The 57,671-nt window shown below is 26.7% G+C and carries 60 protein-coding genes and 1 riboswitch (2 of these 61 running past the window's edge); of the genes, 45 read left to right on the top strand and 15 right to left on the bottom strand.

Translation table 11 applies throughout. The features are described from left to right. Together T352_RS0102575 and T352_RS07035 are read right to left on the bottom strand one after the other, a co-directional pair. Window positions 1-1,472, bottom strand: partial view of a sensor domain-containing diguanylate cyclase gene (locus T352_RS0102575; protein ID WP_026391641.1) — the 5' portion only. 34 nt of this gene lie to the left of the window's left edge; 1,472 of the gene's 1,506 nt are visible here — the first part of the coding sequence; its start codon is at window positions 1,470-1,472; its stop codon lies off the left edge, out of view. A 314-nt stretch (window positions 1,473-1,786) separates the two neighbouring features. Then, window positions 1,787-2,011, bottom strand: coding sequence for an NADPH-dependent FMN reductase (locus tag T352_RS07035; RefSeq protein ID WP_084301366.1), 225 nt, complete (start codon window positions 2,009-2,011; stop codon window positions 1,787-1,789). A 127-nt stretch (window positions 2,012-2,138) separates the two neighbouring features. Here T352_RS07035 and T352_RS06835 point away from each other — a divergent pair, with 127 nt between their 5' ends. The 16 genes from T352_RS06835 to T352_RS0102490 all read left to right on the top strand — a co-directional run bounded on the left by T352_RS06835 (window position 2,139) and on the right by T352_RS0102490 (window position 16,818). After that, on the top strand, window positions 2,139-3,215 hold the full coding sequence (locus T352_RS06835) for a GNAT family N-acetyltransferase (protein ID WP_051615762.1): 1,077 nt from the start codon (window positions 2,139-2,141) through the stop codon (window positions 3,213-3,215). Window positions 3,216-3,316: 101 nt separating this feature from the next. Then, on the top strand, window positions 3,317-3,937 hold the full coding sequence (locus T352_RS0102560) for a winged helix-turn-helix domain-containing protein (protein ID WP_026391640.1): 621 nt from the start codon (window positions 3,317-3,319) through the stop codon (window positions 3,935-3,937). A 33-nt stretch (window positions 3,938-3,970) separates the two neighbouring features. Further along, window positions 3,971-5,110: a glycosyltransferase family 4 protein gene (locus tag T352_RS0102555; protein WP_026391639.1), complete on the top strand. Its 1,140-nt coding sequence runs from the start codon at window positions 3,971-3,973 to the stop codon at window positions 5,108-5,110. After that, window positions 5,103-6,218, top strand: coding sequence for a DegT/DnrJ/EryC1/StrS family aminotransferase (locus tag T352_RS0102550; protein ID WP_026391638.1), 1,116 nt, complete (start codon window positions 5,103-5,105; stop codon window positions 6,216-6,218). The genes T352_RS0102555 and T352_RS0102550 overlap by 8 nt, the downstream gene beginning before the upstream one ends. After that, window positions 6,215-6,883, top strand: coding sequence for a sugar transferase (locus T352_RS06235; RefSeq protein WP_051615769.1), 669 nt, complete (start codon window positions 6,215-6,217; stop codon window positions 6,881-6,883). Before T352_RS0102550 ends, T352_RS06235 begins: the two co-directional genes overlap by 4 nt. After that, a complete protein-coding gene (locus tag T352_RS0102540; RefSeq protein ID WP_026391637.1) occupies window positions 6,870-7,835 on the top strand; it encodes an ATP-grasp domain-containing protein in 966 nt (321 codons plus the stop codon). Before T352_RS06235 ends, T352_RS0102540 begins: the two co-directional genes overlap by 14 nt. Then, window positions 7,822-8,496 carry an HAD family hydrolase gene (locus tag T352_RS06230; protein WP_162151125.1) on the top strand — a complete coding sequence of 225 codons (675 nt, stop codon included), beginning with the start codon at window positions 7,822-7,824 and terminating at the stop codon, window positions 8,494-8,496. Before T352_RS0102540 ends, T352_RS06230 begins: the two co-directional genes overlap by 14 nt. 34 nt (window positions 8,497-8,530) lie before the next feature. Beyond that, complete coding sequence (locus T352_RS0102530) at window positions 8,531-9,625, top strand: glycosyltransferase family 4 protein (protein WP_026391636.1); 1,095 nt, start codon at window positions 8,531-8,533, stop codon at window positions 9,623-9,625. Between the two features lie 55 nt (window positions 9,626-9,680). Next, window positions 9,681-10,568 carry a glycosyltransferase family 2 protein gene (locus T352_RS06225; RefSeq protein ID WP_162151124.1) on the top strand — a complete coding sequence of 296 codons (888 nt, stop codon included), beginning with the start codon at window positions 9,681-9,683 and terminating at the stop codon, window positions 10,566-10,568. Further along, window positions 10,568-11,743, top strand: coding sequence for a hypothetical protein (locus tag T352_RS0102520; RefSeq protein ID WP_162151123.1), 1,176 nt, complete (start codon window positions 10,568-10,570; stop codon window positions 11,741-11,743). The genes T352_RS06225 and T352_RS0102520 overlap by 1 nt, the downstream gene beginning before the upstream one ends. Next, window positions 11,740-12,624: a glucose-1-phosphate thymidylyltransferase RfbA gene (rfbA, locus tag T352_RS0102515; RefSeq protein WP_026391634.1), complete on the top strand. Its 885-nt coding sequence runs from the start codon at window positions 11,740-11,742 to the stop codon at window positions 12,622-12,624. The genes T352_RS0102520 and rfbA overlap by 4 nt, the downstream gene beginning before the upstream one ends. 11 nt (window positions 12,625-12,635) lie before the next feature. Continuing rightward, a complete protein-coding gene (rfbC, locus tag T352_RS0102510) occupies window positions 12,636-13,202 on the top strand; it encodes a dTDP-4-dehydrorhamnose 3,5-epimerase (RefSeq protein ID WP_162151122.1) in 567 nt (188 codons plus the stop codon). Further along, window positions 13,199-14,218, top strand: a complete 1,020-nt coding sequence (rfbB, locus tag T352_RS0102505; RefSeq protein WP_026391632.1) for a dTDP-glucose 4,6-dehydratase — start codon at window positions 13,199-13,201, stop codon at window positions 14,216-14,218. The genes rfbC and rfbB overlap by 4 nt, the downstream gene beginning before the upstream one ends. Before the next feature lie 7 nt (window positions 14,219-14,225). Beyond that, window positions 14,226-15,050, top strand: coding sequence for a dTDP-4-dehydrorhamnose reductase (rfbD, locus tag T352_RS0102500; RefSeq protein ID WP_026391631.1), 825 nt, complete (start codon window positions 14,226-14,228; stop codon window positions 15,048-15,050). Continuing rightward, the gene (locus T352_RS0102495) at window positions 15,044-16,489 is read left to right on the top strand and encodes a lipopolysaccharide biosynthesis protein (RefSeq protein WP_026391630.1); all 1,446 of its coding nucleotides are present in this window, start codon (window positions 15,044-15,046) and stop codon (window positions 16,487-16,489) included. The genes rfbD and T352_RS0102495 overlap by 7 nt, the downstream gene beginning before the upstream one ends. 26 nt (window positions 16,490-16,515) lie before the next feature. Next, window positions 16,516-16,818 (top strand): DUF898 family protein, encoded by a 303-nt coding sequence (locus tag T352_RS0102490; protein ID WP_162151121.1) that lies wholly within the window; start codon window positions 16,516-16,518, stop codon window positions 16,816-16,818. A gap of 64 nt (window positions 16,819-16,882) precedes the next feature. Here the strand turns inward: T352_RS0102490 and T352_RS0102485 are convergent, their stop codons facing one another. Then, window positions 16,883-17,731, bottom strand: coding sequence for a hypothetical protein (locus tag T352_RS0102485; protein ID WP_026391628.1), 849 nt, complete (start codon window positions 17,729-17,731; stop codon window positions 16,883-16,885). Window positions 17,732-17,846: 115 nt separating this feature from the next. Then, window positions 17,847-18,662 (bottom strand): undecaprenyl-diphosphate phosphatase, encoded by an 816-nt coding sequence (locus T352_RS0102480; RefSeq protein WP_026391627.1) that lies wholly within the window; start codon window positions 18,660-18,662, stop codon window positions 17,847-17,849. A 120-nt stretch (window positions 18,663-18,782) separates the two neighbouring features. On the opposite strand from T352_RS0102480, the gene T352_RS0102475 reads away from it, so the two are divergent. From T352_RS0102475 to T352_RS06205, 10 genes are all read left to right on the top strand, one after another. Further along, window positions 18,783-19,316 (top strand): P-loop NTPase family protein, encoded by a 534-nt coding sequence (locus T352_RS0102475; RefSeq protein WP_026391626.1) that lies wholly within the window; start codon window positions 18,783-18,785, stop codon window positions 19,314-19,316. A 4-nt stretch (window positions 19,317-19,320) separates the two neighbouring features. Then, window positions 19,321-19,989 carry an alpha/beta fold hydrolase gene (locus tag T352_RS0102470; protein WP_035344810.1) on the top strand — a complete coding sequence of 223 codons (669 nt, stop codon included), beginning with the start codon at window positions 19,321-19,323 and terminating at the stop codon, window positions 19,987-19,989. A gap of 40 nt (window positions 19,990-20,029) precedes the next feature. Next, window positions 20,030-20,587 carry a beta-class carbonic anhydrase gene (locus T352_RS0102465; protein WP_162151120.1) on the top strand — a complete coding sequence of 186 codons (558 nt, stop codon included), beginning with the start codon at window positions 20,030-20,032 and terminating at the stop codon, window positions 20,585-20,587. Window positions 20,588-20,594: 7 nt separating this feature from the next. After that, complete coding sequence (locus T352_RS0102460; protein WP_162151119.1) at window positions 20,595-21,050, top strand: VanZ family protein; 456 nt, start codon at window positions 20,595-20,597, stop codon at window positions 21,048-21,050. Then, entirely contained in the window at window positions 21,040-21,954 is a 915-nt protein-coding gene (locus T352_RS0102455) for an epoxyqueuosine reductase (RefSeq protein ID WP_026391622.1), read from the top strand. The genes T352_RS0102460 and T352_RS0102455 overlap by 11 nt, the downstream gene beginning before the upstream one ends. 81 nt (window positions 21,955-22,035) lie before the next feature. Next, window positions 22,036-22,443, top strand: a complete 408-nt coding sequence (locus T352_RS06220; RefSeq protein WP_051615759.1) for a GNAT family N-acetyltransferase — start codon at window positions 22,036-22,038, stop codon at window positions 22,441-22,443. A gap of 167 nt (window positions 22,444-22,610) precedes the next feature. Beyond that, entirely contained in the window at window positions 22,611-23,012 is a 402-nt protein-coding gene (locus tag T352_RS06215) for a DUF2177 family protein (protein ID WP_162151118.1), read from the top strand. Beyond that, on the top strand, window positions 23,009-24,787 hold the full coding sequence (locus T352_RS0102440) for a DegV family protein (RefSeq protein WP_026391621.1): 1,779 nt from the start codon (window positions 23,009-23,011) through the stop codon (window positions 24,785-24,787). Before T352_RS06215 ends, T352_RS0102440 begins: the two co-directional genes overlap by 4 nt. 1 nt (window position 24,788) lies before the next feature. Next, complete coding sequence (locus tag T352_RS06210) at window positions 24,789-25,598, top strand: DUF1295 domain-containing protein (protein WP_162151117.1); 810 nt, start codon at window positions 24,789-24,791, stop codon at window positions 25,596-25,598. Next, a complete protein-coding gene (locus T352_RS06205) occupies window positions 25,579-26,715 on the top strand; it encodes a deoxyribodipyrimidine photo-lyase (RefSeq protein WP_051615757.1) in 1,137 nt (378 codons plus the stop codon). Before T352_RS06210 ends, T352_RS06205 begins: the two co-directional genes overlap by 20 nt. Before the next feature lie 384 nt (window positions 26,716-27,099). Here the strand turns inward: T352_RS06205 and T352_RS0102425 are convergent, their stop codons facing one another. The 5 genes from T352_RS0102425 to T352_RS0102405 form a co-directional block, all read right to left on the bottom strand. Further along, complete coding sequence (locus tag T352_RS0102425) at window positions 27,100-28,458, bottom strand: dicarboxylate/amino acid:cation symporter (RefSeq protein ID WP_051615756.1); 1,359 nt, start codon at window positions 28,456-28,458, stop codon at window positions 27,100-27,102. Between the two features lie 100 nt (window positions 28,459-28,558). Continuing rightward, on the bottom strand, window positions 28,559-29,974 hold the full coding sequence (locus T352_RS0102420) for a glycogen synthase (RefSeq protein ID WP_026391619.1): 1,416 nt from the start codon (window positions 29,972-29,974) through the stop codon (window positions 28,559-28,561). Between the two features lie 77 nt (window positions 29,975-30,051). Beyond that, window positions 30,052-30,813: an ABC transporter ATP-binding protein gene (locus T352_RS0102415; RefSeq protein WP_026391618.1), complete on the bottom strand. Its 762-nt coding sequence runs from the start codon at window positions 30,811-30,813 to the stop codon at window positions 30,052-30,054. Further along, window positions 30,806-31,753 carry an ABC transporter permease gene (locus tag T352_RS0102410; RefSeq protein WP_162151116.1) on the bottom strand — a complete coding sequence of 316 codons (948 nt, stop codon included), beginning with the start codon at window positions 31,751-31,753 and terminating at the stop codon, window positions 30,806-30,808. Before T352_RS0102410 ends, T352_RS0102415 begins: the two co-directional genes overlap by 8 nt. 2 nt (window positions 31,754-31,755) lie before the next feature. Beyond that, entirely contained in the window at window positions 31,756-32,745 is a 990-nt protein-coding gene (locus tag T352_RS0102405; protein ID WP_026391616.1) for an ABC transporter substrate-binding protein, read from the bottom strand. Window positions 32,746-33,167: 422 nt separating this feature from the next. On the opposite strand from T352_RS0102405, the gene T352_RS0102400 reads away from it, so the two are divergent. The 4 genes from T352_RS0102400 to T352_RS0102385 are packed head-to-tail and all read left to right on the top strand — an operon-like array spanning window position 33,168 to window position 37,174. Then, window positions 33,168-33,755: a hypothetical protein gene (locus T352_RS0102400; RefSeq protein ID WP_026391615.1), complete on the top strand. Its 588-nt coding sequence runs from the start codon at window positions 33,168-33,170 to the stop codon at window positions 33,753-33,755. Between the two features lie 41 nt (window positions 33,756-33,796). Continuing rightward, window positions 33,797-35,470 (top strand): arginine--tRNA ligase, encoded by a 1,674-nt coding sequence (argS, locus tag T352_RS0102395; protein ID WP_162151115.1) that lies wholly within the window; start codon window positions 33,797-33,799, stop codon window positions 35,468-35,470. Window positions 35,471-35,476: 6 nt separating this feature from the next. Beyond that, window positions 35,477-36,502: a PTS transporter subunit IIC gene (locus tag T352_RS0102390; protein WP_026391613.1), complete on the top strand. Its 1,026-nt coding sequence runs from the start codon at window positions 35,477-35,479 to the stop codon at window positions 36,500-36,502. A gap of 18 nt (window positions 36,503-36,520) precedes the next feature. After that, complete coding sequence (locus T352_RS0102385) at window positions 36,521-37,174, top strand: hypothetical protein (protein WP_026391612.1); 654 nt, start codon at window positions 36,521-36,523, stop codon at window positions 37,172-37,174. Window positions 37,175-37,227: 53 nt separating this feature from the next. On the opposite strand, the gene cls is transcribed toward T352_RS0102385, so the two are convergent. Both cls and T352_RS0102375 read right to left on the bottom strand, forming a co-directional pair. Then, window positions 37,228-38,727, bottom strand: a complete 1,500-nt coding sequence (cls, locus tag T352_RS0102380) for a cardiolipin synthase (RefSeq protein WP_026391611.1) — start codon at window positions 38,725-38,727, stop codon at window positions 37,228-37,230. Beyond that, window positions 38,728-39,435 carry a YaaA family protein gene (locus T352_RS0102375; RefSeq protein ID WP_026391610.1) on the bottom strand — a complete coding sequence of 236 codons (708 nt, stop codon included), beginning with the start codon at window positions 39,433-39,435 and terminating at the stop codon, window positions 38,728-38,730. It abuts the gene before it with no gap. Window positions 39,436-39,510: 75 nt separating this feature from the next. Between T352_RS0102375 and T352_RS0102370 the strand changes: the two genes are divergently transcribed. The 6 genes from T352_RS0102370 (at window position 39,511) to T352_RS0102345 (ending at window position 45,726) form a co-directional block, all read left to right on the top strand. Then, entirely contained in the window at window positions 39,511-40,965 is a 1,455-nt protein-coding gene (locus T352_RS0102370) for a nicotinate phosphoribosyltransferase (protein WP_026391609.1), read from the top strand. Then, window positions 40,958-41,482, top strand: coding sequence for a tRNA (cytidine(34)-2'-O)-methyltransferase (locus T352_RS0102365; RefSeq protein ID WP_026391608.1), 525 nt, complete (start codon window positions 40,958-40,960; stop codon window positions 41,480-41,482). The genes T352_RS0102370 and T352_RS0102365 overlap by 8 nt, the downstream gene beginning before the upstream one ends. Before the next feature lies 1 nt (window position 41,483). After that, window positions 41,484-42,137: a PAQR family membrane homeostasis protein TrhA gene (gene trhA, locus T352_RS0102360; protein WP_026391607.1), complete on the top strand. Its 654-nt coding sequence runs from the start codon at window positions 41,484-41,486 to the stop codon at window positions 42,135-42,137. Between the two features lie 35 nt (window positions 42,138-42,172). Next, window positions 42,173-43,351: an acetate/propionate family kinase gene (locus T352_RS0102355; RefSeq protein ID WP_026391606.1), complete on the top strand. Its 1,179-nt coding sequence runs from the start codon at window positions 42,173-42,175 to the stop codon at window positions 43,349-43,351. Window positions 43,352-43,460: 109 nt separating this feature from the next. Next, on the top strand, window positions 43,461-45,125 hold the full coding sequence (locus T352_RS0102350) for a M28 family peptidase (RefSeq protein WP_026391605.1): 1,665 nt from the start codon (window positions 43,461-43,463) through the stop codon (window positions 45,123-45,125). Next, window positions 45,112-45,726, top strand: a complete 615-nt coding sequence (locus tag T352_RS0102345; protein WP_026391604.1) for a DUF975 family protein — start codon at window positions 45,112-45,114, stop codon at window positions 45,724-45,726. Before T352_RS0102350 ends, T352_RS0102345 begins: the two co-directional genes overlap by 14 nt. 56 nt (window positions 45,727-45,782) lie before the next feature. Here T352_RS0102345 and T352_RS0102340 read toward each other — a convergent pair whose 3' ends face one another. From T352_RS0102340 to T352_RS0102325, 4 genes are all read right to left on the bottom strand, one after another. Next, window positions 45,783-47,036, bottom strand: coding sequence for a cation:proton antiporter (locus T352_RS0102340; protein WP_026391603.1), 1,254 nt, complete (start codon window positions 47,034-47,036; stop codon window positions 45,783-45,785). A gap of 46 nt (window positions 47,037-47,082) precedes the next feature. Continuing rightward, window positions 47,083-47,209, bottom strand: a riboswitch (cyclic di-AMP (ydaO/yuaA leader). A gap of 87 nt (window positions 47,210-47,296) precedes the next feature. After that, the gene (locus tag T352_RS0102335; protein WP_026391602.1) at window positions 47,297-48,097 is read right to left on the bottom strand and encodes a MetQ/NlpA family ABC transporter substrate-binding protein; all 801 of its coding nucleotides are present in this window, start codon (window positions 48,095-48,097) and stop codon (window positions 47,297-47,299) included. A gap of 4 nt (window positions 48,098-48,101) precedes the next feature. Beyond that, window positions 48,102-48,764 (bottom strand): ABC transporter permease subunit, encoded by a 663-nt coding sequence (locus T352_RS0102330; protein WP_026391601.1) that lies wholly within the window; start codon window positions 48,762-48,764, stop codon window positions 48,102-48,104. After that, window positions 48,757-49,464, bottom strand: a complete 708-nt coding sequence (locus T352_RS0102325; protein ID WP_162151114.1) for an ATP-binding cassette domain-containing protein — start codon at window positions 49,462-49,464, stop codon at window positions 48,757-48,759. Before T352_RS0102325 ends, T352_RS0102330 begins: the two co-directional genes overlap by 8 nt. A gap of 91 nt (window positions 49,465-49,555) precedes the next feature. Here T352_RS0102325 and T352_RS0102320 point away from each other — a divergent pair, with 91 nt between their 5' ends. The 9 genes from T352_RS0102320 to T352_RS0102280 form a co-directional block, all read left to right on the top strand. Then, window positions 49,556-50,155, top strand: coding sequence for a DNA-3-methyladenine glycosylase family protein (locus T352_RS0102320; protein ID WP_026391599.1), 600 nt, complete (start codon window positions 49,556-49,558; stop codon window positions 50,153-50,155). A 71-nt stretch (window positions 50,156-50,226) separates the two neighbouring features. Further along, window positions 50,227-50,508, top strand: coding sequence for a hypothetical protein (locus tag T352_RS0102315; RefSeq protein WP_035344803.1), 282 nt, complete (start codon window positions 50,227-50,229; stop codon window positions 50,506-50,508). A 1-nt stretch (window position 50,509) separates the two neighbouring features. Continuing rightward, entirely contained in the window at window positions 50,510-52,381 is a 1,872-nt protein-coding gene (locus T352_RS0102310) for a heavy metal translocating P-type ATPase (protein WP_168711788.1), read from the top strand. Next, window positions 52,362-52,586 carry a heavy-metal-associated domain-containing protein gene (locus T352_RS0102305; RefSeq protein WP_026391596.1) on the top strand — a complete coding sequence of 75 codons (225 nt, stop codon included), beginning with the start codon at window positions 52,362-52,364 and terminating at the stop codon, window positions 52,584-52,586. The genes T352_RS0102310 and T352_RS0102305 overlap by 20 nt, the downstream gene beginning before the upstream one ends. A 73-nt stretch (window positions 52,587-52,659) precedes the next feature. Further along, window positions 52,660-53,067: a GtrA family protein gene (locus tag T352_RS0102300; RefSeq protein ID WP_035344797.1), complete on the top strand. Its 408-nt coding sequence runs from the start codon at window positions 52,660-52,662 to the stop codon at window positions 53,065-53,067. Then, window positions 53,054-53,518, top strand: coding sequence for a GNAT family N-acetyltransferase (locus T352_RS0102295; RefSeq protein ID WP_026391594.1), 465 nt, complete (start codon window positions 53,054-53,056; stop codon window positions 53,516-53,518). The genes T352_RS0102300 and T352_RS0102295 overlap by 14 nt, the downstream gene beginning before the upstream one ends. A gap of 78 nt (window positions 53,519-53,596) precedes the next feature. Then, window positions 53,597-54,760, top strand: a complete 1,164-nt coding sequence (locus T352_RS0102290) for an aminoacetone oxidase family FAD-binding enzyme (protein WP_026391593.1) — start codon at window positions 53,597-53,599, stop codon at window positions 54,758-54,760. Next, the gene (locus T352_RS0102285) at window positions 54,750-56,582 is read left to right on the top strand and encodes an ABC transporter ATP-binding protein (RefSeq protein ID WP_026391592.1); all 1,833 of its coding nucleotides are present in this window, start codon (window positions 54,750-54,752) and stop codon (window positions 56,580-56,582) included. Before T352_RS0102290 ends, T352_RS0102285 begins: the two co-directional genes overlap by 11 nt. Beyond that, window positions 56,572-57,671 carry the 5' portion of an ABC transporter ATP-binding protein gene (locus T352_RS0102280; RefSeq protein WP_035344794.1) on the top strand. Its footprint extends 721 nt past the window's final position, so the window shows 1,100 of its 1,821 coding nt (coding positions 1-1,100); the start codon lies at window positions 56,572-56,574; the stop codon falls past the right edge of the window. The genes T352_RS0102285 and T352_RS0102280 overlap by 11 nt, the downstream gene beginning before the upstream one ends.

Here is a 57,671-nt window from a genome sequence, read left to right as displayed (position 1 = left end):
TTTTTAGCCTCATAAAGTAAGAGGTCTGACTTCTCATAAATAGTATTAAATGAATCAGAATTATCAATCATATTAGCACCAACACTTACACTAATGTATATTTCATTATTTGAAGTTTTAACAGGTGTTAGTGCTAATTTTTCAAATAACTGTTTGAATAAATCATTTATCTCGTTAACTGTCTTATCATAGATGTATAAAGCAAACTCATCACCACCAAAACGGCAAATGTAAGAATTATCAATAAATATTTCATTGACTGTTTTACTAAATAAAATTAAGGCATCATCCCCGGTCATATGACCATATAAATCATTAATGTTTTTAAAGTTATCAATATCAATTGATATAAAGTATTTATTAACTGAAAGATTAGTCAATAAATTTTCTTCAACTAAATTAATAAAAGTTCCCCTTCTAAACAGACCAGTTAAATCATCATGTTTTGAAAGATATTCTAATCGCTTTAAATAAACTTTCTCCTTTGAAATATCAGTTTTAATTGCCATATAGTAAATTACTTTATCATTTACATCTTTAATACTAACAATTTTTGCATGTTCAATAAAAATTTCACCACTTTTTTTCTTATTAATAAACTCACCACTCCAAGTTTGATTAGTTGCTAAAGAGGCGTATAAATTTTGATAGGTACTTCTAGGTGTTAAGTTACTTGAAAACATTTTTGGGCTTTGGCCAATAACCTCTTTTTCAGTATAGCCAGTCATTTTTGCTGCTTTAGGATTTAAATAAATAATTTTTTTGTTAGTATCAGTAATAACAACAGCATCTGGATGTTCGCTGAAAGTAGTATTTAAAAGTTTGGTTGAATTAATATGATCTAAAATTCCTAGTAAGTGTTTATTTGTTGTTATTTTATTATTAATTTCAACAATAACAAAGAGTGTTAAAGTTTTAAGGGTAAATGAAAATAGTAAAAGCCATAAATGAACAAGTGGTTCATAAAATAACTGATAAACTAAAATGATATTAATAAATAGTCTAAATATTTCATTAATTGTAAGTAAATACAATAATGAACTAATTTTTTTTGACGAATAATTTCTTTTTCCGAAAAGAATTATAAAAGAACTAAGAGGAATAAGTACTGCAACAACAATTAAAAATATTTTGCCAAAGATATCACCAAGGAAAATAATAAATAAAGGGAATATGGCAAGAACTATCAAAACAATTTTTGCACCTTTTTCTCGACTATTTTTTAATAGTTTGGAATAGAGATAAAAAAATAGCGAATAATTAAAAAAAGAAAAATAGATTAAAAACTTTGAAATGATTACGGGAGCTTTAAGTGAAAATGATATTACAAAACCAACAATTAATAACAAGTCAGTAGCATTTAGTAAAAGCAAATAAATAAATTCTTTTCTTGAAATATTACTTTTAAATATTGAAGAAATAATTATTTGAAGAAAAAATAGAAATGTTAAGAAAAAAACTATAAATCCCATCAGAAATCACCTGCCGTTTCATCTGTCTATTAGTTAATATATTATAACATTAAAACATTTAATTTAGATAATTAATCATAAAACAAGGCACTAAAACGTCTTAAAATAACGTTTTAGACAAAAACCCCCTCTTAAAATTAATTAAAAGGTAATTATTCATTTATTTACTTAATTGTTTTTAAAGCATGTGTTATTTTTACTAGTTGTTCAGTTAAATCAGCAATTTCTTTTTTATGCCAAACTCCTGGTCTAAACTTCATATCTTTAGTCTTAGCATCTTTAAAATCAACATTAAATAAAATATTAATTTCTTTTTAAATTACTAAGACATTTTGATAATTTAGGGTTGCTCTAAAGTTAGTAATAGCACGCGCTAGACCTAGGAAACCATAACCGACAAAGGCAAGTTTTTTATTGTTTAATTTGGAAACTAAATAATGAAATGCATTAGCAAGTGCTCCTAGAATCACACGTTTATATTCAGTTGTAACTAAAATAAAACCATCAAGATTTTTAATTGTATCTTTCCATGCAGTAATAGTTTTTTAAGTGAAAAGAATAATAATGAGATTAATTAAAGACAAATAAAAAATAAAAATAAATACGGATTGTTTAATCTATTAAATTCGATTATAATTTTTATATCAATAAATAAGGACTGATTAAATGATAAACAAAACATTAATAAAGTATTTAGAAGAAAATATAATCCCACTTTATGAAAATCTAGATCTAGCCCATAGATCTAATCATGTTTTTGATGTAATAAATTACTCACTAGAAATAGCTAAAGATTATGATGTTAATTATGAAATGGTCTATACGGTTGCAGTGTTTCATGATGTTGGATTAATTAAAGATAGAAAAACTCACCACATAGTTGGTGCAGAGATGTTAATGAATGATTCATTTATTAATTCATACTTTAATGAGGATGAAGTTAAAATTATGGCTCATGCAGTAATGGATCACCGAGCAAGTAGTAAAAATGAACCGAGAAGTATTTATGGAAAGATTATAGCCGAGGCGGATCGTTCAAATAGTATGGATGATATTATTGAAAGAAGTTTTCTTTTTGGTTTTTCTAGAGGAATTATTAGTTTTGAAGAATCATTTATAAGAATCTATGAACATATCATAGAAAAATACGGCGAAAATGGTTATATGAAAGTATACTTAAAGACAAGAAGAACAAGTGAAATGCTAGATAATTTAAGAAAATTAGTTAGTGATAAAGCAAGCTTTAAACAATACTCATATAAACTTTATAAAAAACTGATAAATCAAAACTTAAAAATAGTAAAATATCATGATAAATATATTGATGAAATGTATCAATTATTTAGGGAGACTATTTTAAATGTAAATAGTTTTGACTATAATGAAGAACAAATAAATGCTTGGATAAATAATGTTGAATTAAATAAATGGAAAGATCGTTTTAATAAAAACTATACAGTTATTGCATTAATAGATAACAAAGTTTTAGGTTTTGCAGATATTGATGAAACTAACTATTTTGATCATTTATATGTGAAATACGACTTTATTAATTTAAATATTGGAAAAAGATTAGCTGATGAAATTGAAAGAAAGGCAACCGGTAATATAACAACTAATGCCTCAATAACTGCCAAAGACTTTTTTACGAAACGAAAATATATAGTAATTAAAGAACAAGAAGTAAAAATTTCTAATGTAGCATTAGTAAATTATAAGATGATAAAATATCAGGATAAATAATTCTGATATTTTTTTATCGATTTATGATATTTAATTAATTAAATAAAAAAAACATGTTATAATATAATTGTTCACCAAACGAACGTAAATGGAGGATAAAAATGAAAAATTATGGATTTTTTAAACCAACCCCCTTGTATAAGGAATATCTTATTTTAGAATTAGTTTCAAAGAACAGTGAAATAAAACAAAGGGAGATAAGCAAGATTGTTGGAGCTTCCCTTGCAATGATCAATCAATATCTGAGTGACTATGAAGAAAAAGGATATTTGATTAGATCATATAAATCTGTTAAGACAGTTTCATATTTCTTAACGGATAAAGGAAAAGAACGAATGAGAGTATTAAATATTGGTTACCTTGGAGCAGCACAATATTTATATAAACAAGCTGTAAAGGAGAGCCGAATTTTTATTGAAAAAATTAATAAACTTGGATTTAAGAAAATAATTTTTTACGGTGCTGGCGAGGTTTCAGAAATACTACTTGAGTCAATAGAGGACTATCAAAATAAAAGTTTTGATGTCATATGTGTTATTGATGATGATATTAATAAACAAGGTAAAAAAATACTCAAATATAACATTTATGATAATAAATTATTGAATGAGATAGATCATGATGCAATTATTATTGCTAGCTATACTAATTATAATAATATATTCAATAAATTAATAAACATGGGATATGAGAAAGAAAAAATTCTATATTTTTTTGAATAATTATATGATAATTTTAAAATAAAGGTGATAATAATGAAAATAGTTTTTTTAGCAAGATTTTTGCCCGCTGAGGGGTCAACAACACATATGTATACATTAGCAAGTGAATTAATTAAAATAGGACATGATGTTACAATTATTTCGGCTGGACCATCCAAAAAAAAATCGGATATAGATCTATTTAATGAATCAAAATCAAAAGGTATTAATCATTATATTGTGAAATTCCCATTAAAAAAATATAATACATTTATAGGAAAAATATTTATGCTATTTAAATATATACTTGTTTATCCTAAAGTTTCAAGGTTTATTAGAAAAAATCAGACAGATATTGTTCACTGTCATTATCCTGTTACAACATATATACCAGCAATTATGAGGTTTTTTAATAAAAAATATAAGTTTATAACTACTCATCATATTATAGGTATTCCCAAACATCCTTTAAACAGAATGGCAAATAAAGTAATAGCAATTAGTGATGAATTAGAAAAAGAATTGGAATATACTTATGGCTACAAAGGTGAAGATATAATTAAAATATATAATGGTGTTTCTACAGACTTTTATATTAGTAATTATGATAAAAAGATATATAAAAAAGAGATAAATATTGATCCTGATATTTTTACAATTGGATTTGTAGGAAGTTTTTCTTATAGAAAAGGAATAGATATATTATTAAGTTCATTGGAAGACATTGATGAAAAGTACCAAGTTGTTTTACTAGGTGAAGGTTCTTATTTGAAAGAAATAATTAGTAATTATAATATTAAAGGTCTTTTACATATAAGAGACTTTAATTCCCCAATAAACTACTATAAAGCATTTGATTGTTTAATTTTGCCTTCAAGACAAGAGGGATTTCCATTGGTTCCCATTGAAGCGATGTTATCCCAAACGGTTGTAATTAGAAGTGGAATTGAAGGAGCATCACAGCAAATAATAAATAATGAAACGGGATTTTTGTTTGAAAATGAAAATATAAAAGAATTGACCAATTACATAGAGTTATTGATGAACAACAAACAGTTAAAAAATGAATTAGCAATAAACGGACAAAAGTTTGCGCATGAGAGATTTACATCTAAAATCATGATGGAAAAAACTCTTAAGGCATACGAAGATGTTGAAATAAAATATACTATAAGAGGTAAAAATAATGAATAAAAAAATATTATTAGCATCACCACATATGAGTGATGAAGGTTATGAAGAAAAATTTGTCAAAGAAGCATTTGATACTAATTGGGTTGCTCCTCTTGGTGCAAATGTTAATTTATTTGAAAAAGAAATTTCTGAATACGTAGGTATTGAAAATGCAGCAGCACTTAATTCAGGGACATCAGCGATACACATGGCATTAATTGCAGCAGGTGTAGGGAAAAACGATATTGTTATTTGTCAAACACTTACTTTTTCTGCGACAGCAAATCCAATCATATATCAAGGTGCAATTCCTGTATTTGTTGACAGTGAATGGGAAACTTGGAACATGGATCCAATTGAACTTGAAAAGGCAATTGACAAATATCCAAATGCAAAAGCAGTAATAATTGTTCATTTATATGGAATATCTGCACAAATGGATAAAATAAAAGAAATTTGTCAAAAAAATAAAATCATATTAATCGAAGATGCAGCAGAAAGTTTAGGAACAATTTACAAGGGTGAGCATACAGGAACCTTTGGAGATTTTGGAATATACTCATTTAATGGAAATAAAATTATAACTACCTCTGGTGGTGGAATGCTTGTTTCAAAAAATAGTGAAAAAGTAGAAAAGGTAAGATTTTGGTCTACACAGGCAAGAGATAAAGCAAGACATTATCAACATTCTGAATTAGGGTATAACTATAGAATGAGCAATATAGTTGCCGGAATAGGACGAGGTCAATTAAAGGTTTTAGAGCATAGGGTTAGTAAAAAAAGATACATATATGAATATTATAGAAATTCGCTAAAAGACTTGAAAGATATAACATTTATTCCTTCAAACCTATGGGAAAGATCAAATCATTGGTTAACTGTAATTCAGCTTAGTGGAAAAATAAGACCGATTGATTTGATGGTGAAATTAGAAGAAAATAATATTGAATCTAGACCAGTTTGGAAACCAATGCATCTGCAACCAATTTTTGAAAATTATGATTTTATTGGTACAACGGTATCACAAAAATTATTTGAAAATGGTGTTTGTTTGCCAAGTGATACAAAAATGACTGATGAAGATTTGGAAAGAGTAATTAGGGTAATTAGAAGTCTATGGAGAAAATAAAAAGAAAAAAAACATTATATGAAATGTTTTTAAAAAGACCTATAGATCTTATTTTTTCTATTATTGCGTTAATTATTTTAAGTCCAGTATTTATCGTTGTTGGGATATTGGTTAGAATTAAACTGGGTGGCCCAATTTTATTTAAACAAGATAGACCAGGGAAAAATGAAAAAATTTTTAAGATGTATAAATTTAGAACCATGACCGATGAAAAAGACAAAAATGGGTGCTTACTTCCTGATGAAATAAGATTAACTAAATTTGGAAAAACATTAAGATCAACCAGTTTAGACGAATTACCAGGATTATTAAATATTATAAAAGGTGATATGAGTATTGTAGGTCCTAGACCATTACTAGTTCAATACCTTCCCCTATATAATGCCAATCAAAAAAAAAGACATTTGGTTAGACCCGGATTAACTGGTCTTGCACAAGTTAGTGGTAGAAATGCTATAAGTTGGGATGAAAAATTTATTTTGGATAACCAATATATATCAAAAATTACTATGATTGGAGATCTGAAAATCTTTTTTAAAACTATTTTTAAGGTTTTAAAAAGATCGGATATTAACTCAAACAATCATGAGACTATGGAATATTTCACTGGAAACAATGATAATCAAAATCAAACAAAAATGGAGGGAACTAATGAAAACATTTAATATTTTGATACTAAGTTCAGGACGTAGAGTTGAACTTGTTAAATTGTTTAAGGAAGCTATTAATGAACTAGGATTAAAAGGTAAGATAATTTGTGCAGATGCTTCCAGTTATGCGCCATCATTATTCTTTTCTGATGAAAAAGAAGTTATACCAAGAATTGAAAGTCCAACTTTTATAGAAACAATAATTAATATATCATTAAAGCATGATATATCATTAATTATTCCTACAATTGATACCGAATTATTACCTTTATCAACAAACAAGAAATTTATTGAGAAGTCAACTGGAGCTAAGGTTCTGATTTCGAATGAAAATTTGATAAAAATATGTAGAGATAAAAATAAAACCCAAGACTTTTTAGAGGAAAATGGATTTAAAATGCCTAAACGATTTAAAACTGAAGAAGAAATAAGAGAAAACGATTTCCCATTATTTATTAAGCCAATTTCAGGTAGTTCAAGTATAAATGCATTTAAAGTTACAGATTTTAATCAACTAAAATCATATTTAGATATTATTAAAACACCTATAATACAACAAAATATAGTGGGGGATGAGTATACTGTAGATGTATTTTGTGACTTCAACTCAAGAATTGTTTCAGTCGTTCCAAGATTAAGAATTGAAACTAGAGGTGGGGAGATATCTAAGGGGAAGATAGTTAGAGACAATAAAATAATTGATGAAGTTTCTAAATTAGTTAAAATAATGAAACCGATAGGTCATATTACAATACAATTATTTAAAACTAAAAGCGATATTTATTTTATAGAGATTAATCCAAGATTTGGTGGTGGTGCTCCAATGAGTATTATGAGTGGAGCAAACTCATGTAAAAATCTACTGAGAATTCTTAATGGGGATCAACTTGACTATAATAATGATTTTATAGAGAACCAAATTTATCTTAGATTTGACTCGAGTATTGTAATTAATGATGAAAATTAGTGATTTTGATCTAATCATTTTTGATATAGATGACACAATTATATCAGAGTCGCAATTTAATTTAAGTGGTTTTAAATTTATCTCAAAGATTATTTCTCAGGATAAAAAAATCCATGAGGAAGATTTGTTTGGTAAGTTTCAATATTATTATGAATTGGGATTCCCCAAAATATTTAATAAAACGTTAGACTTCTTTAATTTGAAATATGATGACATATATATTGAAAACTTAGTTCAAAAATTTAGAGAGCACTCTCCCCAAATTAAATTATATGATGATTTCTTAATTGTAGTAAAATATTTAAGAAAAAATAATAAAAAAATAGGTATTATTACTGATGGATTTAAGAAAACACAAAGAAATAAAATTAATTATTTAAAATTGGATGAAATAGTAGATTATATTATAGTGACTGATGAACTTGGGAAAGAGTTTTGGAAACCACATCCATTATCATTTGAAAAAATGAAAAATTATTTTGAGATTGATTATAGAAAAATGGTGTATATCGGTGATAATCCTTTAAAAGATTTTGCAATAAAAAGAAATTATCCTATTTTTACGGTTCAGATAAATAGAAATGGATTATATTCAAAATTAAAGTATTTAGATGATATAGAGCCAGACTTAATCGTCAGTTCATTAGATGAATTGATATGATAATATTTATTAATAAAGAAATGAGAAAGTATATATGAAAAAAGTATTAATGATATATAATTCAGATGATTTTGCATATAGATTTACTTTAGAAATAATTGAAGAAATAATAAAAAATGGAAATATTCTAGAAATTATATTACCTTTAGATAGTAGAAACAACTATTTTATCGACCTTCCTGTAAAAATTTATTATTCACCAATACAAAGAAGAGGAAAAAATATATTTAATGATTTGAAACTGTTAAATAGCTATAAAAAGATCATCAAGGAGTCCAGACCAGATGTGATTTTTAGTTTCACAATTAAGCCAAATATATATGGATCAATAGTAGCAAATAAATTTAATATTCCCATTATTTCAAGAGTTAGTGGATTAGGCACTTCATTTCAAAAAAAAGGACTATTATTTTTAATTACAAAATTCCTCTATAGAAAATCGTTTAAAAACAATAAACATGTTTTCTTTGAAAATTCTACAAACTCTATCCTCTTTAACAAAGAAATATTAAAACTTAATTCATATTCAGTACTTCCAGGTTCTGGTGTAAATATTACTAATTTTAAACCGGTTGAATACCCTGAAAATAATATGCCAATAAAATTTCTCTTCTTGGGAAGAATTATGAAAGATAAAGGATTTGAAGAATACATATATTCGGCACAAAAATTAAAAACTAAGTTCAGAGATAATATTGAGTTTCATGTTGCTGGTGATATAGAAAGTTACTATATCAATATAGTGGAAGAACTTCAAAAAAATAATATTATCAAATTTTTTGGATTTGTTACTAATCCTGAAAAACTAATTAATGAATCGCATTGTATTGTTTTACCTTCGTATCACGAAGGATTATCTAATGTTATGTTAGAAGCTCAGGCACTTGAACGACCAGTAATTGGTACAAATGTAGCTGGTATTAAAGAAACATTTATTGCTAATGAAACGGGAATATTATGTGAGGTAAAAGATGAAGAGGATTTGTGTGATAAAATAGAATTTTTCTATCTAATGGACTACAATGACAAGAAAATTATGGGTCAAAAAGGAAGGGTTTTTGTTTCATCTAATTTTTCTAGAAAGATTGTTGTTGATGAATATATCAAGCAAATTAATAAAATAAATTAAGTAGGAGGAATATATGGAATAAGATCCATATAAAAAAATTATGAATGAGTATAAAGTGACCATATTATTATCTACGTACAATGGTGAAAAATTTTTAAAAAAACAACTGGAGAGCTTATATGATCAAACTTATAAAAATATAAAGATTTATATACGTGACGATGGCTCAACTGATAACACTTTGAAAATTTTAGATGAAGAGCAAAAAAAAGGAAAAATATTATTTTATTCGGGTAAAAATAAAGGTGTAGCAGAGAGTTTTTGGGAATTAATAAAAAATGCTTCGGACTCAGACTATTATGCTTTTTGTGATCAAGACGATTTTTGGCTAAAAGATAAAATAGAAAAATCAGTAAAAAGATTAGTCAAAGAAGATAAAAACATGCCATTATTATATATGTCTAATGTAAAAATTGTAGATTCAAATTTAAATGTTATAAAGGATGATAAAAAAGATTATGAATACATTGAAAATCCTAAGAGAGCTCTTATTAAGTCATTATCTCCAGGATGTACATTTGTTTTTAATTATAAAAGTATTCTTTTATTAAGAAAATATAATGGGAAAGTTGATATACACGATTGGATGACTCATAAAATAATAAGCCTTCATGGCAAGGTAATAAAGGACTATGACAGTACAATGCTATATAGACAACATGAAAACAATGTAATAGGTGCTAAAAATGGTATAATAAAAACAATGAAAAGAGTTATTAAGACATTCAAAAATAGTGATAACTCACGTAAAAAAATTGGAATAAGCTTATTAGAAAATTATAGTGAAACAGTATCAAATGAAAACAGAGAATATTTGGAATTACTAGCTAATTATGATCAAAACAAAAAATCTAAAAAAAAGTTTTATAAAGAATTCAAGACTGTGTTATCACCAGTTGAAAAAATATATTTTAAATTTTTAATTAGTAAAGGAAAGATTTGATGTTTTATATTAGAGGTAGAAACTTTAAAAAACTAGATTTAATAAGAATATTAGTTTCAATCCTATTGTATATATTTTCATTTGCATGTATATTTCTTCCGGCAGGAACATTTGGACTTAAAAACATTTCCTTTTTTTTAATAATTGTTATAACTTTGTTTTATAATCCGAAAAATTTTAATATCACAAAAAATGAGTTTATATTTGCATTTTTAATGCCTACATTTTTTATTCTTTTGTCATTTATTACAAATTCAAGTGATGTTATTGGTGTAATTTCACGAGGTTTGACGGGATATCTACTATTAATATCAATTGCAATAAGAAGGTTTAAAATTAATTTTATGGCGATTGTTTTGAATACTTTAAAAATATTGTCTTTTATAATTATTTTTTTGGTCTTATTAGATTATTTTAATATTGTTGATTTAAATAATAACTTTCTAACACAGTGGTTTACTAAAACTGAAAATGCTATGATTGGAAAAGACTCAAATCAATTAGCATTCAGATATTTAATTTTCTTTAAATCTTCGCCATTACTACTATTACTATTATTATATTCCTTAAACAAAAATAGTTATACTTGGTCAATATTATCATTAATTTCAATTTTGTTGACTGGAACAAGAGCAAATTTTTTTGTATCAATTTTTGTTTGTTTCTTTTATCTAATATTTATAAAAAAAGGAAAAACATTAAAGTTTATAATTTTGTTTTTATCAATAGGTTTTATTATATTATTTTTGGATGATTTTATTTATGTAATTGAAGATATATTTCTTAGAAAAGGAGATAGTGATTCGGTTAGAACAGGACATTTAGAATCTATATTATTACTATTAAGTAATACTAAAATATTAATTTTTGGACAAGGACTTAGTTCTTATTTCTTTTCTACAGGCATAGATAAATTTACAAATATTGTAGAACTATCTTATTGGGACTTGTTGAGACAATTAGGGATCGTAGGATTTTCATTTTTTACAATATTTCTTATTTATCTATCTATATTAATATCAAAAAAGGAAGGTTATTTGTGGCTATTAATTACTTTAATTAGTTATCTAATAATTGCATACACTAATCCGTTGCTATATTCTTCAACTGGCTATATATTATTTATAGTAGTTATGACTTTTACCTATAAAAAAGAAAGGATTTTTACATTATGAAAGGAATTATTTTAGCTGGGGGAAGTGGAACCCGTTTATATCCACTAACAATGATAACAAGTAAACAATTATTACCAATTTACGATAAGCCAATGATATATTACCCATTGTCAATATTAATGTTAGCAGGTATTAAAGAAATATTGATTATTTCAACTCCACAAGATCTACCTAATTTTGAAAAATTATTAGGTGATGGGAGTGATTTAGGAATTGAATTAAACTATAAAGTTCAACCATCTCCGGATGGACTTGCACAGGCATTTTTAATTGGTGAAGAATTCCTAAATGGATCTCCATGTACAATGATTTTAGGTGATAACATATTTTATGGGAACGGTTTAGGTTCTATTTTAAGGGAAGCAGTATTAAATCAAAAAAATGGAAAATCTACCGTTTTCGGATATTATGTTGAAGATCCAGAGAGATTTGGGGTAGTTGAATTTGATGATAGCAATAAAGTTATTTCAGTAGAAGAAAAACCAAAAAATCCAAAATCAAATTATGCAATTACAGGTCTTTATGTCTATGATAATAAAGTTGTTGAGTATGCAAAACAAGTTAAACCAAGTAAAAGAGGAGAACTTGAAATAACTGACTTGAATAGAATATATTTAGAAAAAGGAAATTTGGATGTTAAACTTTTAGGACGTGGATTTGCTTGGCTGGACACTGGCACAATGGATTCATTAAATGAAGCTTCAAATTTTGTTAAAACGGTACAACATAGACAAGGACTAGTAATTTCAGCACCCGAGGAAATTTCATATATAAAAGGTTGGATTAATAAAGATAAGTTATTATTATCAGCAAAAAAGTATGGTAAATCTCCATATGGTGAGCACTTAAGAAAAGTAGCAAGTGGAATAATAAAATATTAGGAGTGGTTAAAATGAAAAAAATAGAAACTGGAATAAATGATCTATTTATTATTGAACCAAATGTATTTGGTGATAATAGAGGCTGGTTTACAGAAAGTTATAATAAAGAAAGTTTCAAAAAAATTGGTATAAACATTGACTTTATTCAAGATAATCACTCTTATAGTAAAGAAAAAGGTGTTTTAAGAGGATTGCATTTGCAAACAGAACCAAAAGCACAAACAAAACTAGTTAGATGCACAAAAGGTAAAATATTAGATGTAGCAGTTGACTTAAGAAGAAATTCACCTACATATTTAAAACATTTTGCTGTTGAGTTGTCGGAAGATAACAAATTACAATTACTTATTCCAAAAGGTTTTGCTCATGGATTTGTAACACTAACTAATGATGTTGAGGTTCAATATAAAGTAGATGAATATTATTCTAAAGAGCATGATAGAAGCATTAAGTACAATGATATATTATTTGATATAGATTGGGGAATTGATAATTTTATATTATCTGATAAAGACAAAAACGCAATATCATATGAAAAAAGTGATATATTATTTATATATGAGGAGGAAAAAAAATGAAAGTTCTTGTAACAGGTGGGGCAGGATTTATTGGAAGTAATTTTTTATACTATATGAGAAAAAAAAGACCAGATTATAAACTTGTCTGTCTAGATGCACTTACATATGCAGGGAATCTATCAACGCTAGATTCACTTTTAAAGAATAATGAAATAGATTTTGTAAAAGGGAGTATAAGTGATAGAGAGTTAGTGTATAAGTTATTTGAAGAATACAAATTTGACTATGTTGTAAATTTTGCAGCAGAATCACATGTTGATAGATCTATTACTAATCCTGAGATATTCTTACAAACTAATATAATTGGAACTCAAGTTTTAATGGATGCATGTAGAAAGTATGGAATTAAGAGGTTTCATCAAGTGTCAACAGATGAGGTTTATGGGGATCTTCCACTTGATAGACCTGATTTGTTATTTACTGAGGAAACTCCAATTAATACTTCAAGTCCATATTCAGCATCAAAGGCGTCAGCTGATTTGATGGTACAAGCATATAATAGAACTTTTAAATTACCAGTAACCATTTCTAGATGTTCAAATAATTATGGTCCATATCATTTTCCTGAAAAACTTATTCCGTTAATTATATCAAGAGCATTAAATGATCAAGATTTACCTGTCTATGGGACGGGAGAAAATGTTCGCGACTGGTTACATGTTAAAGATCATTGTGCAGCAATTGATATTATTTTACATGAAGGTAAAGATGGCGAAGTTTATAATATTGGTGGAAATAATGAAAGAACAAATTTAGAAATCGTAAAAACAATTTTAAAACAATTAGGTAAGCCTGAAACATTAATTAAATTTGTTACTGATAGAGCTGGACATGATTTAAGATATGCTATTGATCCAGCAAAGACGATTAAAGAATTTAATTGGCAACCAACAATAATGTTTGATGAAGGCATTAAACAAACAATACAATGGTATTTAGATAATAAAGAATGGTGGCAAAACATCATAAATGGTGATTATAAAAATTACTATGAAGAAATGTATAAAGAAAGATAGTGATTAAATGAAGGTATTAGTTACAGGTTCCAATGGACAGTTAGGATATGATGTTATTCGTGTACTAAAAGAAAAAAATATTGAACATTTAGGAATAGATATTAAAGAATTAGATATAACAGTTGAAGAAGATGTTAAAGTATTTGTTAAAAACTATAACCCAACACATATTATTCACTGTGCTGCATATACACAGGTAGATAAAGCAGAAGATAATAAAGATTTATGCTATAACATAAATGTACTTGGAACAAGATATTTAGTTGATTCAGCAAAAGAAATTAATTCTGAATTTATGTATATTAGTACCGATTACGTATTTGATGGAAATGGAGAGGCGCCTTTTAAACCTAATGATGTTCCAAATCCAGTTAACTATTATGGACTAACTAAGTATCAAGGCGAACAAGAGGTTATAAATAAAATAAAAGATTATTATATTCTTAGAATATCTTGGGTTTTTGGCATAAATGGTCATAATTTTATCAAAACAATGTTAAAACTATCTGAAACAAGAAATGAGTTATCTGTAGTTAGTGATCAAATGGGTTCACCAACATATACATATGATTTATCTTATATGATATGGGACTTAATAAAAAATAAGAAATATGGAATTAATCATGTGACAAACGATAAGTTTTGTAGTTGGAATGACTTTGCAAAAGAAATATTTTTACAAAGTAATAAAAATGTTACTGTAAATAAGATTTTAACTAGAGATTATCCAACAAGAGCTTTAAGGCCTCTTAATTCAAGAATGGAAGGCATTAAGATGAGGGACTGGAAAGATGCTTTAAGGCACTACCTTAATGAACTAGACAAATGGTAGATAAAAAATTTGGAAAAAATGTTTTATTAGTTATATTAAGCAATGGAGTAAAATTGCTTTCAAGTATTGCAACTATATTTTTTGTTCCACTTATCTTTTCACAACAAGATTATGGTTTTTACAAGTTATTTTTACTATATGTTTCTTATGTTGGGATTTTTCATTTTGGATTTATTGATGGAATATACTTATTTTATGGAGGTAAAAAATACGAAGATTTAGATAAAAATAAATTTTCTAAGTATACTAAATTTTTATTTTTAACACAGTTGATCATTTCATTGATAATTTTTATTTTTGGTCTATCACTGAATGGAGACAGGAAGGTAATAATGATGTTAGTATCAGCAAATTTAATAATATTGAATTTAACTTCATATTATCAATTCATTTCACAAATAACAGGAAGATTTAAAGAATTTGCGTTTAGGAATATAGTCTTTACAATTTTTAATTTACTTCTCATAGGATTCTTTTTACTACTAAAAATAGATAACTACTTAGTGTTTATCTTATTTTCGACCATTATTAATTTAGTTCTTTTATCTTGGTATATGATTACGTATAAAGATATTACTTTTGTAAATAATAATGGTAAAATAAAAGATGATTTTAAAGACATAAAATTTATGTTTAATTTGGGGATACCTCTTTTATTTTCAAATTTAATAATAATGTTTATGTCAAATTTACCAAAGCAATTTATTGAAATAGTTTATCCGATTGAAAAATTTCCCGCTGTATTTTCTAATTTTTCATTTGCCTTTACATTAATTGGATTTACAAGTGTTTTTTTAACAGCAATTAGTTTAGTATTATATCCAACCCTTAGAAAAAGTGATATGATAATGTTAAAAAAATCATATAATAAATTTGATAATGGGATTATAGTTTTGATTTTTTTAGCAATAGTATTTTTTTACCCTCTAAGCTATTTGATAAAAATAATTTTACCTGAATATTTGTATTCGTTGAAAATATTTTTTATTCTCTGTCCTGGAATTGCGTTAACATCATCAATTAGTGTGATTAAGCACAATTATTATAAGGCGATTGATAAAAATGTTGATTTTCTTATTATTGGAATAATTAATGTAGTATTATTAGTTGTTTTAATGATTATCACATATTTTTTCATAAGTAAAGATATAATTTTAATCTCTGTTATATCTGTATTTACACAATTCATTATGTTTTTGTCAACAGATATAATTCTCCAAAAAACTTTAAAAACAAGAGATTACAAGAAAGTACTATATATAGTTGTATCATCGCTGCTATTCTATTTAATGATATTTATTGAAAGTTTAGTAATTTCAATGTTTATTTATTTAATAGGTATTATAATAATCTCACTGATATTTTATATTAAGGAAATATTTGAGATTATTAAGTATTTTAAAAAGGGGAAGGTTTTAAAAGAAAATAATAATTTTTAATAAATGAAAATTAAAAGGAGAGAAAAATGGTTGAATCAAAATTCACAGGTGGCTTATTAGGCCTCATAGGTATATGGATTATAAAAATAATCATAACAGTATTTACATTAGGAATTGCCTATCCATGGGCAGTAGTAATTAAAGAAACATGGTATGCAAATCATACAATAATAGATGGTAGGCAGTTAGAGTTTCATGGAACTGGTGGCGGTCTTTTTGCTAATTACATTAAGTGGTTATTGCTTACTATAATAACTCTAGGTATCTATGCTTTCTGGTTAAATATTAAAATGAAACAATGGGTTACAAAGTACACTCATTTTAGATGATATTAATTTAAAATAAAAAAGTACCTAACACCAAGAATTTATTTGGTGTATGAACGGTACTTTTTTATTTTTTATATATATCCCAAAGCATATCAAATGATTCATCTAATGACAGTACGATATTATTACTTTCTCTTGAGACTCTTGAGTTAGTGTCTTTTAAATACTCCTCATCATAATTTCCTATTACAGTTAAGGATTGATCTATGGCATTTTTATTAATAGGTTGAAAATTGATCCAAGCTTTAATTACTTCGTCATTTAAATTATGATAGAATTTGGCAATTCTAAAATTATAACGATACTCATCTATATAATGTCTAACTTCAATTGATCCAGTAAGATCATGTTCTTTAATATAATTTTTTATCTCCTCAACCATTTGAATGGTAGTATGACATTGATTTATGTATGAACCATATTCTCCATTTTGATTATTTACCGTGTTTGCTCGTGCTAAATAATCGTGTGACTTGATTGGATCGGCAATCAATATTTTCACATGACAACCATTTTTAATCGCCTCAATAATATTTTTAGTAAATACCTTAATAAAAACTACTCCAGATATAAAACAAAATTTTAGTTCACTTGGGTATTCATATCCTTTGCCACCAAACATTATTCTTGTTTGCTTTTTATCTAATTTTCCCTCACCGATAGAATGGATACCAAGTTGACGCATTTTAGTATCATTAGTTTTCACTTTAAATATTTCATCTGAAATAAGTTTAGTAATTGTACCAAAAATTGTGGTTAGAATTAAAGCCTTATTTATCTCATATAAAATATTAAAAAAAGCATCGTTGAATTTATCCCTTTTAACAAAAATAAGTAGTGAAGTAATAATAATTACAACGACTAAAGAAGAAAGTAAAACAATAAAAGTTAATGAATGTTTTCTTTTTTTCATATTAATAATCCCCCCCTTGATTTGATTATCTTTATTATATCATAGTAAAAATAAAAATAAGATGTCTAAATAGACAATAAAAAAAGATGTTAGAAAAACAATCATTTCTATCATCTTAATTAAAAATAAACCATAAAACTGAGAAAGTTCCAACTAAGAAACAGTAAATAGAAAACCAAATTAAGTTTTTAGGTTTAACAAACTTAAATAGTATTTTAACAGTAATAAATGTCGCAATAAAGCTAAAGATGAATGCTAGTATATAACCTAAAAGATTAATACTTTCTTTAACACCTGCTAAATCTATAATCCCTTTAACTGAGACTGGTACTGATATTACTATATAACTTAAAAATGAAAACTTTAAAACGTCTTTAATATTTATTTTTTGACTAAGTCCACCAACTGTTGTTATTCCACTTCTAGAGATACCTGGAATAATTGCTGCTGCTTGAAAGATACTAATTACAAAGGCATTTTGATAGGTAATTTCATTTTTGACTTCTCTATTTCTAAGTAAAAACATAATAAGTAACAATGTTCCAGTAACTAGTAAGGCAAGTCCTACAACTAACATATTACTTTTAATATGTTTTTCTAATAGTAGTCCAAGTATACCAACTGGTATTACCGATATTACTAATTTAATACTATAATTAAAACCCTCTTTTATTTCTAAATCTTCTCTTTTTTCTTTTTTAAAGAGAAAAACCAAAAACTTAGTAATTAATTCCTTAATATCTTTTCTAAAGAAAAATAGTAAAGCAATAAATGATCCAAGATTAGTAATCATTAAGAATATTGTTAGATTGGTTAAATCTAGACCTAATACATTACTAAAAATTATTAAATGTCCACTACTTGAGACTGGAAAAACTTCAGTTATTCCTTGAATTATCCCTAAGATAATATATTTTATTATTTCCAACATAAAAAAACTCCTTTTTTACTAATTAATAGTATACTATATAATTGGGTATTATTCAAATAACAGTTGAATATTTTAAGCATTAAAAATATAATTAAAGTAAGAAAATGAGGTGTTGTCATTTTGAAAATTTGTGTAGTTGGTTATAGTGGAAGTGGCAAAAGCAGTTTCACCTATAAATTAGCAAAACATTATCAAATAGAAGAAACCTATTTAGATAAACTTAATTTCTTACCAAATTGGAAGTTGAGAGATCACAACTTAAAAGTTTTGATGTTAGAAGATATTGTCTATAACAAAGAATCATTTATTATTGATGGAAATTATAGTAATTTAGTAATAGATAGATTTGTTTATTCAGATAAAATATTTATCTTTAATTTTAATAGATTTAAATGTTTATATGGGCTAATTAGAAGAAGAATTAAATATAATAATAAAACAAGAAATAGTATGACTGAGGGAAATTTGGAAAAATTAGACTTATCATTTATTTACTGGGTTTTATTTAAAAGTAGAAGTTCTAAACGAAGAAAATTTTATAAAGAGTTAAAAAATAAGTATGGAACTAAAAAGGTTATTACTTTTAAAAATAGAAAAAAGGTAAATAACTATTTAAAAGAAATTGGTATTTTTGATTTTAAGGAAAGAGCATAAAAAAATGAAAAATAAAAGACAAGTCAGATATAAAATAATTGGTGAGGGTAAGCCATTAGTGTTTCTTCATGGTAATGGGGAAGATTCTAATATATTTATTAATCAAATTGATTATTTTAAAGATAAGTATCAATTAATCTTAATTGATACAGTTATGCACGGGATGAGTAATAACTCTTATGCAAAGTATAATTTTTTTGAACTTGCAAGTGATGTTTCAAATATATTAGCTAAATTAAATATCAAAAAGGCCAGTTTTATCGGCTTTTCAGACGGTGCTAACATTTTATACCACCTAGCTCTAAAGCATGGTAATTTAATCGATAAAGGGGTTGCTATAAGCGGTAATATTAATCCTTTTGGTTTTAAGTTAAGTGTTTTATTGGCTATAAAGATTAAAGAATACTTTTATTTTTTCTTTAACCGAAAAAAGTATTATTTGTATTATCTAATGGGAAGTAATCCTAAACTTAAATATAGTGATTTATCTAAGATAGATAATAACTTTTTAATTATTGCTGGAGAAAAAGAAGAAATTAAGAAAAGTCATACAAAAAAAATTAGTGAAAATATTAAAAATTCAAAACTTGTTTTAAAATCTGATTTTGATCACTTTGCTATTACAAAAAAACCTTTAATAATTAACGAAATAATATCTGATTATCTAAAATAACAGATATGATATAATTGTTTTAAATTTTTAAGGAGAACACATGAGAAGACTAGATGAAATAATGAACTTTAATGAAGAGTTTGTCTTAAATAAAGAGTATTTAAAATACACTAAGATTAGAAAAGATAATAAGAAGATTGTAATTGTTTCTTGTATGGATACAAGATTAACAGAATTACTTCCTAAGGCTTTAAATATTAAAGATGGTGATGCTAAGTTTATTAAAAATGCCGGAGCTTCAGTAATTCATCCCTTTGGTAATACAATTAGAAGTATTGTAATTGCAATTTATGAATTTGATATAGATGAAGTATATATTATTGCTCATCATGATTGTGGGATGAGCAATTTAGATAGTAGTAAAACATTAGAAAAAGGATATAGTAAAGGAATAGACAAAAACGAAGTAAAAAAGATAATTGATAGTGGCTTTGATTTAGAAAAATGGCTTAAAGGATTCAATTCTGTAAATGAAAGTGTAGTTAGTACAGTTAAGTCAATTAAGAATCATCCTTTAATTCCAAGGGATATTAAAGTTTACGGATTAATTATTGATCCTACTAATGGCAAATTAGAATTAGTCTATGATGACTTGTGAGGTATTCATGAAAAATAAAATCTTTAAAATAATAATTTTAATAATTGGACTTAGCTTTAATTTATTTATTTTTTCACAGTCAATGCTTTCTGATAACACATCAGGGGGTTTTAGCTTAAAAATTGTTAATATAATAAATAATATACTGAGAACAATTAATATAAATATAGACTTAGATCTCCTACATTTAATAGTAAGAAAGCTTGCTCATTTTACCGAGTTTTTTATTTTAGGATTTATTTGGTTTTTTATCTATAAAAACTATTTTAAACTAAATAAAACTTTTATTTTAACCTTAATTCATGGAGCAATTACAGCCCTACTAGATGAAGGCATTCAGCTTTTTGTAGATGGTAGAGGAGCAAGTCTATTTGACTCGACTATTGATTTTACTGGTGTATTTACAATAACTTTAATCTTATTTTTAAGCTTTAAAAGAAAGGAGCATTTAGATGATTTATGAAAAATTAAAAGAGGCATTTGACTTTGTTGGCGTAATTGATGTTAAAAGATATGAAACATATAGAAAAGATGAACTATTAGATGATTATAAGTCAATCTTTGTTGTTGGTCTTGCTTATCCCAATGTTTATTTAAAACATGAAAAAGATAGCCTAACAGCATCAATGTATACTTATGGCTATGATTATCATGATGTAATAAAAGAACTAATGAAAGAGACTTTAAAAGATATCGATGAAGAGTATTTGGCACTATCTGATAATCACTCAATTATTGAACAAAAATGTCTTGAAATGACAGGTATGGCCTATCATGCCAAAAACAATTTAATGATTCATAAAGAGTTTGGTAGTTATTTTTTTATTGGTTTAGTCTTAACTAAAAATCATTATAAAGAAGTTAGAAAAGAAAATACCGATTCATGTGGATCATGTACTATATGTATTAAAGCATGCCCAGTTAATGCTTTATTTGAGGGCTTTGATTCAAGTAAATGTATTAGTAGTTATAACCAACAAAAAAGAAGTTTGACGGATTATGAAATCTCAAAAAATACCCTACTTTTAGGCTGTGATATTTGTCAGCGAGTTTGTCCTAAAAATAAAGGTATTAATGTAACAAGAACTGAAGCCTTCTTAGCCAAACCAACAGCATATGTTTTAATTAATGATTTATTTGATTTAACCAATAAAGAGTTTTTAGCTAAATACGGCAAACACGCCTATACATGGCGTGGTAAAACGCTCCTTTTAAGAAATGCTTTAACGATTCTTTTAAAACAAAAAAATACTAGTTTTAACGAAAAAATTAAAGAAACACTAATAAGCGACAAGTATCCATTTTGGTATAAAAAAGATGCTAAAAACATCTTAGAAAAATTAGAAAAAATTGATATATCATTATAAAATTAAACCACTTTACAAAACAAAAATTAAAGCATATAATAAGGCTAGATGATATTAACATCTAGAAAGAAGAAATATTAAATGTTAGTCATGCGAGAAATGAATGACGAAGACCAGAGGACGCTAGAGTCCGGATTGCACACTTTTGATGTCTTAGAAACTAATGTGGATTTTAACAAAAAAATTAGCTATGGTTACTATGACGAGGAAAATAATTTAGTAGCTGGAATAACCGCTAAATTAGAAGCATACAAAGTAATGTATATTGAAACATTATTTGTATCAGAAAAATATAGAAAGCACGGGTTTGGTAAAGCTTTAATAAGCTATATGGAAGAACGCGCTAAATTTGAAGGAGTAAATGTAATTCGATTAGATACATTTAGTTGGCAAGGTAGAGATTTTTATCTTCAACTAGGCTATAGTATTATTGCCTCTTATGAGTTATCTGATGAAAAATACGAATACTTTATGATGAAAAAAATTTAAAAAAATAATTGAATGAAAAGACTTTTTAATATCTAAAATATGTTTTAAAAAGTCTTTTATTTTTAACTAAATTTTATGAATAAAGGTATTTTCAAATTAAGATTAATTGTTAATATAAAAAATATTTATAAATAGTAAAATAAATTTAATAGAAAGAGGTGTTTCTTATGTTGTTATTTTTAAAATTATTCATAATCGCATTAACTGTTTTTTTGGTATTTGACATTATTTGGTTAGTTTTTGTTGCAAAAAACTTTTATAAAAACCAAATTGGATTTCTAATGAAGGAAAAGATTAATTATCTTTCAGCAATAATATTTTATTTAATTTTTATTGTTTCATTAGTAATTTTTGTTATAATGCCAAACATAGACGAAAATTTAGTTAAATTAATTTTAAAAGCAAGCCTTTTTGGCTTAGTGACTTATGCAACATATGACTTAACTAATTTTTCAACTTTAAAAGGTTTCAAAATAAATGTTGTATTAGTTGATTTAAGTTATGGTGTAATAATTGCTAATATAACAGCAATTTTAACTTATTTGATATATAGGGGGATATTTAATTGACTAGAGAAATTTTAATTGACAAAGAAGAAATTCATAAAGCTTTCGTTAATGGTGCTAATTTAGTTTTAAATGCAAAAAATTATCTTGATAAAATTAATGTTTTTCCTGTTAAAGATGCTGATACTGGCAGTAATCTAGCTTCTTTGATGAAATCAATAATAAACCGATCTAAAATAGAAAATACCTTGAAAGAGACTTTAATCTCAGTAAGTGAAGCTGCACTTATTGGTTCAAAAGGAAACTCAGGTCTTATTTTCTCACAGTTTTTTTATGGACTAAGTATAAATGTTAATTTTGAATATTTAACATTTGATAAATTAATTGAGCAAATGGAAAATGGTTTTCTAACTGCTTATAGTTCACTTGAAAACCCAGTAGAAGGAACTATTATTACGTTAATGAGAAAGTGGGTTAATCTTTTAAAAATCGAACAAAGTAAAAATAATAGTGTAGAAGAAAAACTTATTACCTCATACAATATCTTAAAAATGGAACTCGAAAATACTAAAGAAGAATTAGAAATATTAAAAAAATATAATGTTGTAGATTCTGGAGCATTAGGATTTATTATTTTCCTTGATGGTTTTATAAGTAGTATTCTATATGATAACGTAATTGGAAATAACATAAATCAATTCGAAAAGTACGATGATATATCATCCCACGATGAAAATATCGAAGATCTGGAACATAGATATTGTACTGAAGTTTTAATTAATACAAGTTTAAGTAAAGATGAATTGATTAAAAGTGTGGGTTCGCTTGGTTCTTCTATAGTAGTTGGAATTACTGATAAATATATAAAACTTCATATTCATACTAATAATCCTGATACTTTAATTAATATATTAAGTGAAAAATCGTCAATTGTTGAAACCAAAGTTGATGATATGAAAAATCAACATGAACTTAAATATCAAAGAAAAAATGACATCTGTTTGATTACAGATTCAATTGCAGATTTACCAAAATCATTTATAGATATAAATCAAATCCAAGTACTTCCAGTAGAAATAGAATTAGATAATGTAACTTATTTGGATAAGTTAACTATTAATAATAAATATTTATTTACAGTTATCAAAAGCAACAAAATGTTTCCTAAAACTGCTGCACCTAGCCTTTTAAGAATTAGAAGTTTATTTGATTACTTAAAAGAGTATTATAAAAAATTTATAGTAATTACTGTTTCAAGTAAGATGAGTGGGACTAATAACATTTTTAATCTAGTAAAAAAAGATTTCCCAGAGTTAGAAATTAAAGTAATTAATTCAAACTTAAATAGTGTTGCACAAGGGCTTTTAGTTAAGAGTGCGGCAAATTTAATTTCCGATAATTTAGAACTTGATTTAATAGAAAAAAAGTTAAATATATTAAAAAGCAAGATAAAAATTTTAGTTCACTTAAAATCATTGGATAATATGGTTAAAGGTGGAAGAATTAAAAAAAGTTTAGGATTTATTGCAAAAATACTTAGATTAAAGCCAATCGTTTCGATTGATAAGAATGGAGAAGGTGTTGTTTTAGGTAAATCTTTAGGAGAGAAAAAGAATCTTAAAAATATTATTAAAATGATAAAACAAGATCACGATGAACATAAAATCTTAAAATATGCAATAGTTCACGAGGGAAATTTGAAAAATGTTTTATATTTAAAAAATAAATTAGTTGATTTATTAGGTTTTGAAGAAGAATATATTGAGGGAATATCATCTGTTGTAGCACTAAACTCGGGTGATGGATCTATTGCTGTTGGATATATTATGGAGGATTAACATGAGTTATTTATATATTTATTTAAGTCTTATTGTCTATTTTACAATATGGTTTTTAATAGCTACTTTCAAAAAAAATAATGGGCTAGTAGATATTGGTTGGGGTCTAGGATTTTTAGTTGTTGCAGTAAGTTCATTTATTTTAAGTAAAGAATTTAGCATATATCAGTTGATTATTAATTTATTAGTCTTAATCTGGAGTCTTAGATTATCTTTCTACTTGTTTATTAGAAATTGGAATAAAGAAGAAGATTTCAGATATCAAAACATGAGAAAAAAATGGAAAAATAAAGTTTTAATCAATTCATATTTTAAAGTATTTATGCTTCAAGCAACTCTTTGTTTTGTTGTTGCGACACCGATATATTTTTCAAATCTATATGTTAAAAGTAATTTAGGCATTTTTGAAAATATAATTTTTATATTTGGGGTTTTATTATTTGCTATTGGTTTTACTTTTGAAGTGGTTGCTGATTCTAGTTTGAAAAAGTTCAAAAAAAATCCATTAAACAAGGGGAAAATATTAACTAAAGGAGTATTTAAGTATACAAGACACCCTAATTATTTTGGAGAAAGTTTGCTATGGATAGGTCTTGGTATTGCTGCAATTAATATAAATAATTTAATTACACTATTAAGTTTGGTTGGACCATTAGTAATTACGTTATTATTGTTATTTGTAAGTGGTGTACCACTTCTTGAAAAGAGATATAAAGATAATCTTTTATATCAAGAATATGCAAAAAGAACATCAATATTTTTTCCTCTACCAAGTAAAAAGGTGAAATATGATGAACAAACTAAGAAGTGAAATACTAAATGATAATAATAGAATAACTAAACGAAGTTATGTCTTATATCATATGCAACAATCAGCAAGAATTAATTATAATCACGCTTTAAATGAAGCAATTAAATATGCTAATAAATATGAATTACCATTAGCAGTTTATTTTTGCTTAACTGATAATTTTCCTGAAGCTAATCTAAGACATTATACTTTTATGTTAGAAGGCTTAAGTGAAGTTGTTAAAGAACTTGAATTGTTAAATATTTCTTTTATTTTGAAAATTGGTGACCCAGTTGAAGAAATTAAAGAATTACTTAAAAATGCTCAAGCGCTTTTTCTTGATAAGGGTGTTTTGCGATTTAGTAGAAAAATAAAAACTGATATGATGGAATATATAGACAAAAATGAAAGTGATTTATATGTTGAATTAATTGATACAGATTTATTAATTCCTGTTAGTATACTATCAAATAAAATTGAATATGGGGCATATACTATTAGACCTAAAGTTTTTAAAGTACTTGAAAACTTCCGAGATTTTTACACATTAGAAAAAATTGAAAATAAAAATAAACTTTTAATTAGTCTTAGTGAGATTGATATAGCTCTATTAATTAATAAATTATTAATTGATAAAACAGTAAAAGTTAGCCCGCTTTATCGCGGGGGATATAGTAATGCAGTAAAGCATTTTAATGATTTTTATCTAAATAAATTAAAAAATTATTATAAAAGTAGTGATCCATCCTTAGAATTAACTTCTAAACTATCAATGTATATTCATTTTGGTCAAATCTCTGTTTTAGAAATATATGATAGGTTAGAAAAATTACTTTCTAAATCTTTGATTGATGCTACAAATTTTAATTTATTTGTAGAGCAATTAATAGTAAGAAGAGAACTTGCTCATAATTTTGTTTATTATAACGAAAATTACGATAATTTCTATTATATTACAGAACCTTGGGTAAAAGAAACCTTACTTAATCATCAAAATGATAAAAGAATTAAACTTTATACAGTTTCTGATTATACTAATTTTAATACTCATGATAAATATTTTAATGCATTAATGAAAGAGATGATCATAACTGGCTATCTTCCTAATTATCTTAGAATGTATTTCGGAAAAAAATAATCGAATGGACCGATAATTATTATGATGCATATGAAACTATTAAATATTTAAATAATAAATATTTAATTGACGGAAGAGATGCTAATAGTTTTGCTGCCTTTGCGTGGTGCTTTGGTAAGCATGATAGACCATTTATTGAAAGACCAATTTTCGGTAAATTAAGATATATGAACGAGCAAGGATTAACAAGAAAGTTTAAAATGGATAATTATCTAACAAAGGTAAAAAAAATAGATAAGTTGTTATAAATATAATCTATTATTTCCAACAATTAAATATAATGATATAAAAAAAGTAACCAACTTAATTATTATTTATTAACATAAAATGTTAAATAAGTTAATAGAAAGTATGGTTACTTTTTTATTAAATAAAAAGTTTTGATTAAATTTGATTTAAAACGTTTGGACTTTCAAAAATTTCTTCGCTAAATTCTTTCTCACTTTTAGCAACTAAAGTTGCTGCAACTCCAGTACCAACGACATTAATCATTGTTCGTGCCATATCAACTAATGGATCAACTGCAATAACTAATGCAATTCCTTCTGGTGGAAGACCAAGGGAGGCAAGGGTTACGGTTGCTGCAATAGTTGCAATACCAGGAACGCCGGCTATACCAATTGAGGCAATAACTGTTGTTACAACAAGTAAGATTGCATGAACAAACGTAAACTCAATGTTATATGCATTTGCAGTAATCACCGCAAGCATTGCAGGAAATATTGCCCCACATGCATTTAATCCAACATTAGCGCCAACTGGACCTACAAAGTTTGCAATATTAGGACTAACCCCAACATTTTCTTCTAAAGTCTTAATTGTAACTGGCATAGTTCCATAACTACTTTGAGTAGTAAAAGCAACTGTCATTGCTGGATAGAAGTTTTTAATCCATTTTATTGGATTTACTTTATTTGCTGCAAGTAATCCCATTTGAACAAAAACAAAATGGAATAACATTGCGCCATGAATTAGTAAAATATAGAAACCTAATTGTTTAAGTGTTTCAAAATTGTTTCTAGAAGTAGCATAGGCGATAAATGCAAATACTGCGTATGGAGTTAACTTAATAACAAACTTTGTAATTCTAGTCATTAACTGATTTAAAGCATTGTTAAAGTTAATGAATGGCTCAACTCTTTCTTTATTTCTTTTTCGTTCAATAATAAAGGCAACTGATATAAAAATTGCAAAAACAACAACCGGAATAATCACATTTGTTGATAATGCTTGGAAAATATTATTTGGGAAGAATCCTAAAATAACATTTTCAATTGGTTCAATTGGTCTAACTGTTGTTCCCGGTTCTGTAACAAAACCTGTTCCAAGTTTTGGAATATATGCGAACAAGAAACCAACTATTGTCGCAATTGCTGTTGTAAATAAAAGCCAGAAAAGTGTTTTTAAACCAATTCTTTTAAGTTTATTAGTATCTTCTAGACTTGTAAAACTCTTTATAATTGCTGTAAACACAAGAGGTACTACAACCATTTGTATTAACCTTAAATATAAATTACCAATTGGTCTTATAGTTGCAATAATGGTAGTAGTATTCCCATTATAGATAGTAGTAGTTTTACCAAGTGTTAAACCGACTAAAGCACCAAGTAATAAACCAGTTAGTATTCTTAAACTAAACTTTACTTTTTTCTTTCCCATAAAAAAGATTAAAGCAATAATAAGTATTGTAGCAAGATATAAAACACCTTTTTGCCACGAATCTATTTTGTAATTATCAAACATTTATTAACCCTCCTAATATATTAATCTATCTAATTTTACTACTAATATCTAAAAAGATAAAATGATATGAATAAAAAAAGGCTAAAAAGCCTTTTTTGTCTTATTTTAAGATTTCAAAATATAAATTGTGATATTCTTTTGCCATACTTAAAATATCATTATCAATTTTCATACCGTTACTAATTATATTATTGAAGTGTTCTTTCTCATTATTATAGTAGTAAACTGCAAGATCAATCGCCTCACTAAATTCTTTAGCATCAAAGTTTTCAAAAGTAAAACCAGTTCCACTACTTGTTGCTTTATCATATGAGGTAACAGTATCTTTTAGTCCACCAGTTTCTCTAACAAGTGGAATAGTACCATAACGCATTGCAATCATTTGATTTAATCCACTTGCCTCATATAAGCTAGGCATTAATAAAAGATCACTTGATGCATAAATCTTTTGACTTAATTTATGCTTAAACCCTTCAAAATATCTAAAGTTATCTGGATATTTTAAAGCAAGTTCAGCGAAGTAAGTTTCATATTGATAATCACCTTGTCCATTAACTACAAAATAAAATTCATCATTAGTTAAGTATTTATCAATAACAGAAGTAATTAAATCAATTCCTTTTTGTTTACCAAATTTACCAATATAACTTACTAACATTTTATTTGTATCCCTAAATCCTAATTCTTCGTATAAATTCTGTTTGTTAATTTTTTTACCCTCTGTAAAAGTATCAATATTATAATTTTTAAAAATATAAGGATCAAGTTCTGGATTATATAACTCAAAGTCTAATCCATTTTGAATTCCCCTCAAGTCTAACTGTCTAGATTTTAGGGCACCATCTAAACTAAAGCCAAAAAACTTAGTAAGCATTTCTGAACGATACGAATGACTTACCGTATTTATTTTACTTGAACGCATGATTCCAGTTTTTAAGAAGTTAATATTATCAATATGAAGATAAGTAAAGTTTTTCTTAGTAAATAAATGCTCATAAGTCTTTGGATAAGCACCTTGTTTTTCTAGGTTGTGAATAGTAAGAAGTGTCTTAATATTTTCATAACCTAATTTTTCTTTATAAAATGAATCTAAGAAATATGGTAAAAGTGCATTAGTCCAATCATTTAAATGAATGATATCAGGATAGTATTTTATTAAGTCAATAAGTTCTAAAATTGCAAGATTGAAAAACATAAATCTTTTAATATCATCATCATGGTCAAAGAATTTAACTCGGTTAAAGAAACTATGTTCAATAAAATAATAATTAACGCCATCTCGCGATGTTTTATAATAATTTGCAATTTCATCCATGTTATCTAAAACAATAGTTTTAGAACCAACAAATTGCATTTCGCTACTATATTCATCTTTTACAACTTGATGATAGGGAGTAACAACATTAACAACTGTATTTAATTTATTTAAAGCTTTTGGTAGTGATGCAGAAAAGTCTGCAACTCCACCGGCCTTACTAAATGGGTAGACCTCTGGACTACAAAAAAGTATTTTCATTTATTTATCACCTATTTTTATTATATCAAAATTTACCATATTTTAACATAGTTGAGGACAAAATGATATTAGAATGATTAGATACTTTCAAATTTACTTAAAACTTCAGTCACTGTTAATTTTTCTTTTGCACTACCAGAAACATCTAAAACAATTTTTCCGTCCTTAAACATTATAACTCTATTACCATATTTGATAGCATCACTAATATTATGAGTAATCATAATAGTTGGGATATTTTGGTCTAAAACAATTTTTTTAGTTAACTCTAAAACAATATTTGCAGTTTTAGGATCTAAGGCTGCAGTATGTTCATCTAGAAGCAGAAGTTTTGGTTTTTTAAGTGTTGCCATTAAAAGTGTAATTGCTTGTCTTTGACCACCGGATAAAAATTTAATTTTTTGGCTCAAATTATTTTCAATTCCTAAGTCTAAATTTTTAACCATTTCATAAAAATACTCTTCGTCGTTTTTATTAAAAACCCATTTTAGTTTACGTTTCTCACCCTTTTTATTTGCCAGATATAAATTTTCTAAAACAGACATATCACCAGCAGTACCAATTAATGGATCTTGGAAAACTCTACCAATTAAACTTGCTCGCTTAAATTCTTTCAGATTAGTTATATCAGTATTATCTAATAAGATAGTCCCACTATCTGGTGTATATAATCCGCATATAGTATTAAAAAATGTTGACTTACCTGAGCCATTACTACCAATAATAGTAACAAAATCATCTTTATTTATAGTAACACTGACATCATTTAGGGCAACTTTTCTCAAATCTTCTGCCATATCAGAATTAAATACTTTATATAAATTATTTATCTCAAGCATTAACTTCACCACGTTTCTTTATAGAGTTTTTATACCAAGTTTTTATTACCGGATTAGCAAGAACTACGGCAATTAAAATTGCTTGTAATAATTTTAGGTTGTTTGCTGAAAATCCTAAGTAAATAGCAATTCCAATAATTAATTGAAAGACAATACTACCTAAAATAACAGCTATTAACCATCTTTTAAATGTGGTCTTTCCAAATAATATTTCTCCTAATATAATTGATGCAAGACCAACGACAATTGTTCCTCTACCGATATCCATATTACTTGATCTAAAACTTTGTACATATAAAGCACCAGTCAAGGCAATTAATCCATTTGATATTGCAAGGCCAACAATTATCATTTTATCAGTATTTATTCCCTGTGCTTTAGCCATTTGAATATTATTTCCACTTGCTCTAAGTGCCATGCCAAATTCAGTCCCAAAAAACCAGTAAAGGCATAAAAATATTATGCCGTTTATAAGAAGTGTTGTGATAAACTTAGTTAAAAACTTAACAGTTGCAATATTTTCTATTTTAAGTACATTACTAAAAAACATTTCTAAGGGATTAAAAATTGTTGGAAGATCGCCGATATACAAACTAGCACCTTTCATGATCATTAAGTTAATTGAATAAAGTGCAGTCATGCTAATAATCCCTGCTAAAATACTTGGAATCTTAAATTTAACATTTAATAAACCAGTAGTAATACCAGCTAAGGCCCCACCAATAACTGCAAAGATAATGGCAAAGATATAATTGTTTAAAAAACCAATATTATTATTTAACATAACACTTGCTGTAATACTTGTTCCAAGAACAATACTACCTTCAACCGTTAAATCTGCAAAATCTAACATTCTAAAGGAGATAAAAACTCCAATCGCTAAAACTGACCAAATAAGACCAGTTTCTAAGGCATCAGTTAATATGTATAATAATTCCATAACTATTCAAAAATAATATCAGCTCTATCTAATAATAAAGCATCTATTTCAAGTTTTAATATTTCAATTAAACTTGTTTTATTAATTGCTAATTCTAATTTTTCAATCATCTCAACATCAATTTCTTTTATATCTTTACCATTTAAGATATCAACAGCCATTAAGCCTGTTTGAATTCCTAGATTTTTATAACTAAGACCTAGAGTAATCCCAGCACCTTCTCTAACTTGGAAAGTAGTAGATGCAATAATAGGAACTTGGTAGCTTGCTTTTGCAATATTTAGTTCATTTAACTGACCAATATTACTTGAAAGTAAGTTATCGCTTGGAATATAGATTGCATCAACCTTATCATTAACTACTAAACTATTAAAAATTGGTGCTAAGTCACCGATTGTACTAATAGTTTTTGTAATTGCTGATAAACCTAATTTTTGTGCTTCCATACTTGCTATATCTGCTTGAGCTTTTGAATTTGTTTCAGATGCTGTATAAATAATACCAATTTTTTTTGCATCTGGCTTTAACTCTTTAACTAATTCAATTTGTCTGTCAATTGGTGTTAAATCAGAAGTACCTGTTATATTTGAACCATGATTTTCTAAACTATTAACTAATTTTGCATCAACTGGATCTGTTACTGCAGTAAATAACACTTTAGTATTTTTCCCTTGTTCTTTAACTTCATTAACAATTGCTAGTGCTGCAGGAGTAGCAATAGCTAAGATAAGATCATTTGAACGTACTAATTTTTTTGCTTGTAACTGCATAACATTATTATCTGCCTGTGGATTTAGAATTGTTAGTTTGATATTTACATTATCCTTAAAGCCATTTTCTTCTAAAGCTTTAATAAAACCAATTCTTGCATCATCTAAATCTTCGTGAGATACATATTGCAAGATCCCAATCTTAATTAAACCATCACTCTTACAGCTGATAAGTGTTATTGCACTTATCATAATTAATAATCCCAAAAATATTTTTTTCATATTTGTCCTCTTTTCTTTTAAAATAAAAAAATGTATTATTCATAGGAATAACACATTCATTAATTTAAATTAATTTATTTGGTGTGTTATTACTATATCAAACAGATATTATAACAACACGGTAATACTAAAAAACCAGTGTTAAATCATAATATCTCCCTGGTAATAGTAATAATAATAAACTTGTGTTTGTAAATTTTTATTAAACATAAGTTACACCTCAATCTTTTGGTTAGGGGTATTATAACATAAAAAAAATAACTAGACAACACTAAATAATCTTTAATGAAAATTGTTTCAATATTATCATTTTAATAATAATAAATCTATATTTTGAGATATAAGGTTAAATTAACTTATTTTATTGATAATGAAAATCTATTATGATATAATAATTCGTAGTAATATCTAGGAGGATTAACATGGCTAAAAAGAATAAATATAGCAAAGTAAAACCTAAAGTTAGCCCAATTACTTTAATAATAATTGGCTTAGTATTTATAGGTTTAGGATTAACAATAGTATTTTCAATAGATACACCAAGTGAAAGATTTAAAAAAATATTTAATGATGAAGAAGGTTTATATGAAATAAGCAACTTCAAAAAAGTAAATAAAAAAGTAACAAACGAAGAATCATTAGTTGTAGTATTTAACATTGGATCAAGCGGTGAACAACAAACATCACCAGCACCAGTTATTAAAGAATTAATGGAAGTTGCAAAAGGCAACGAGCTATATACAAATTATAAATTTAATGATAAAGTTTCAAAAGTTTATTATGTAGAACCAAAAGCAAAAGAAACAGAAGCATTAGCAGAATTCTTTAAAGAACATGAAGTGAAAAACATTTCAACTAATCCAGTTGTTTTATATTTTGAAAAGGGTGAGTTAAAAGCTCAGTATATAGCAAAAGAATATCCTGAAATCATTAATGAAGATAAAGAAAAAGCAACACTTATTCAAAACATTAGAAATTTCTTAGAGGCAATGGATAAAGAGAAAAAATAAAAGCACTTTGTGCTTTTTTTAAATTATTGTGAGGTATAGATATGGTAGAACAAATTAAAAATCAAATTAAAGAAATAATTGAAAATAAATATGAAATAACTAATTTAGTAGTTGAAGACGGTAAAATAGATAATGTAGATATCTCAGTACCGCTTTTTGCTATTAGTAAAAATCTAAGAAAGAACCCAAAACTTATTTTTGATGAAATAAGTCCTCTTCTTGAACTAAAAGAAATAAAAGAGATTGTTTTTTTAAATGGATTTTTAAATATAAATTTAAATAGAGAAGCAATTAGCGAGAATGTAATTAAGAAAGTATTAGCAGAAAAAACATCTTTTGGTAATAGCAATTACAATAAGGATGAAGTTGTAGTTATTGATTACTCATCACCAAATATAGCAAAAAGTTTTGGTCTAGGTCATATTAGATCAACAATGATTGGTAATGCAATTAAAAACTTATATTTAAAAACTGGTGCTAAAGTTATCGGTATTAATCATTTGGGTGACTGGGGAACCCAGTTTGGAAAAATGATTGTTGCCTATAAAAAATGGGGTAAAAAAGAAGAAGTTGAAAAAAATCCGATTGCTGAATTACAAAAACTTTATGTAAGATTTCATGATGAAGCAAAAGAAAATGAAAATTTAGAACAAGAAGGAAGAGACGCATTTAGAAAGTTAGAATTAAATGATCCTGAAATGGTAGAACTTTGGACTTGGTTTAGAGAAGAATCATTAAAAGAATTTATGGAAATATATGACACACTTAAAGTATCATTTGATTCATATGCAGGTGAAGCATTTTACAATGACAAGATGGATGATGTAGTTTTAGAACTTGAAAATAAAAACTTATTAAAAGTTGACGATGGAGCAACTATCGTCGATTTAGAAGAGTTTAATCTTCCACCAGCATTAATTAAAAGAAGTGATGGTGCAACACTCTACATGACAAGAGATCTTGCAGCATTATTTTACCGATTAAAAACATATAAATTTACTAGAGCAATTTATGTTGTTGGTAATGAACAAAAACTTCATTTTGAACAATTAAAATCAATTACTAAGCTTATGGGCTATAACTTAGATATAGAACATGTTGGATTTGGTTTATTAATGGTTGATGGTAAGAAGATGTCAACTAGAGGTGGTAAATTTAAACGTCTAGAAGATATTATTACTCAAATTGTAAGTGATGCTAATGTTGCTATTACTGAAAAAAATCCTAATTTAAAAAATAAGGAAGAAGTAAGCAAAGCAGTTGGTATAGGTGCGATTATCTTTAATGACTTAAAAAATGAAAGAAACTTAAATGTTGATTTCAATTTAGAAAACATGCTTAAATTTGAAGGTCAAACAGGACCTTATATCCAATATAGTAGTGTTAGAATTACTTCAATCTTAAAAGATCAAAAAATAGATTTAGATAAAATTGACTATAGTTATTTTAACCAAGATCATTATTACAATGCAGTTAAAACAATTGCAAATTTCCCGAAAATTGTTGAAAGAGCAACAGAATCTAGAAATCCAAGTGTAATTGCTAAGTATTTATTAGATCTTGCCTCACAATTTAATCATTTCTATGGTAAACAAAAAATTGTCGTAGAAGATATTAGACACTTAAATACAAATTTAAGTTTAATATCAAGTATTAGAGATATATTAGATGAAGGAATGCGTATCTTAGGCATAACTTCACTTAAAGAAATGTGATAAAAGATGAAAAACTTTACAATAAAAACCTTAAATGGGATGGCATATGGCCTATTTGCTACATTAATTGTTGCAGTTATTTTTCAACAAGTAGGAAATATCTTTAAAATAGAATTTTTAAGTAAAGACTTATATAATTTATTATCAGGCTTAATGGGAGTGGGTATTGCTCTTGGGATTGGTATTGTACTAAAAAAAGAAGGACTATACTTAGTAATGATTGCAGTAATTGGTGCAATTTCAACTAAATTTAATTTTAATATAAGTCCAGTTTCAATTACATCAACAACAGGACCAGGTAATCCATTAACTGCATATTTTGTAACAATATTTTCTATATTAATATTAGATAAAATATTAGTTAGAAAAACACCAGTTGATATTATCTTAATTCCAATACTTTCAATTACACTTGCAGTAATATTAACTCTAATCTTATCATTCCCACTAAATTATATTAATACATTAATAAGTAGAATGATTGATCAAGCAACAAAAGTAGCACCATTACCTATGGTAATAATAATCAGTGTCTCAATGGGTATGATACTAACTGCTCCAATTTCAAGTGCAGCAATTGCATTTGCTATTGGTTTAAATGGAATTGCTGCAGGAGCTGCTGTTGTTGGAACATCAATTCAAATGATAGGCTTTGCAATTCAATCAAGAAGAGATAACAAAATTGGTGAAGTAATCTCAATTGGTATTGGAACATCAATGCTTCAATTTAAAAATATCTTAAAAAAACCAATTATTTGGTTACCAACTATCTTAAGTTCAGCAATTGTTGCCCCAATTATCTATCTTATTAACAAACCATCTGGTGGTTTTATCAGTAATCAAGCAGGAGCAGGAATGGGAACATCAGGCTTAGTTGGACCACTTCAGACACTACAGTCTATGAATTATAGTTTAATGTCATTTATTAGTATAATAATTATTATCTTTATTGGTGGACTTTTAACCTATATATTTGATAGAATATTAGTAAGTAAAGGATTAATCGTTAAAGGCGACCTTAGTTTGGTATAAGCTTAATAGGAGGGAATTATGAAAGAGAAAGTATTAAATAATGCAGTAGGAAAATTAATTAGAACAATAGGATTTTTTGTAATCTTTATATCAGCAGCATTACTTGCACTAATTTACTTAAAGAGTTTAAATGTTGCAGCAATTAATAATCAAATTATTCCGGTATTAGACTTTATAGAGAGAGATATTCCATTCTTATTTGATTATCTTCTAACATTTTTAGTTGGTGGATTTATCTTATTATTATGGACACAATCAAATAATTATTTTACAAGAATATTTGTAACTTTACTAGCATTAGTTGGAGTTGTTACACATGATAGTATCAGTACTAATAATATTTTAATAATTGATTTAGAAATAAAATTCTTAAATGATTTACTAGTTAAATATGATTGGTTAACATTTGCAATATTTGCAGGAGCAATGTTATCTGTTTATTTCTTATTAGGATTTAAACGACCAAAAAGAATTTCAACAAATATTATTTCATCTGCCTTATTTATTTTATTAATTGCAGTAGTTGTTCAAATGTTACCAGGAATCATAGGGTTAGAAAATTGGACTACAGGAAAAGTATATGGTTATATTTTAAATGGCTTATATTCATTAGGATTTATAACTGTAACAGTTGGTGCAGCATTTGGTACATTAGGATTTTTTAGATCATAAATTATAATAAAAGGACTTTAAATTTTTAAAGTCCTTTTTTATTTGATATAAAATTATAATATTGGTGAAAATCCTCTAAAGACTGCTTGAAGAAACCTAACACTATGTGAATCTTTTCTAAGTGATTCTACTGATTCAAAACTAGAATTTAAAATTGAATTATTAATATAATCCTTAATATCTGTAACAGTTTTTGAATTAAACAAATAAATATTATTTTCAAAATGAAGATATAAACTTCTAAAATCTAAGTTAGTTGTGCCAATGATTGCTTTGTTATTGTCAAATACATATAACTTAGCATGAATAAATCCGTCATACTTATAAATTTCAATTCCATATTTAGCAAGCTCCAAGGCATATGATTCTGTAACTAGATAGACGATCTTTTTATCAGGAACTTTAGGAATTACAATTTTTACTTTAACTCCTGATTTTGCTGCCATTTTAAGTGATAATAAGAACTCACTATCTAAAATAAGATAAGGAGAAGTAATAAGTATTTCATGTTTAGCCTCACCAATTAGATAGAGTAACATACTTTTTGTTATTTGCTTATTCTCAATTGGATTATCTGCAAATGGGGCGATAACTTCCTCAGATTCAACGCTATAATCAATTTTATAGTCTAAGTAATTAATATTTTCTTTTGTAATAAAATTCCAGTTTTCTAAAAATGTTAGTGTAAGACTCCAAACAGCGCGTCCTTCAATTCTAATTGCACTATCTTGCCAGTGGCCAAATCTAGTTACTTTATTAATATATTCATCACCAATATTAACACCACCAGTAAATCCTACTTTATTATCAATGACAACAATTTTTCTGTGACTACGATAGTTATTACCAAAGTTAATATGGAAACTCATGGGATTAAATGCATAAGCAATAATTCCATATTTTTTTAATGTCTTTTTAAAGTTTAAAGGCAATCTATCAGCACTACCTAAATCATCATAGATTAGCTTAACCTTAACACCTTCTTTAGCTTTTTCAATTAACACATTCATTATTTGCTCAAACATATAGCCTTTACTAATAATAAAATATTCCATTAATATAAATTCTTTAGCTTCTTTTAAGTCTTTTAAGAGTTGTTCTAATTTTTCTTCACCTGAAGCTAAAAACATTGAAGTAGTATTTCTATAATAACGCCAACCATTCTTATTTAAATAATTAATTTCTTTAAATTGTAATTTATTTGGAACTTCCATTAATAAATCTTTGCGATCTGAAATGATTGAGTGAAACTTATTTTTATATTTAGGCTTAATATTATTTCTATAGTATAAGATATAAAAGAAAGTACCAAAAATTGGTGTCACTAAAATTGGTATTAACCATGCTATTTTGTATTCTGGATTAATATCGCTAGTAGTTATTTTAAGGACAATAAAGAATGCTACAATATTTAAAAATACGTTTAAATATATTCCAATTAAATCATCATTAACAAGATTATGAAGAATAAAACCTAAAAAGACCAATTGTATTAAAACTATAAGTCCAATTGAAAACATCTTACTAGTTAAAAACTTTAATATTTTTCGCATCTAAGCCTCCATTTTTTTAAATATAATCTCATTTTCACTTGAAAGTATATTACAATAACTAAACCCCTCTAATTTAATATCTTTTATTTTTTCAATACATTTTAAATCATTATTAAGTAAATGATTAGCCATTAAACCACGCATCTTTTTAAGCATCATTGATCCTGCTGTTATTTTACCATTTTTTTCCCAAACAAAATTAATAGTATACATATTAGAATATTTATTAGTTATTAACTTTGAATATTCTTTTGATGCTAAATTAATAATTATTTTATCCTTTAGTAGGTCTAGTTTGCTATTTATATCATTACTCCAGTAGTTATATAGTGATTCATCTAAAACTTTATCATTAATGTCTAAGCGGTATTTACTAATTGGATCTAGGGCATTTAATAAGCCATAAAGACCTGATAAAATGTAAACTTTTTTTAATTTATTTTCAGGAATTGATAAGGCATCTAAATATTTAAAAGCAGTACCACCATATAAATAGATTGCTGTTAAATTATTATTGAAATTTTGGTAGTAATCAAATGTCTCACTTGCAATTTTTTCTGATATATTCATTTTTTTAATTAAATCATCTTTTGATAATTTATTAATAATATTTAAAAGATTTACTGTTTTATCATTTAATTTATTATTTTTGTTTGATTCAACCAAATTATTAGTAAATGTCTTACTTGGTGATAGTAATATTATCATTAAATCATCCTTCCTTATTAATATTATACCAAAAGAGTAATAAAAATGATAAAATATAACAAGGAGTTGATTTTAATGAATGATAGAAAACTAAACCTTTTAATGGATTTTTATGAACTTACAATGTCATATGGCTATTTTAATGATAATAGACACCTAGACATTGCAGTATTTGATGTCTTTTTTAGACAAATACCTGATAAAGGTGGCTATGCAGTAATGGCTGGTTTAGAACAGGTAATTACATATTTAGAAAATCTTTCTTTTGATGAAAGTGAAATAAAATTACTGAGAAACAAAAATATATTTAGTGAACAATTTTTAGAGTTTTTAAAAAACTTTAAATTTAGCTCAGATATTTACGCAATGAAAGAAGGAACACCAATCTTTCCTCATGAGCCAATCTTAGTTGTTAAAGGACCGCTTATTGAATGCCAGTTAATTGAAACAATGGTATTACTTACAATAAACCATCAATCTTTAATTGCTACAAAAGCATCGAGAATAGTTAACCAAGCAAAAGGAAGAACTGTGATGGAATTTGGAGCAAGAAGAGCACATGGTTATGATGCTTCAATTTATGGGGCACGTGCTGCATATATTTCAGGAGTAACTGGAACAAGTAACACATATGCTGAATACTTATACGGAATTCCAGCACTTGGAACAATGGCTCATAGTTATATTCAAAGTTATAAAACAGAATATGAAGCATTTTTATCTTATGCTAAGACTTTTCCAGATGCAACATCATTATTAGTTGATACTTATGACACTTTAAAACAAGGTATACCTAATGCGATTAAATTGCATAATGAGTATTTAAAACCAAGAGGACATTACCTAAGTTCAATTAGAATAGATAGTGGAGATCTTACATATTTAAGTAAAAAGGCAAGAGCAATGTTGGATGAAGCAGGATTAACTAAAACTAAGATTATTGTATCAAACTCACTTGATGAATACTTAATTAAAGAATTAATTCATCAAGGGGCACAAATTGATTCATTTGGGGTTGGTGAGAGATTAGTAACTGCTAGAAGTGAAGCTGTTTTTGGTGGAGTCTTTAAGTTATCAGCAATTACAGAAAATAATATTTTAGTACCTAAAATTAAGTTGAGTGAAAATGTTGCTAAAACTACAATTCCTGGCTTTAAACAGGTTTACCGTTTCTTTGATGAAAACAATATGGCGATGGCAGATGTTATTACAATGTTTGATGAAGAAATTAATGGAAATGAAGAATATGTATTATTCCATCCAGAATATACATATAAGAAAAAAACAGTTATTAACTTTAAGCCAGTAAAACTTTTAGTACCGATCTTTTTAGGTGGTAAATTAGTTTATGATAAACCAAGCTTAGAAGAAATAAGAAGTTATCATAAAGAACAAATGGATTCAATGTGGGATGAGGTAAAAAGACTTGAACAACCTCACCAATACTATGTAGATTATTCACAAAAACTATGGGATTTAAAAACAAGTTTAATTACTAAATATCGTACAAAGGAAAAAAACAATGAGTAATATTGAAGTAGTTTTATATAACCCTGAAATTCCACAAAATACAGGAAATATTATGCGCACATGTGTGGCTTTAGGACTTAAACTACACTTAATTGAACCGATGGGATTTAAAATAGATGATACAAAACTTAGAAGAAGTGCTGTTGATTATTATGATAAAATAAATTATGAAATTCATAGTTCTTTTAATGAATTTAGTAAGAAAAATCAAGGCATTTATTACTTTCTAACAAGATATGGTAATAAGAATTATACAAATATTAATTTTAATGTAGATGATAAGATTTATGTTATTTTTGGTAGTGAATCATACGGCATTGATAGAAGTCTGCTTGCCGAAAATATTGATAACTGCTTTAGAATTCCAACAACTAAAGATGTTAGAAGTTTAAACTTATCAAACTCTGCAGCAATAGTTCTTTATGAAGGAATGCGTCAAAAGGGATTTCCTGAATTAGAATTTAATGAACCAGAATCACTGAAAGGAAAAGATTTTTTAAAATCTTATGTAAAATAATATGAAAGAAAATGGAAAACAAACACTTGGTGAAGAAATAGCAAATGCTATTAGCCATGGTCTAATGGCGATATTTGGTATCGTAGGGATGATTTTACTAATCATTAAGGCAAATACAACTGTAGAAGTAATAGCGGCTGTAATCTTTGGTTTTGGGATGATTTTACTTTATTTAATGAGTACTTTGTTTCATGCCTTAAAAGAAGGACGTGCTAAGAATTTATTTCAAAGATTTGATCATCTATCAATCTATATTTTAATTGGAGGAACGTTTGCTCCTGCATTATTATTACTAGAAGGACTAAGAGAACCTTTATTTGAAGGATTTATCTCAAAAGGATTAACATTATTTATTATTCAGTGGACTTTAATTTTAGTAGGTGTAATATTTAAGTCAATTTGGATTAAGAAATTTGCTAAACTCCATATTTTTATTTATTTACTTATGGGGTGGAGCGCACTAACATTTATTGGAGTATTACTAGAATCAAGTAAAGAAGCATTCTTATTAATTTTACTTGGAGGAATAGCATATTCAATTGGCGTAATATTTTATTCACTAGGAAAAATTAAATATTTTCACTTTATTTGGCATATTTTTACTGCACTAGGAACTATACTTCAATTCCTTGCAATTTACAACTATATATATTAAAATAGTAAAGACGTTATTAGAAGGAAGGTATTAAAATGAAAATTATCGCGATTAATGCTGGAAGTTCATCACTTAAATTTCAGTTATTAAAAATGCCACAAGAAGAAGTTATTGCTTCAGGATTAGTGGAAAAAATCGGCTCAGAAGATGCTGGATTTACAATCAAATATAATGGATCTAAAGATTCAAAAGTACTTAATATTCCTAATCATGGAGTTGCAGTTAAATTATTGCTAGATGGTTTAATTGAACATGAGATTATTAAAACAATCGATGAAATTGAAGGAGTAGGACATAGAGTTGTTCAAGGTGGAGAAGTTTTTAATGAATCGGCTGAATTAAACAATGTAACTATTGCTGCAATTGAATCACTTGCATCACTTGCACCACTTCATAATAAAGCACACGTTATTGGAATGCGTGAATTTAAAAAAGTATTACCAAACGTATTACAACTTGCTGTATTTGATACAACATTCCACCAAACAATGGAAGAAGAAGCATATCTATATGCAACTCCATATGAATGGTATGAAAAATATGGTGTAAGAAAATATGGATTCCACGGAACAAGTCATCAATATGTTTCAGAAGAAGCTATTAAATTATTAGATAATAAGAAAGATTCAAAAATTATTGTATGTCATATTGGTAATGGTGTATCTATTACTGCAATTAGAGATGGTAAGAGTATTGATACTTCAATGGGTCTTACCCCACTTGAAGGTGTTCCAATGGGAACTAGAACTGGAAATATTGATCCATCAGTTTTAGGATTAATTGCAGAACGTGAAGGTAAGTCATTAGAAGAATTACTAGACATCTTAAACAAACAATCAGGTTATCTTGGTGTATCAGGTATCTCAAATGATTCAAGAGATATTGCAAAAGCAGCACATGAAGGAAATCATCGTGCAAAACTTGCAATGCAATTACAAGCAAAAAGAATTGCAGATTACATTGGAAGTTACTACATTAGATTAAAAGGTTTAGATGCTATTGCATTTACTGCAGGAATTGGTGAAAACTCTAGCGAAGTTAGAAACTTAATCGTTGATCACTTAGAAGTATTAAATGTTAAATTAGATCAAAAATTAAATACTACACATGGTATAGTTGGTAATATTGCTTCAAAAGATAGTAGCGTAAAAGTATTTGTAATTCCTACTGATGAAGAAGTAATGATTGCAAGAGAAGTATATAGTAGACTATAAAATAATAAACATTGGTTAATTCCAATGTTTTTTTATTTAAACTATATCATTCTTTTGACATTCAAAATAATCTTTGATAAAATAGACTAACTAAACAAGGGGGAGAAAAATGAAGAAAATATTAATGGCTAAAAAGTTCTTTATTTTAGAATTATTTATAATGCTTTTATTAACCACTTTTGTGCTTTATACACCAAAGGCTGTAGATAGTAAGGTAGAGACTAAATTTAGTGCAGTTAGAGCACAGGCGCATATTAAAGAAATATCAAAAGAGCCACATTCATACTATGACCAAGCAGAACTAGCAAATGTAAGATCGTATATAATAGATACATTAAACACTAACCTGGGTGCTTCTAATGTCAGTGAAGTAAGATATGAAAAAGAGTTTGTTAAACAAGAACTAAATGAGTTAGTACCTTATGATATTGTAAATGTTTTAGGTAAATTACCAGGTAAAAGTGATAAGGGTATTTTATTAGTTGCACATTATGATTCTAGAGATCATGTAGGAAGATATGGTGAACTAGGTAGATCATATGGTGCAATGGATGATGGCTATGGGGTATCAAGTATGCTAGAGTTATCATATATCTTAAAAGACTTAAATCCAGAAAACAGTATTTATTTTTTATTTACTGATGCCGAAGAAGTTGGATTATACGGAGCAAAGCTTGCAGCAACAGATAATACATTAATGGATAATGTAAGATTTGTTATTAACCTTGAATCACGTGGTAGATATGGTCCAAGTTATATGTTTGAAACAAGTAAAAACAATCATAAAGTAATTGATTTATATAAAAAAGCTAAACTTCCTGTTACTTATTCAATGGCAACAGCAGTTTATAGTGTTATGCCTAACTTTACAGACTTTAGTCCTTTCATTGATCAGGGACTTCCTGGAATTAACTTTGCAACACTAGCGGGTTTAGATAATTATCATTCACCGCTTGATAGTTATGAAAATATTAACATCTCATCAATTCAGCACATGGGAGTACAAGTAGAACCGGTTGTAAGAGAGTTTACTAGTAATAGTAAATATGTAGAAGATAATTATTTTGTAAGTAATAGCGATCAAGTATTTTTCACAATTTTTGCAGGAGTATTAATTTCATATAGTAATACCGTAGCAATCGTTTTATTAATTGTAGCGATAATATTTACTATTTTGTTATTTACAGTTTTAGCATTAGATAAAGGTTTTAGCATAAATATCGTAAAAAGTACCTTGCCAAAAGGATTATTATTATCTTTAACCTTAATAATTTCAGGCTATATTTTTAGTAATATTATAGCTTTTATTGGTAAAGTACCATTTAATATAACTTATACAAGAGTTTTAAGTAGTCTATCAGATATTCCGAGTCTAATCTTTTTGGTAGTAATAGTTTTAATATATACAGTTTATATTTCAAAATCTAAATTAAATGATATTTTAACAATTGGAATAACACTTAATCTACTACTTACTTTAATAACTACAATTTTTCTACCAGGTGCATCATTCTTGTTCTTAACAGCAACAATGTTTGGAATTATTGGTATTAGTATGGATAAAATAAGTAATAAAATAACAAAGAAGGCTATATTATTATTTTCAATTCTATTCCAACTACTAATAATTATACCTTTATTATATTCCTTCTATCATGCACTAACAATTGGTGGTATAATGGTATTAGTAATACTAATAGTCATTAATGGTTTAGTTACTATTCCATTAGTACTAAAAAATTTAAATCTCGGAGGGGAAAATGAGAGAAAATAAAAGCAGCAGCACACTTAGACGTGAAGCAAGAGAAATGATGAAAAAACAAGGATATTTTAATTTACTAATTGGTTTATTAATTATATCTTTAATTTTAGGAGTATCAAGTTTCATTTCACCATTACTAATAGGACCAGCAATGGTTGGTCTAGCATGTTTCTATGTTAATGGATTTAGAAAAGAAAAAGTTAGATTTGAAGATTTATTTGAACCAGCAACTAAAAATTTTATTAATCTTTTAGTAATGGGACTACTTAAAACAATCTTTTTATTCTTATGGTCATTATTATTTATAATTCCTGGATTAATAAAATCATATTCATATGCAATGGTTGAGTTTATCGCACTTGATAATCCTGAACTAGATGGTAATGAAGCAATTACGAAAAGTAGAGAAATGATGGATGGTAATAAACTTAGATTATTCTTATTACACTTATCATTTATCGGTTGGTTCTTGCTTGGAATTTTAACATTTGGAATTGGATTAATCTTCCTTGCACCTTACATCAAAGCAGCAGAGACTGCATTTTACATAAATTTATTAGGTAACAATGAAGAAGTTGTTGTAGAGGATGAAGTAGAAGCAACATTTTACTAAAATAAACTAAAAAAATATACACTCTATGTTTGATAACATAAAGTGTATTTTTATTTTTATAAGGAATTAGGTTCTAATTCTTCTTCAACTAAATCTAGTTTGAATAATTCATCAGCCTTAGATAACGATATCTTAGCAAAGATCGGACCAAATGATTCATAGATTAAGATACTAAATAAAATGATTGTAACAATAGGACCAGCAACAACATTTGGTAAGTACTTAGTAACTAATAAACTAAGTCCAATCGATATACCACCTTGTGGTAATAAAGCAAACCCCAAATACTTCTTAACCTTTGGATCAGCCTTACTAATTGTAGCACCAGCATAAGCACCACCAATTTTACCAGCCGCTCTAGCAATAACATAAATAAATCCAATTACGCCAACAGTTACTAAAATACCTAAATCAAGGGTAGCTCCTGCAGTTGAGAAGAAGATAATATAAAATACGGGAACAAAGTTACTAATTACTCTAAATGAACGTCCTGAATGTGCTCTAAGGTTAGCGAGAGTTGCTCCTAACATAATATTAACTAACAGTGGTGATAAATGTAATAACTGTGATAAACCAAGACCAATTAAAACAAAGAAAATAGTTTTAACTTGAATTTCGTCTTGTGGATCTAATGCCTTTGTTACAAAAGATAATAAAACCCCTAAAACTAAACCAAGCGCAAGTGAACCAAATACTTCAATTATAGGACCTTTTACAATGTTCCAAAATGTAAAATCAATAGTATTACTTGGATCTAATGGAGTTAGAATTCTTGCAATTGGCAAAGCAATCCCAAAAGCAATAATCCCTAAAACGTCATCTAATGCAGCAACAGGTAAAATTGTATTGGTAACTGGACCTTTTGTTCTAAACTGCTTAATAACTAAAATTGTAGCAGCAGGAGCTGTTGCAGCACTCATTGTCCCTAAAATAATACTAAATGTTAATCTCTCTTGTGGACTAAAGTTAGGAAATGCAACTGGCACGAATAAGTACATTGATAAGAATACTAAACCGATTGCACCAAGTACTTCTAAGACTGTAATAATTAAAATGGTTTTACCACTTTTCTTAAGATTACCGATAATAAACTCACTACCAATACCAAAGGCAATAAATGCTAAAGTAATTTCACTTATAGTGTTTAGTACAGGTAGATGTGGTTCAAAATTAATAAATTTTTTAAAAATACCAATTAATAAACCTGCAATTAAATAACCAGAAACTGTTGGTAATTTAAGTTTGCTTGCAATTTTACCAAAGATAAAACCAAGCCCAATAAAAATAGATAAAACAATAATGATGTTCACGTTATAACCTCCTAAAATAATAAAAAAAACGCCAACAAAAATGCTGTACGCCTGGATTTATTCCTATGAGGTTAGCTGACGGATTAGAGATTCCAAGACTCTCCTTTTACAAAGTAAAATTCACCCCAAAAACTGGTTCCCCCACTCATTTTTAGATTCGGATCACACACAAGATATCATATCATAAGTTTATCTATTAATCAAGTTTGAAATAAAAAAGATTCTATTAACTAAAGTGTTAATAAAATCTTTCATTGTATTTAGAAAGCAGGAGTACTAGCATAACCATATTCGTTAATCAAATATGTTCTAACTTCATCACTTCTTAAATATTTTTTAAGTATTTCTAGTTTCTCGCTATCTTTATTATTTTCTCTAGCTACTAAACTAATTGCATAGTCTTTAGTTACATCATCTTGTTTTTCAACGAATAAACGTTCAGCATTACCAACTAAGTTTAAGCTTCTTGCATATGTTGGATACATTACAGAAAGTCTTGTTTCATTGTATTTTTGAGCAATGCTTGTAAGTGGAACCATTTCATTAAAAGTTAAATTCTTTTTATTTTCTAAAATATCGTCAGTAGTTAAATTAACTTTTTTATTATCTTTAAATGTTAATAAATTTGCTTGTCCCAGTAAGTATAAAGCACGGCTTGTATTTGATGCATCATCAGGTAGTGTAATATTTGATCCGTTTGGAATTTCATCGATATTTTTATAATCTTTTGAATAAAGAGCATAGATTGCATGATAGATATTTTGAACAACAACTAAATTTGTATTATGGGCACTATTGAATAAATTTAAGTAGTATTGATGTTGAATCATATTGGCATCAATTTCATTATCTTTTAAAGCAATATTATTAACCTCAAGTGCCTGTTCAACTATTTCTAATTTATAACCTTCATTTTTTAAATCATCACTAATTAATTCTAAAATATCTCGCATTGGTTGAAAAGAAATCCCTACTTTGATAGTTTTTGTTTCATCTTTTTTACAACCAACTAAAAATAATCCTATTAATAATATAAAACTAAATCCTAATATTTTCTTCATGTATTTACCTCTTGTCTATTTTTCTAGCTATTAAGTTGCCACCTGTTTGAATAACTGAAACAATAATAATCATAATAATAATTATGACCCACATTAAATTATACTGAAAGTTAGAAAACCCCTCATTAATTGCAAGATAACCTAACCCACCACCACCAATAGTACCAACAACAGTAGAATAAGCAATAATACTAATAATTGTTGTAGTGATATTTAAAACTAATTGACCTCTTGCCTCATTTAACAAGAAGTATTTAATATAATTCTTTTTACTAGACCCCATTGTATAACTAGTTTCATATAAGTTATTATCAAGTTTTATAAATGTTTGTTCTGCTAGTCTAGAAAGACTAGCAATCCCAATTAAACTCAAAGGTATTTTAGAAGCATTAACTCCAAAACCAGTTCCAATAATTAATCTGTTAAAGGGGATTAAAACTATAATGAATAAGATAAAGGGAATAGATCTAATAATATTACTAATAACCGATATTACTGAATATAGTAGTTTATTTTGATAAATGCTATTTTTTCTAAACAAAAATAAAAGTAATCCTAGACTAATCCCAAAGATAATAGAAATTAATGAAGAAACTAAAACCATATCTAGAGTTTCAAGTAAGGCAATAATTAATCTTTCCTTATAAGTAATAATTGCATCAATCATTTAATAATTCCTCCTTATAAGAAAGACTATTAATTGCTTTATTTTTAACTGTAACTATTTCTTCTAAAGCCCCATTAGTAATAATTGCAGTTTTATTAGTAATTGCTTTTATAACGTTAATGTCATGAGAGACTATAATGATAGTTGTCTTAAAGGTATTATTAATATTTTTTAGTAGTTCTAAGATGGTATTAGTATTTTCCTTATCAAGTGCACTTGTTGGTTCATCACAAAAGATTATTTTAGGATCAGTTATAAGTGCTCTTGCAATAGCAACCCTCTGTTTTTGACCACCAGATAATGTTTGAATATTACTATTTTCAAAATCACTCATATTGATAAACTCTAATAACTTTCTTGCCTTTAAAATATCATCTTCATTAATTTTACCTCTAACCTTTAAGGGAAGTAAAATATTTTTTATTACATTTAAGTTATTAAGCAAGTTATATTCTTGGAAAATTGTTGCAGTCTTTTTTACAATATCTAATTTATTATCTTTACTCAGCAAAATATTATCAACATAAATAAGTCCAGTATCAGGACTTAAAAACCCATTCATAATTTTAAGTAGCGTGCTTTTACCTGTGCCACTTAAACCAACTATTCCAAATATTTCCGAGCTATCAATTTCTAATGATATATCTTTTAGTATTATCTCATTATTAAATGATTTATTTATCTTTTCTAGTTTAATCATTATATCACCACATCTATTATAGATTAATGAGGCTAAAAATCAATTAATATACTAAATTAAACAAAGTGATATAATTAAGATAGGTGATAAAATGAAATATATAGAGTATGGAAAAGAAGAACTTGATTATTTAATAAAAAAAGATAAAGTTTTAGGTGATTATATTAAAAAGACAGGATTTATTAAAAGAGAACTTAATAGTGATATATTTACTTCACTAATAAGTAGTATTATAAGTCAGCAAGTAAGCACTAAAGCCGCAAAGACGATTAATGAAAGATTAAATAATATTGTTATTGATCTAACGCCTGAAAAGATATTTGAGCTAGATGATTCTTTACTACAAAGTATTGGTATTTCGTTTAGAAAAGTTAGTTATATGAAAGATATTGCTAAAAATTTTATTGATAAGCCTTATATATATAATAATTTAAATAATTTACCTGACCATTTAATTGTAGAGGAATTAATAAAATTAAAAGGAGTGGGTACGTGGACTGCAGAAATGTTATTAATTCATAGCTTTAATAGAAGAGATGTAATAAGTTTTCTTGATTTAGGAATTAAAAGAGGAATTATGCGACTATATAATAAAGATAGTATTAGTAAGGAAGACTGGATATATTTTAAAAATTTATACACACCATATAATACTATTGCCAGTATTTATTTATGGGAAGCATCAAAATAATAAAATTTGACCTAGGTCAATTTTTTTTATATTAAACTTTGCTATACTACTAGTGAAAGAGAGGTAATATTATGTTTAATAAAGAATTAGAAAACAAAATAGAAACTTTAAAAAAGTTTGTCCCAGTAGTAAAGAAGGTTCATGGTAAAACTCATAATGAGTTTTATGAAGTAAGTGATGCTTTTGATAAAATGATTTTAAAGTTAAATAATAAAGACTTTAACCTAGATAATGAATTTAAGGAATTAAGAAAGATCACTTCAAATTATAAGGTACCCAGTGATACATGTGAAACTTATTATATGGTCTATAAGATCTTTGAAGAATTAGATAAGGCATATTACAATGAGTAAAATAACAAGTTTTATCTTAAGAAATAAGATTATAATTATCATTTTAAATGCAATCTTAATTGTTTTAGGTTTCCTTACTAAATGGATTTTTAAAAACGATGAACTATTTGAAATATTTTTAATGGCTGCATCAATTATTGGGATACTTCCAATTATGATTCAAGCATTTAGTGCGCTTAGATACAAATTAGTAACGATTGACTTACTTGTAACAATTGCTGTACTTGGTGCATTTATTATAAAAAATTATGAAGAATCAGCAATTGTAACTTTCTTATTTTTATTTGGTGCTTTTCTTGAACAAAAAACAATTGGTAAGGCAAGAAGTGCAATTAAAAAACTAATTGATTTTAAGCCGCAAAAAGCACTTAAAAAGATTGATGATGATTATGTTTTAGTAGACGTCGATGATGTCTTAGTAGGTGATATAGTCTTAGTTAAAACTGGTGCTAAAATTCCTGTTGAAGGAAATGTACTTAAGGGATTAGCAAGCGTTGATGAATCAAGTATTACTGGAGAATCAAAGCCTGTAGCCAAAGAAGAAGGATCATTAGTCTTTGCTTCAACAATTGTTGATAATGGAACAATTGAAGTGGTAGCAACTAAAGTAGGTGATGATACCACTTATAGTAAAATTATTCATTTAGTTGAAGAAGCTCAAGATTCAAAGAGTAAGGCAGAAAAGTTTATTGATTCATTTGCTAAATATTACACTCCGTTTGTCTTATTACTTGGATTATTAGTTTTTATAATATTTAAAGATATTAATTTAGCAGTTAGTATTTTAGTCTTAGGTTGTCCTGGTGCATTAGTAATTGGCGTTCCAGTATCAAGTGTATCTGGAATTGGAAGTGGGGCTAGAAATGGAGTCTTGCTTAAAGGTAGTGAGTCAATTAATGACTTTGCAAAAGCTAAAACTTTTATCTTTGATAAAACAGGAACACTTACTATGGGAAGTCCTAGAGTAATTGAATTAATTAACATAGATAGCGATAATGAAATTTTAGAGTATTTATATTCAGTTGAAAAAGAGTCACTTCATCCACTTGCAAACGCAATAACAAATCACCTTGGTGATATGAAGACTCATGAGATATCAAATACGTTAGTCCTTAAAGGTTATGGGATTAAAGCAAGTATTGATAATAATTTAGTTTTAGTTGGCAATGTTAGCCTTTTTGAAAAAGAAAATATCTTTATTGATAATGAATTTAAGACAAAAATTAAAGAAATGGAAAATGATGGCCAAACAATTGTTTTAGTTGGCCAAAATAACAAACTAAAATTAGTCTTAGGAATTAAAGATAAAATTAGAGATAATGTTAAGACTGAGTTATCTAAGCTTAGAAAACTCGGTGCCAAAAAGCTAATTTTATTATCAGGTGATAACCAAACAGTAGTAGATCAAGTAGCTTTAGAGTTAAACTTTGATTTAGCATTTGGTAATATGTTACCTGAAGATAAGAGTAATTATGTTAAAGAATTAAAAAGTAAGGGTGAGATAGTAGTTTTTGTTGGTGATGGGATTAATGATAGTCCAAGTCTTGCTTTAGCTAATGTCTCGATTGCAATGGGAAGTGGAACTGAGGTTGCAATTGAAACAAGTGATATTGTATTAATGAATTCAAGTTTTGGCAAACTAACATTTGCGTATGGTCTTACTAAAAAAATAACTAGAAATATGAAACAAAATATTATAATTGCGCTTTTAGTGGTATTAGTTTTAGTAACAGGATTAATTTTTAGTGATTTAGTTGATATGAGTGTTGGAATGTTAGTACATGAGTTAAGTATATTAGTAGTTATATTAAATGGTATGAGATTATTGAGATATAAATTAAAAGGAGAAAATAATGAAAAAAGCAGAATTTAAATTAGAAGAATTATCATGTCCATCATGTTTGATGAAAATTGATAAAGCAGTTAAGAGTCATAAAGAGGTAGTAAAAAGTTCAGTGAACGTAATGTTTAATTCAAGTAAAGTGACATTTGATTTCAATGATGATTTTGATGTCAATATTGTTAAAGAATCAATTGAAAAGTTAGGTTTTGATGTTTTAAAGGTTAATGTTGAGTAAATATTTGTTAAACTATAAATAATTGTAATTATTAGTAAATAGTGATACAATTAATAAAAATGTGAGGACAAATATGAGAAATAAAGAATTTATTAAAGTATTAAAGTTTGTGTTATTTTCAATCTCAGCAGGACTTATTCAAATTGGCTCATTTGCAATTTTAGAAAGTTTTACTAATCTTCCTTATTGGCCAAGTTATTTAATTAGTTTAATTCTTTCAATTTTATGGAATTTTACAGCAAACAGAAAATTTACTTTTAAAGATCAATCAAATGTTAGTGTTGCAATGATCAAGGTTTTATTATTCTATTTAGTCTTTACACCAGTATCAACTATTTTAGGTGATATGGCTGATAAAGCGTTAGTAAATAGTTATTTAATTCTAGCTATTACAATGATAAGTAACTTTGTGTTAGAATACTTGTACATGACATTTGTCGTATTTAAGAAAAGTAAGGATGAAGTAGATGAACAATATTAGAAAAGCAAATAAAAATGATAGTAAATTAATTTTTGACTACATATTAAAAATGGCTAAATATGAAAAGTTAGAACATATGGTTAGTGGAGATTATAAGTTAATTGAAAAATGGGTTTTTGAAGAAAAAAAAGCTGAAGTTATTATCATAACACATAATAATATAGATGTAGGTTTTGCCTTATATTTTTATAATTTTTCAACATTCGTTACAAAGCCTGGACTATATTTAGAAGATATCTTTATTTTAGAAGAATATAGAGGATTAGGGCTTGGCAAAAATGTTTTTAATTATCTAGTAAAAAAAGCTAAAGCTGAAGAATTAGAGCGCATTGAGTGGGTTTGTCTAGACTGGAATTTACCAAGTATTAAGTTTTATGAAAAGCTTGGGGCTAGAAAAATGGATGACTGGACTGTCTTTAGATTAGACAAAGACGCAATAAATAATTTTTAATTAAAGGAAGATTTAAATAATCTTCCTTTTTATTATGTAAAATGATATAATAATATGCATTAAATAGGGGTGGTAATCTTGAGTAAAATTGTAATAATCGGTGGCGGAACATCAGGTATGATGGCAGCAATTAGTGCAAAAAAGCATTATAAAAATGATGAAGTCATCTTAATTGAAGGAAATAATGAATTAGGAAGAAAATTAAAGTTAACGGGTGGTGGCAGATGTAATGTTACTGCTAATGTTAGTAGAGAAGAAGTGTTATTAAATGTTCCTAAAAATCATAAATTTTTATATAGTACAATTGAAAACTTTGGTCCCCTTGAGATAATGGAGTTTTTTAATAGTAGAGGAACTACCTTAAAAGAAGAAGATCATTCAAGAATGATTCCTGTTAGTAATAAGTCATTTGATATTGTAAGAACTTTAGAAGAAGAATTAAAAAAAATAGGCGTTAAAATTATGTTTAATACAAGAGTAAAAGAAGTAAAAGACAATTATTTAATAATTAATGATGATATTAATTTTAAATATGACTACTTAATAATAGCAACCGGTGGAATCATTTTACCTAATACAGGATCTGATGGAAGTGGCTATAATTTTGCTAAGGATTTTGGTCATACGATAACAGAACTACTACCTGCAGAGGTACCACTTGTATCAAATGATTCTTTTATTATGGATAAAACACTCCAGGGGTTATCGTTTAAAGATGTAGTTTTAAAAATTGTTAATGCTAAAGGGAAAGTAATTAAAGAAATTAAACATGATTTATTATTTACTCATTTTGGAATATCAGGACCAGCAGCACTTAGAGCTAGTTATGAGGTAAGTAAAATACTAGAAAAAGAAAAAGAAGCAAAAATTTTAATTGACTTTATTCCAAGTGTAAATATTAAAGATATTGTGGAAGATGATTATAAACATTTACCAGAAAGACTAATTAAATATTTAGAAACATTAAAAAACAATGAGTTTGATTTAAAATACTATTTGAAAAACTTTAGTATTTTAATTTATACAACACGTGGTTTTAACAGTGCATTTGTAACAAATGGTGGGATTAAGTTAAATGAAATTAACCCTAAAACTTTAAAATCAAAATTAAATGATAAGATTTCATTTTGTGGTGAAATCTTAGACTATAATGCATATACTGGTGGATTTAATATAACACTGGCATTTTCTACCGGATATACTGCAGGGAAATTTGTAAAAGGGGATCCTTATGATACGTAATAAAAACTTATTTAAACATTTAAAAGGTAATGGATTTTTAGTATTCGTTGTTGTTTTACTAACTATTTTTCACCGTCTGACATTTTCATATATTCCAATGTTTAGTAATATCTTAATTAATAAACTGGAATTATTTTTAAATGTTGTAGATGTAGAAGGGAAAACTAATCTACCTAGCTTTATCTTAAACTTTATTAATCAATATGAAGACATAGTAAGTATAGTTTTATCAATTATTTTAATGCTGCTTGCATGGCAACTAGTTAGATATATCATGCTTTATTTTGAAACAAGACTAAAAGGAGTCTTAAGTGAAAATGTAAGTAGAAATCTTAGAACAAAAACTTATGATCATATTCAAAATTTAAGTTATGGTTATCATAATAATGTTGATTCAGGTGATTTAATACAAAGAGTAACAACGGATATAGATTTAACTAAAGAGTTTGTATCAAATAGAGTAATGGAATTACTAGGGATTTTATCATCACTTGTTTTTGGTGCTTATCAAATGGCATTGATTAATCAAACAATTATGTATGTATCATTAGCCTTAATTCCTGTTACAGGAATTTCATCAATTATTTATTTTAGTAAAATCGATAAAGTATTTAAAGATGTAGAAACAAAAGAAGCGGAAATGGTTGTTGTTATTCAGGAAAATGTTAGTGCCGCAAGAGTTGTTAGAGCATTTGCTAATGAGAAACATGAAGTTGAAAAACTAGAAGCAAAAAATATCGCTTATCAAAATAGTGAAATTAGAGCAGGAAAATTAGTAGCTGGATACTGGAGTATAATGGACTTTTTTATGATGTTACAGTTTTTAATTGTAATATTAATAGGTGTATACTATGCAAATAAAAATATGTTTAGTATTTCAGATATATCAAGTACTATTATGCTTGCTGGGATGTTAATTTGGCCGGTTAGAGGACTTGGTCGTATTATCAATGAATATGGTAAAGCATTAGTTGCATCAGAGCGCTTAGAAGAAATTATGAAACAAGAAACTGAATATTTAAATGATGGAACTTTAATGCCAGAAATAAATGGAAATATTGTCTTTTCAAATGTAAGTTTTAAATTTATTGATGAAAGTAGACATTTACTTAATAATGTTAGTTTTGAAATTAAAGCAGGCGAAACGGTCGCTATTATTGGAAAGACCGGAAGTGGTAAGAGCACAATTATTAATCTCTTACTTAAAATGTATGATTATGAAGGTTCAATTACTATTAATGGTGTAGAACTTAGAGACATTAGCAAAAGATACTTAAGAAGAAACATTGGAACAGTCTTACAGGATCCATTCTTATATAGTAAGACAGTTTATCAAAATATTTCGATTGCTAATAAAAAAGCAAATGAAGCAGATATTTTAAAGGCCGCTAAAATTGCTAGTCTAGAAAAAGATATTAATACTTTTAAACAAGGTTATGATACAGTTGTTGGTGAACAAGGTTCAACACTATCAGGAGGTCAAAAACAGAGGGTTGCTATTGCAAGAATTTTAGTAAGTAGACTACCGATAATAATTTTTGATGATGCGCTATCCGCACTTGATAATAAAACAGACTTAGATATTAGAAACCAATTAAAAGCAAGTAATGAAAATCAAACAAATATTATCATTACCCACAGAATGACAACAGCAAAAGAAGCAGATAAAATTATTGTATTAAACAATAATGAAATTGAATCAATTGGAACTCACGATGAACTTAAAAATAAAGAAGGTTTATATAAAAACTTATGGGATATTCAAGGTGCATTGGAAGAGGAGTTCTTAGAGCTTGTAAGGAGTGAAATTAATGGAAAATAATCATGAAGATTTATTAGAAAGTAAAATTTCATTAGGTGTTTGGAAAAAAGTATTTAGTATTGTAAAAAAACTAAAGGGTAAAATTATAGTCTTAGTTTTACTTGCAATTACACTTGCTTTATTTGATGCGCTAGTTAATGTTATTAACGTTTATGCAATTGATAATTTTATTGAAGCAAAAGATTTAAAGACACTACCATTTTATATTATATTTAATATCTTTTTTGCCCTTGGATTTGGACTTCTAGTTTTCTTCTTTGTTAAACAAGGAAGTGAAATTGAAGCAAGAGTTAACTATGAATTTAGAAAAGAAGCATTTGATAACTTACAAAGATTATCATTTGATTACTTTGATAAAAATGCACAAGGGTGGATCATGGCAAGAATGACCTCTGATTCTAAAAAGTTAGCAAATATTATTTCATGGTCATTAGTTGACTTTTTCTGGTCAGCACTTTTTATGATATTTACATTAGTTGTATTATTTATTTATTCTGTAAAACTTGCATTAATTGTTTTAGTATCAATTCCTTTAATGTTTATAATTGCAATTTTATTTAGAAAGAAAATATTAAAGTCACACCGTGAATCAAGAAAATATAACTCAATTGCAACAGCAAAATATAGCGAAGCATTTCTAGGTGCAAAAACTACAAAAACACTAGGAATTGAAGATGATAATTTAGAAGAGTTTGGTAATGTTATTAATGACCTAAGAAGATCAAGTATTAGAGCAATCTCAATTTCAGCATTATTTTCATCAATTATTCTTTTTGCAACATATAGTGTTTTAGGTATTGTTATGTATGCTGGAAGTAGTTTAGTATTAAATGATGCAATTAAGATTAGTACATTATTTTTATTCATAAGAGCAACTGTAAGCTTTTTTGATCCAATTATTATGATTACAAATATTATGTCAAGTATTCAACAAGCTCAAGCCTCTGCAGAGCGCATTGTTGCATTAATTGAAGAAAAGCCACAAATAACAGATAAAGAAGAAGTTATTTTAAAATATGGTGATACTTTTAATCCAATTAAAGAAAACTATGAAACAATCATAGGTGATGTTGAATATAGAAACGTTAA

It is taken from the genome of Haploplasma modicum ATCC 29102, from assembly GCF_000687835.1.
GTDB classification, from domain to species: Bacteria; Bacillota_I; Bacilli_A; order Acholeplasmatales; family Acholeplasmataceae; genus Haploplasma; species Haploplasma modicum.
The sequence above is the reverse complement of the archived record's forward strand: the minus strand, read 5'-3'. Positions and strand labels throughout refer to the sequence as shown.

What these genes read in the sequence shown, in the direction of transcription:
- T352_RS0102365 (WP_026391608.1), top strand. Translation starts at nt 40,958, where the DNA reads ATGAGTAATATTGAAGTAGTTTTATATAACCCTGAAATTCCACAAAAT.
- T352_RS06835 (WP_051615762.1), top strand. Translation starts at nt 2,139, where the DNA reads ATGATAAACAAAACATTAATAAAGTATTTAGAAGAAAATATAATCCCA.
- T352_RS0102410 (WP_162151116.1), bottom strand. Translation starts at nt 31,753, where the DNA reads ATGGAATTATTATACATATTAACTGATGCCTTAGAAACTGGTCTTATT.
- T352_RS0102460 (WP_162151119.1), top strand. Translation starts at nt 20,595, where the DNA reads ATGAAAAATAAAATCTTTAAAATAATAATTTTAATAATTGGACTTAGC.
- rfbA (WP_026391634.1), top strand. Translation starts at nt 11,740, where the DNA reads ATGAAAGGAATTATTTTAGCTGGGGGAAGTGGAACCCGTTTATATCCA.
- T352_RS0102555 (WP_026391639.1), top strand. Translation starts at nt 3,971, where the DNA reads ATGAAAATAGTTTTTTTAGCAAGATTTTTGCCCGCTGAGGGGTCAACA.
- T352_RS0102285 (WP_026391592.1), top strand. Translation starts at nt 54,750, where the DNA reads ATGATACGTAATAAAAACTTATTTAAACATTTAAAAGGTAATGGATTT.
- T352_RS06205 (WP_051615757.1), top strand. Translation starts at nt 25,579, where the DNA reads ATGAACAAACTAAGAAGTGAAATACTAAATGATAATAATAGAATAACT.
- T352_RS0102335 (WP_026391602.1), bottom strand. Translation starts at nt 48,097, where the DNA reads ATGAAGAAAATATTAGGATTTAGTTTTATATTATTAATAGGATTATTT.
- T352_RS0102560 (WP_026391640.1), top strand. Translation starts at nt 3,317, where the DNA reads ATGAAAAATTATGGATTTTTTAAACCAACCCCCTTGTATAAGGAATAT.
- T352_RS0102345 (WP_026391604.1), top strand. Translation starts at nt 45,112, where the DNA reads ATGAGAGAAAATAAAAGCAGCAGCACACTTAGACGTGAAGCAAGAGAA.
- T352_RS06220 (WP_051615759.1), top strand. Translation starts at nt 22,036, where the DNA reads ATGTTAGTCATGCGAGAAATGAATGACGAAGACCAGAGGACGCTAGAG.
- T352_RS06210 (WP_162151117.1), top strand. Translation starts at nt 24,789, where the DNA reads ATGAGTTATTTATATATTTATTTAAGTCTTATTGTCTATTTTACAATA.
- T352_RS06230 (WP_162151125.1), top strand. Translation starts at nt 7,822, where the DNA reads ATGATGAAAATTAGTGATTTTGATCTAATCATTTTTGATATAGATGAC.
- T352_RS0102490 (WP_162151121.1), top strand. Translation starts at nt 16,516, where the DNA reads ATGGTTGAATCAAAATTCACAGGTGGCTTATTAGGCCTCATAGGTATA.
- T352_RS0102530 (WP_026391636.1), top strand. Translation starts at nt 8,531, where the DNA reads ATGAAAAAAGTATTAATGATATATAATTCAGATGATTTTGCATATAGA.
- T352_RS0102385 (WP_026391612.1), top strand. Translation starts at nt 36,521, where the DNA reads ATGAAAGAGAAAGTATTAAATAATGCAGTAGGAAAATTAATTAGAACA.
- rfbD (WP_026391631.1), top strand. Translation starts at nt 14,226, where the DNA reads ATGAAGGTATTAGTTACAGGTTCCAATGGACAGTTAGGATATGATGTT.
- argS (WP_162151115.1), top strand. Translation starts at nt 33,797, where the DNA reads ATGGTAGAACAAATTAAAAATCAAATTAAAGAAATAATTGAAAATAAA.
- T352_RS0102425 (WP_051615756.1), bottom strand. Translation starts at nt 28,458, where the DNA reads ATGTTTGATAATTACAAAATAGATTCGTGGCAAAAAGGTGTTTTATAT.
- T352_RS0102375 (WP_026391610.1), bottom strand. Translation starts at nt 39,435, where the DNA reads ATGATAATATTACTATCACCAAGTAAGACATTTACTAATAATTTGGTT.
- T352_RS0102300 (WP_035344797.1), top strand. Translation starts at nt 52,660, where the DNA reads ATGAGAAATAAAGAATTTATTAAAGTATTAAAGTTTGTGTTATTTTCA.
- T352_RS0102550 (WP_026391638.1), top strand. Translation starts at nt 5,103, where the DNA reads ATGAATAAAAAAATATTATTAGCATCACCACATATGAGTGATGAAGGT.
- T352_RS0102405 (WP_026391616.1), bottom strand. Translation starts at nt 32,745, where the DNA reads ATGAAAAAAATATTTTTGGGATTATTAATTATGATAAGTGCAATAACA.
- T352_RS0102390 (WP_026391613.1), top strand. Translation starts at nt 35,477, where the DNA reads ATGAAAAACTTTACAATAAAAACCTTAAATGGGATGGCATATGGCCTA.
- T352_RS0102370 (WP_026391609.1), top strand. Translation starts at nt 39,511, where the DNA reads ATGAATGATAGAAAACTAAACCTTTTAATGGATTTTTATGAACTTACA.
- T352_RS0102455 (WP_026391622.1), top strand. Translation starts at nt 21,040, where the DNA reads ATGATTTATGAAAAATTAAAAGAGGCATTTGACTTTGTTGGCGTAATT.
- T352_RS0102465 (WP_162151120.1), top strand. Translation starts at nt 20,030, where the DNA reads ATGAGAAGACTAGATGAAATAATGAACTTTAATGAAGAGTTTGTCTTA.
- T352_RS0102485 (WP_026391628.1), bottom strand. Translation starts at nt 17,731, where the DNA reads ATGAAAAAAAGAAAACATTCATTAACTTTTATTGTTTTACTTTCTTCT.
- T352_RS0102325 (WP_162151114.1), bottom strand. Translation starts at nt 49,464, where the DNA reads ATGATTAAACTAGAAAAGATAAATAAATCATTTAATAATGAGATAATA.
- trhA (WP_026391607.1), top strand. Translation starts at nt 41,484, where the DNA reads ATGAAAGAAAATGGAAAACAAACACTTGGTGAAGAAATAGCAAATGCT.
- T352_RS0102415 (WP_026391618.1), bottom strand. Translation starts at nt 30,813, where the DNA reads ATGCTTGAGATAAATAATTTATATAAAGTATTTAATTCTGATATGGCA.
- T352_RS0102295 (WP_026391594.1), top strand. Translation starts at nt 53,054, where the DNA reads ATGAACAATATTAGAAAAGCAAATAAAAATGATAGTAAATTAATTTTT.
- T352_RS0102540 (WP_026391637.1), top strand. Translation starts at nt 6,870, where the DNA reads ATGAAAACATTTAATATTTTGATACTAAGTTCAGGACGTAGAGTTGAA.
- T352_RS0102315 (WP_035344803.1), top strand. Translation starts at nt 50,227, where the DNA reads ATGTTTAATAAAGAATTAGAAAACAAAATAGAAACTTTAAAAAAGTTT.
- T352_RS0102305 (WP_026391596.1), top strand. Translation starts at nt 52,362, where the DNA reads ATGAAAAAAGCAGAATTTAAATTAGAAGAATTATCATGTCCATCATGT.
- rfbB (WP_026391632.1), top strand. Translation starts at nt 13,199, where the DNA reads ATGAAAGTTCTTGTAACAGGTGGGGCAGGATTTATTGGAAGTAATTTT.
- T352_RS0102330 (WP_026391601.1), bottom strand. Translation starts at nt 48,764, where the DNA reads ATGATTGATGCAATTATTACTTATAAGGAAAGATTAATTATTGCCTTA.
- T352_RS0102355 (WP_026391606.1), top strand. Translation starts at nt 42,173, where the DNA reads ATGAAAATTATCGCGATTAATGCTGGAAGTTCATCACTTAAATTTCAG.
- T352_RS0102480 (WP_026391627.1), bottom strand. Translation starts at nt 18,662, where the DNA reads ATGTTGGAAATAATAAAATATATTATCTTAGGGATAATTCAAGGAATA.
- T352_RS0102520 (WP_162151123.1), top strand. Translation starts at nt 10,568, where the DNA reads ATGTTTTATATTAGAGGTAGAAACTTTAAAAAACTAGATTTAATAAGA.
- T352_RS0102470 (WP_035344810.1), top strand. Translation starts at nt 19,321, where the DNA reads ATGAAAAATAAAAGACAAGTCAGATATAAAATAATTGGTGAGGGTAAG.
- T352_RS0102350 (WP_026391605.1), top strand. Translation starts at nt 43,461, where the DNA reads ATGAAGAAAATATTAATGGCTAAAAAGTTCTTTATTTTAGAATTATTT.
- cls (WP_026391611.1), bottom strand. Translation starts at nt 38,727, where the DNA reads ATGCGAAAAATATTAAAGTTTTTAACTAGTAAGATGTTTTCAATTGGA.
- T352_RS0102400 (WP_026391615.1), top strand. Translation starts at nt 33,168, where the DNA reads ATGGCTAAAAAGAATAAATATAGCAAAGTAAAACCTAAAGTTAGCCCA.
- T352_RS0102320 (WP_026391599.1), top strand. Translation starts at nt 49,556, where the DNA reads ATGAAATATATAGAGTATGGAAAAGAAGAACTTGATTATTTAATAAAA.
- T352_RS0102420 (WP_026391619.1), bottom strand. Translation starts at nt 29,974, where the DNA reads ATGAAAATACTTTTTTGTAGTCCAGAGGTCTACCCATTTAGTAAGGCC.
- rfbC (WP_162151122.1), top strand. Translation starts at nt 12,636, where the DNA reads ATGAAAAAAATAGAAACTGGAATAAATGATCTATTTATTATTGAACCA.
- T352_RS06215 (WP_162151118.1), top strand. Translation starts at nt 22,611, where the DNA reads ATGTTGTTATTTTTAAAATTATTCATAATCGCATTAACTGTTTTTTTG.
- T352_RS0102495 (WP_026391630.1), top strand. Translation starts at nt 15,044, where the DNA reads ATGGTAGATAAAAAATTTGGAAAAAATGTTTTATTAGTTATATTAAGC.